The organism is Streptomyces sp. TSRI0107, assembly GCF_001905845.1.
Taxonomy (GTDB): Bacteria; Actinomycetota; Actinomycetes; order Streptomycetales; family Streptomycetaceae; genus Streptomyces.
Genome location: NZ_LIVZ01000011.1, coordinates 221120 through 278790, shown reverse-complemented (window position 1 = coordinate 278790; position 57671 = coordinate 221120). Strand labels below are relative to the sequence as shown.

Annotated in this window: 34 protein-coding genes and 1 pseudogene (1 of these 35 cut by a window edge); 20 read left to right on the top strand and 15 right to left on the bottom strand. The window is 69.5% G+C overall.

Annotation, left to right across the window (positions count from 1 at the left end; translation table 11 throughout):
• Positions 1-432, top strand: partial view of an SWF or SNF family helicase gene (locus tag AMK31_RS28840; RefSeq protein WP_073943597.1) — the end only. Its footprint begins 843 nt before the window's first position; the window shows 432 of its 1275 coding nt (coding positions 844-1275); the start codon falls outside the window, past its left edge; the stop codon is at positions 430-432.
• A 179-nt stretch (positions 433-611) separates the two neighbouring features.
• On the opposite strand, the gene AMK31_RS28835 is transcribed toward AMK31_RS28840, so the two are convergent.
• Together AMK31_RS28835 and xylA are read right to left on the bottom strand one after the other, a co-directional pair.
• On the bottom strand, positions 612-1052 hold the full coding sequence (locus AMK31_RS28835) for a hypothetical protein (protein WP_073943596.1): 441 nt from the start codon (positions 1050-1052) through the stop codon (positions 612-614).
• A gap of 139 nt (positions 1053-1191) precedes the next feature.
• Positions 1192-2358 (bottom strand): xylose isomerase, encoded by a 1167-nt coding sequence (gene xylA, locus AMK31_RS28830; protein WP_073943595.1) that lies wholly within the window; start codon positions 2356-2358, stop codon positions 1192-1194.
• A 148-nt stretch (positions 2359-2506) separates the two neighbouring features.
• Here xylA and xylB point away from each other — a divergent pair, with 148 nt between their 5' ends.
• The 5 genes from xylB (at position 2507) to exaC (ending at position 9508) form a co-directional block, all read left to right on the top strand.
• The gene (gene xylB / locus AMK31_RS28825) at positions 2507-3952 is read left to right on the top strand and encodes a xylulokinase (protein ID WP_073943594.1); all 1446 of its coding nucleotides are present in this window, start codon (positions 2507-2509) and stop codon (positions 3950-3952) included.
• A 14-nt stretch (positions 3953-3966) separates the two neighbouring features.
• A complete protein-coding gene (locus tag AMK31_RS28820; RefSeq protein ID WP_073943593.1) occupies positions 3967-5175 on the top strand; it encodes an ROK family transcriptional regulator in 1209 nt (402 codons plus the stop codon).
• Between the two features lie 485 nt (positions 5176-5660).
• Positions 5661-6260 carry an N-acetylmuramoyl-L-alanine amidase gene (locus AMK31_RS28810; RefSeq protein ID WP_073943591.1) on the top strand — a complete coding sequence of 200 codons (600 nt, stop codon included), beginning with the start codon at positions 5661-5663 and terminating at the stop codon, positions 6258-6260.
• A 161-nt stretch (positions 6261-6421) separates the two neighbouring features.
• Positions 6422-7816, top strand: coding sequence for a GAF domain-containing protein (locus AMK31_RS28805; RefSeq protein ID WP_079186969.1), 1395 nt, complete (start codon positions 6422-6424; stop codon positions 7814-7816).
• 168 nt (positions 7817-7984) lie between these two features.
• A complete protein-coding gene (gene exaC / locus AMK31_RS28800; RefSeq protein ID WP_073943590.1) occupies positions 7985-9508 on the top strand; it encodes an acetaldehyde dehydrogenase ExaC in 1524 nt (507 codons plus the stop codon).
• A gap of 41 nt (positions 9509-9549) precedes the next feature.
• On the opposite strand, the gene drmC is transcribed toward exaC, so the two are convergent.
• From drmC to drmA, 3 genes are read right to left on the bottom strand one after another with little or no spacing between them, the layout of a single operon-like run.
• Positions 9550-10314, bottom strand: coding sequence for a DISARM system phospholipase D-like protein DrmC (gene drmC, locus AMK31_RS28795; RefSeq protein ID WP_073943589.1), 765 nt, complete (start codon positions 10312-10314; stop codon positions 9550-9552).
• The gene (gene drmB, locus AMK31_RS28790; protein WP_073943588.1) at positions 10311-12206 is read right to left on the bottom strand and encodes a DUF1998 domain-containing protein; all 1896 of its coding nucleotides are present in this window, start codon (positions 12204-12206) and stop codon (positions 10311-10313) included. Before drmB ends, drmC begins: the two co-directional genes overlap by 4 nt.
• Positions 12203-16045 (bottom strand): DISARM system helicase DrmA, encoded by a 3843-nt coding sequence (gene drmA, locus AMK31_RS28785; RefSeq protein ID WP_206745515.1) that lies wholly within the window; start codon positions 16043-16045, stop codon positions 12203-12205. Before drmA ends, drmB begins: the two co-directional genes overlap by 4 nt.
• Before the next feature lie 179 nt (positions 16046-16224).
• On the opposite strand from drmA, the gene AMK31_RS28780 reads away from it, so the two are divergent.
• Positions 16225-18396 carry a UvrD-helicase domain-containing protein gene (locus tag AMK31_RS28780; RefSeq protein ID WP_073943587.1) on the top strand — a complete coding sequence of 724 codons (2172 nt, stop codon included), beginning with the start codon at positions 16225-16227 and terminating at the stop codon, positions 18394-18396.
• A 63-nt stretch (positions 18397-18459) separates the two neighbouring features.
• Here the strand turns inward: AMK31_RS28780 and AMK31_RS28775 are convergent, their stop codons facing one another.
• Complete coding sequence (locus AMK31_RS28775) at positions 18460-24282, bottom strand: AAA domain-containing protein (protein WP_241842744.1); 5823 nt, start codon at positions 24280-24282, stop codon at positions 18460-18462.
• A gap of 395 nt (positions 24283-24677) precedes the next feature.
• On the opposite strand from AMK31_RS28775, the gene AMK31_RS28765 reads away from it, so the two are divergent.
• The 7 genes and pseudogenes from AMK31_RS28765 (at position 24678) to AMK31_RS28735 (ending at position 33707) form a co-directional block, all read left to right on the top strand.
• The gene (locus tag AMK31_RS28765; RefSeq protein ID WP_073943586.1) at positions 24678-25517 is read left to right on the top strand and encodes a hypothetical protein; all 840 of its coding nucleotides are present in this window, start codon (positions 24678-24680) and stop codon (positions 25515-25517) included.
• Between the two features lie 106 nt (positions 25518-25623).
• Entirely contained in the window at positions 25624-28170 is a 2547-nt protein-coding gene (locus tag AMK31_RS28760; RefSeq protein WP_073943585.1) for a GmrSD restriction endonuclease domain-containing protein, read from the top strand.
• Positions 28171-28207: 37 nt separating this feature from the next.
• Positions 28208-28816 carry a hypothetical protein gene (locus AMK31_RS28755; RefSeq protein ID WP_073943584.1) on the top strand — a complete coding sequence of 203 codons (609 nt, stop codon included), beginning with the start codon at positions 28208-28210 and terminating at the stop codon, positions 28814-28816.
• A 215-nt stretch (positions 28817-29031) separates the two neighbouring features.
• Positions 29032-29670: a hypothetical protein gene (locus AMK31_RS28750; protein ID WP_241842743.1), complete on the top strand. Its 639-nt coding sequence runs from the start codon at positions 29032-29034 to the stop codon at positions 29668-29670.
• Between the two features lie 207 nt (positions 29671-29877).
• The gene (locus AMK31_RS28745) at positions 29878-30246 is read left to right on the top strand and encodes a hypothetical protein (protein ID WP_073943583.1); all 369 of its coding nucleotides are present in this window, start codon (positions 29878-29880) and stop codon (positions 30244-30246) included.
• A 291-nt stretch (positions 30247-30537) separates the two neighbouring features.
• On the top strand, positions 30538-32553 hold the full coding sequence (locus AMK31_RS28740; protein WP_073943582.1) for a serine/threonine protein kinase: 2016 nt from the start codon (positions 30538-30540) through the stop codon (positions 32551-32553).
• Positions 32554-32628: 75 nt separating this feature from the next.
• Positions 32629-33707, top strand: a pseudogene (locus tag AMK31_RS28735) (MerR family transcriptional regulator).
• A gap of 88 nt (positions 33708-33795) precedes the next feature.
• Here the strand turns inward: AMK31_RS28735 and AMK31_RS28730 are convergent.
• Both AMK31_RS28730 and AMK31_RS28725 read right to left on the bottom strand, forming a co-directional pair.
• On the bottom strand, positions 33796-34089 hold the full coding sequence (locus tag AMK31_RS28730) for a hypothetical protein (protein ID WP_073943581.1): 294 nt from the start codon (positions 34087-34089) through the stop codon (positions 33796-33798).
• 216 nt (positions 34090-34305) lie between these two features.
• Positions 34306-35880 carry a competence protein CoiA family protein gene (locus AMK31_RS28725; RefSeq protein WP_073943580.1) on the bottom strand — a complete coding sequence of 525 codons (1575 nt, stop codon included), beginning with the start codon at positions 35878-35880 and terminating at the stop codon, positions 34306-34308.
• Between the two features lie 269 nt (positions 35881-36149).
• Between AMK31_RS28725 and AMK31_RS41110 the strand changes: the two genes are divergently transcribed.
• Positions 36150-39452 carry a type ISP restriction/modification enzyme gene (locus tag AMK31_RS41110; protein ID WP_198948589.1) on the top strand — a complete coding sequence of 1101 codons (3303 nt, stop codon included), beginning with the start codon at positions 36150-36152 and terminating at the stop codon, positions 39450-39452.
• On the opposite strand, the gene AMK31_RS28710 is transcribed toward AMK31_RS41110, so the two are convergent.
• On the bottom strand, positions 39447-39869 hold the full coding sequence (locus AMK31_RS28710; RefSeq protein WP_073943578.1) for a hypothetical protein: 423 nt from the start codon (positions 39867-39869) through the stop codon (positions 39447-39449). The genes AMK31_RS41110 and AMK31_RS28710 overlap by 6 nt on opposite strands.
• A 325-nt stretch (positions 39870-40194) precedes the next feature.
• Positions 40195-41457 (bottom strand): hypothetical protein, encoded by a 1263-nt coding sequence (locus AMK31_RS28705; protein ID WP_073943577.1) that lies wholly within the window; start codon positions 41455-41457, stop codon positions 40195-40197.
• A gap of 654 nt (positions 41458-42111) precedes the next feature.
• On the opposite strand from AMK31_RS28705, the gene AMK31_RS40080 reads away from it, so the two are divergent.
• On the top strand, positions 42112-42801 hold the full coding sequence (locus AMK31_RS40080) for an 8-oxoguanine DNA glycosylase OGG fold protein (RefSeq protein ID WP_143204263.1): 690 nt from the start codon (positions 42112-42114) through the stop codon (positions 42799-42801).
• A gap of 35 nt (positions 42802-42836) precedes the next feature.
• On the opposite strand, the gene AMK31_RS28695 is transcribed toward AMK31_RS40080, so the two are convergent.
• Positions 42837-43334 carry an ATP-binding protein gene (locus AMK31_RS28695; RefSeq protein WP_073943575.1) on the bottom strand — a complete coding sequence of 166 codons (498 nt, stop codon included), beginning with the start codon at positions 43332-43334 and terminating at the stop codon, positions 42837-42839.
• A 173-nt stretch (positions 43335-43507) separates the two neighbouring features.
• Between AMK31_RS28695 and AMK31_RS28690 the strand changes: the two genes are divergently transcribed.
• Together AMK31_RS28690 and AMK31_RS28685 are read left to right on the top strand one after the other, a co-directional pair.
• Positions 43508-44398: a helix-turn-helix domain-containing protein gene (locus AMK31_RS28690; protein ID WP_385312604.1), complete on the top strand. Its 891-nt coding sequence runs from the start codon at positions 43508-43510 to the stop codon at positions 44396-44398.
• On the top strand, positions 44395-44601 hold the full coding sequence (locus AMK31_RS28685) for a DUF397 domain-containing protein (protein WP_073943573.1): 207 nt from the start codon (positions 44395-44397) through the stop codon (positions 44599-44601). Before AMK31_RS28690 ends, AMK31_RS28685 begins: the two co-directional genes overlap by 4 nt.
• Positions 44602-44685: 84 nt before the next feature.
• Here the strand turns inward: AMK31_RS28685 and AMK31_RS28680 are convergent, their stop codons facing one another.
• From AMK31_RS28680 to AMK31_RS28665, 4 genes are all read right to left on the bottom strand, one after another.
• Positions 44686-49017, bottom strand: coding sequence for an Eco57I restriction-modification methylase domain-containing protein (locus AMK31_RS28680; RefSeq protein ID WP_073943572.1), 4332 nt, complete (start codon positions 49015-49017; stop codon positions 44686-44688).
• Complete coding sequence (drmD, locus tag AMK31_RS28675; protein ID WP_073943571.1) at positions 49014-52256, bottom strand: DISARM system SNF2-like helicase DrmD; 3243 nt, start codon at positions 52254-52256, stop codon at positions 49014-49016. The genes AMK31_RS28680 and drmD overlap by 4 nt, the downstream gene beginning before the upstream one ends.
• A gap of 138 nt (positions 52257-52394) precedes the next feature.
• Positions 52395-53657, bottom strand: a complete 1263-nt coding sequence (locus tag AMK31_RS42185; protein WP_073943570.1) for a serine/threonine-protein kinase — start codon at positions 53655-53657, stop codon at positions 52395-52397.
• Positions 53658-53837: 180 nt separating this feature from the next.
• Positions 53838-54779, bottom strand: a complete 942-nt coding sequence (locus AMK31_RS28665) for a serine/threonine-protein kinase (RefSeq protein ID WP_073943569.1) — start codon at positions 54777-54779, stop codon at positions 53838-53840.
• Between the two features lie 142 nt (positions 54780-54921).
• Between AMK31_RS28665 and AMK31_RS28660 the strand changes: the two genes are divergently transcribed.
• Complete coding sequence (locus AMK31_RS28660; RefSeq protein ID WP_073943568.1) at positions 54922-56907, top strand: N-6 DNA methylase; 1986 nt, start codon at positions 54922-54924, stop codon at positions 56905-56907.
• Between the two features lie 224 nt (positions 56908-57131).
• Entirely contained in the window at positions 57132-57665 is a 534-nt protein-coding gene (locus tag AMK31_RS28655; RefSeq protein WP_073943567.1) for a hypothetical protein, read from the top strand.
• Positions 57666-57671 lie beyond the last annotated feature (6 nt).

Here is a 57671-nt window from a genome sequence, read left to right as displayed (position 1 = left end):
GAGCTGACGGTCGGGCAGGACGCGGTCCGGCTGGCCGCGGGCGCGCCCGAGCGGGCGGTGCTGGAGCGGCTGGCCGACGGCTCGGGGCGACGCCGGGAGGACCTGGCGGCCGCCGTACGCGCCTGGGACCAGGGCGGGCCGGCCGCGCTGGCGGTCCTCGAGGAGGAGTGGACGGTCGAAGGTGACGCCCTCGCACGCGCGCGAGCCGCCCTCGAAACGGCCTGGGACGAGGAGGAGCGCCCGGCGCTGCGTGCGCGAGCCAACCGGTGGACGGTCGTCGGCACCTCCAGCCAGCTGCGCCTGGGCCGCGACGGACGCTGGTGGCCGTATCGCGAGGAGTGTGGCCGCTGGCTGCCGGCCGGCGGCCCGGCGCAGGATCCGGCGACCGCGCTGGCCGCAACGCGGGCCGTCCCCGAGGAGGAGACCTCCTGACGCCGGCGTGCCCGTGACGTGGGTGTGCGTCGCCCGGCATCGGCGACGCACGCCCGCGTGTGGGCCGACCCACACCCACGTGCGCACGGCTGCCGTGCGACCGCGGCTGCCGTACCGACCCTTATGCCGCTCCCGCGCGGCGTAGGGGTAATGGCCACCGTCGCACACCGCTAGGGCAGTCAACCCTCCCCAAGGGACGGAATCAGCGATTCCAGCCCACTGGGGAAGTGGCTGGGGATGCCGCCGGGAAGTTCGCTCGGGAAGCCGCTCGGCAGCTCGGTGGGAAACCCGCTGGGAAGCCCGCTGGGGAACTCCGACGGCCGCGAAGGCAGACCACTGGGCAGCCCGCTCGGGAGCCCGAACGACCGTGTCGGCGAAGGATCGGTGCCGCTGCTGCTGCCCGGCTCGCCGGACGGCCCCTCGTCCGGCGTGTCGTCGCCCGCGAAGGCCACCACCCACAGGACCGCGGCGACGACGCCGACGGCCAGCAGTGCGGCCAGGGCGACGAGAGCCGGGCTGCGCCGCCTCGGCGGGGGCCCGGCGTCTCCGGGCGGCGGCGGTCCGAACCCGCCCGGCGGCGGTACGCCGGGCGGCTGAGGCGGTGGGGGCGGCGTGGCCATACCGCCCAGAGTCGCGCGTTCCGGCCCAATACCGCGACCCCCGCGCGGAGTTCGGCACGGACTCATGGCGTGGATCGCATGATTCCGCGACATACCGCGCGGGGGTCGTCCTACTGGGACCGGGCCGCCGAGGACAGGTTCAGCCGCGCGCGCCCAGCAGGTGGTCCATGGCGAGCTGGTCCAGGTGCTCGAAGGCCATGCCGCGAGCGCCGGCGGCGTCGACATCGAAGTCCTCGAACGCGGTCGGGTCGGCGAGCAGGGCCTGCAGGCCGTCGGCGGCGGTGGGCTGGGCGAGCTCGTCGAGGCGGGCGGCACGCAGCGCCTGCTGGACCTCGGGGTCGGCGCGGAAGGCGGCGGCGCGCTCCTTGAGGATCAGGTAGTTGCGCATGCAGCCGGCGGCGGAGGCCCACACGCCGTCGAGGTCCTCGGTGCGCGGGGGCTTGAAGTCGAAGTGGCGCGGCCCGGTGTAGCCGGCGCTCTCCAGCAGGTCGACCAGCCAGAACGCGGAGCGCAGGTCGCCGGCGCCGAAGCGCAGGTCCTGGTCGTACTTGATGCCGGACTGGCCGTTGAGGTCGATGTGGAAGAGCTTGCCCGCCCACAGGGCCTGCGCGATGCCGTGCGGGAAGTTCAGCCCGGCCATCTGCTCGTGCCCGACCTCGGGGTTGACCCCGTACAGCTCGGGGCGCTCCAGGCGCTCGATGAAGGCCAGCGCGTGGCCGACGGTGGGCAGCAGGATGTCGCCGCGCGGCTCGTTCGGCTTGGGCTCGATGGCGAAGCGCAGGTCGTAGCCCTGGGCGGTGACGTACTCCCCGAGCAGGTCGAAGGCCTCCTTCATGCGGTCCAGGGCGGCCCTGACGTCCTTGGCGGCACCGGACTCCGCCCCCTCACGCCCGCCCCAGGCGACGTAGGTCGTCGCGCCCAGCTCGACGGCCAGGTCGATGTTGCGGATGGTCTTGCGTAGCGCGTAGCGGCGCACGTCGCGGTCGTTGGCGGTGAACGCGCCGTCCTTGAACACCGGGTGGTTGAAGAGGTTCGTGGTGGCCATCGGCACGGTCAGGCCGGTGGCGTCCAGCGCCTGGCGGAAACGCTTGACGTGCGACTCGCGCTCGGTGTCGGTGGACCCGAACGGGATCAGGTCGTCGTCGTGGAAGGTCACGCCGTAGGCGCCGAGCTCGGCCAGGCGCTGCACCGTCTCGACCGGATCCAGGGCACGCCGGGTGGCGTCACCGAACGGGTCCCTTCCCTGCCAGCCGACGGTCCACAAGCCGAACGTGAACCTGTCCTCGGGGGTGGGCTGGTAGCTCATGCCGCGACTCCTTGCTCGCTTGCTGCCGACTATTTCGTCATGGCCGTTTACAAATTAGTATGCGGTCGCGTCTCTGGGAAGAGACAAGGTGCCCCGGATCACAATCCACCACATATCCCCGCTGAGCCGCGGAAGAGGGAGAGCCCCGATGTCAGCAGCCGAGGGTCCGCTCGTCGTCGGCGTGGACACGTCCACGCAGTCCACCAAGGCGCTCGTCGTCGACGCGGCGACCGGGCAGGTCGTGGCGAGCGGCCAGGCGCCGCACACCGTCACCTCCGGAGCCGGCCGCGAGAGTGACCCGCGTCAGTGGTGGGAGGCGCTGTGCGAGGCGTTGCGCCAGTGCGGTGACGCGGCCCACGAGGCCGCCGCCGTGTCCATCGGCGGCCAGCAGCACGGCCTGGTCACGCTGGACGAGCGGGGCGAGCCGGTCCGCCCCGCGCTGCTGTGGAACGACGTGCGCTCGGCGCCGCAGGCCCACCGGCTGACCGAGGAGCTGGGCGGCGCGAAGTTCTGGGCCGAGCGCACCGGCTCCGTCCCCGCCGCCTCCTTCACGGTCACCAAGTGGGCCTGGCTCGCCGAGCACGAACCGGAGGCGGTCCGCGCCACCAAGGCGGTGCGCCTCCCGCACGACTACCTGACCGAACGGCTCACCGGCCAGGGCACGACCGACCGCGGCGACGTCTCCGGCACCGGCTGGTGGGCCTCGCGGAGCGAGCAGTACGACGCCGAGATCCTCTCCCACGTGGGTCTCGACCCGGCGTTGCTGCCCCGCGTGGTGCGGCCCGGCGAGGTGGCCGGCACCGTCCGCGACAGCCACGACCTGCCGTTCTCCAAGGGCACCCTGGTCGCGGCCGGCACCGGCGACAACGCCGCCGCGGCGCTGGGCCTCGGGCTGCGCCCCGGCACCCCCGTGATGAGTCTCGGCACCTCGGGCACGGTGTACGCGGTGTCCCGGCACCGGCCCACCGACCCGACCGGCATCGTCGCGGGCTTCGCCGACGCGCGCGGTGACTGGCTGCCGCTGGCCTGCACCCTGAACTGCACACTGGCCGTGGACCGCGTGGCGGCGCTGCTCGGGCTGGACCGGGAGGCCGTCGAGCCCGGCACGACCGCCACCCTGCTGCCGTACCTGGACGGCGAGCGCACCCCCGCCCTGCCGCACGCCTCGGGGCTGCTGCACGGCCTGCGGCACGACACGACCGCGGGGCAGCTGCTGCAGGCCGCGTACGACGGCGCCGTGCACTCGCTGCTCGGCGCGCTCGACCTGGTCCTCGACGAGGACGCGGACCCCTCGGCTCCGCTGCTGCTGATCGGCGGCGGCGCCCGCGGCACGGCCTGGCAGCAGACCGTACGACGGCTCTCGGGACGCCCGGTCCAGGTGCCCGAGGCGAGGGAGCTGGTCGCGCTCGGCGCCGCGGCGCAGGCCGCCGGGCTGCTGACCGGCGAGGACCCGGCCGCCGTCGCCCGGCGCTGGGACACCGCGCGGGGCCCCGTGCTGGAGGCCGTGGAACGGGACGAGGAGACACTGGCCAGGATCGCCGGGGTACTCTCCGACGCGGCCCCGCTGCTGGAGCGGGGCCCACAGAGCCGCTGAGGACGGACGGAGGCATGACCGCACCCCCGCACGACACCCACCCGGCAGGCCCCGGGCGCGCGTTGCCAGACACCCAGCAGGGCATGCGCCGCCGCAACCTCGCCCGGGTGATGCACACCGTCAGCGCCGAGGGGCCGATGTCCCGGGCCGCCGTCGCCTCGCGCATCGGTCTGACCCGCGCGGCCGTGTCGACGCTGGTCGACGAGCTGATCCGGTCCGGTCTGCTCCAGGAGCTGGGGCCCGAGCGGCCGGGCCGGGTCGGCCGGCCCGGTTCCGCGCTCGCGGTCAGCTCGCACGGCCCCGCCGGGCTCGGCGCGGAGGTGGGAGTCGACCATCTCGCGGTGTGCGCGGTCGACCTGCGCGGAGAGGTCCGGGCCCGCGCGGTGCGGCACGGCACGAACCGCGGCCGCGCGCCCGAGCCGGTGATCGAGGAACTGACAGGACTCATACGGCAGGTCGTCGCCGAGGCGGAGGGCGAGGGACTGCGTCCCGCCGGGCTGGCGGTCGCCGTGCCCGGTCTGGTGGCGCGCGACGCCCGTACCGTCGTCCGCGCCCCGAACCTCGACTGGCACGACACCGACCTCGGCGCCCTGCTGCCCTTCGGGTTCGAACTGACCGTGGACAACGAGGCGAACTTCGGCGCCCTCGCCGAACTCTGGCTCGGCGAGGGCACACCGCCCGACTTCCTGCACGTCTCTGCCGAGATCGGCATCGGCGCGGCCGTGGTCGTCGGTGGTGGCCTGCTGCGCGGAACGCGCGGATTCGCGGGCGAGCTGGGTCATGTGCCGGTCCGCCCCGACGGGCCGGAGTGCGCCTGCGGCGGGCGCGGCTGCCTGGAGCAGTACGCCGGTGAGGAGGCGGTGCTGCGGGCGGCCGGCCTCGAGCCGGGCGAGGACCGGGTGGGGATGCTCGCGGGGCGCGCCGAGAAGGGCGACGAGGACGTACGGCGGGCCCTGCGCGACGCGGGGGAGGCGCTCGGAATCGCGCTGACGGGGGCGGTCAACCTCCTGGACCCGGAGAGCGTGGTGCTGGGCGGCGCACTGGCGGGGCTGGCCCCGTGGCTGCTGCCGTCGCTGCGCTCCGAACTGGCGCGGCGCACGGCGGGGCCGCCCTGCCCGGTCTCCGTCTCCCGGTTCGGGCCGGAGGGGCCGTTGCTGGGTGCCGCGCACTCGGTGATCCGGGCGGTGCTGGACGATCCGGCGGCGGTGGCCGAGCGGGCCTGACCCCGCCTGGTCGCGGGCCCGCCTCCGAGCCCGCGATGGCCCGAGGGCGGCCGGACTCGGCACGCCAATCACCCGTGTGAGTGAGCGAGTTGTCCACAAAGGCGCGCTCGTCCACGGAAGATCGCCCGATCCTTCTGCCGGTCACCGAAGCCCCGTACCGTGAATCACGTGACATGCAGTCACGCAGTCACGCAGTCACTCGTCCACGCAGTCACTCATTCACTCATTCACGCAGTCGAACGGGGGAAACAACCATGTCCACGCGCACCCTGAAGGTACGGACCCAACCAGACGAAGGTGCCCGGGCGTTCGGCCCGGCGTGCGACACGAACCACACCCGCGTGGCCGAGCTCCGCGAGAAGTGGCCGCCCGCCCGCGAGACTCACCGCGGACCGCACGCCCGACTGTGCGAGGCGACGGCGATACCGCGGCGCTGAGACCGCACGCCGCCACTTCCCCGCGCAGATCACCCGAAAGGCACCTCCATGGAACGGGCACGACCGCTCCCCGACCGGCGACGGATCCTGCAAGGCGCCGCCCTCGCCGCCGTCCCGTACACGCTGCTGCCCGAGACACGGGCAGACGCGCAGACCCAGGCTCCCGACCAGCCGTCGGCGGTCTGGCATCCCGCGCACACCGCCAACTACACGCCGGCGAACCGCCCCAGGAGCCATCCGGTCGACTTCGTGGTCATCCACGTCACCCAGGCCAGCTACTCCACCACGCTGGGCGTCTTCCAGAACCGCAGGAAGCAGGTGTCCGCGCACTATGTGCTCCGCTCGTCCGACGGCCACCTCGCCCAGTGCGTACGCGAGTCCGACATCGCCTGGCACGCGGGGAACTGGGACTACAACACCCGCAGCATCGGGATCGAACACGAGGGGTGGGTGGACCGGCCCCGGTACTTCACCGACGTCCTGTACGAGCGTTCGGCCCGGCTCACCGCCTCGATCTGCGCGAAGTACGACATCCCGAGGGACCGCTCGCACATCATCGCGCACTACGAGGTCCCTGGCTCCGACCACACGGACCCCGGACCGCACTGGGACTGGGAGCGGTACCTCCGGCTGGTCCGAAGAGCCTGACGGACGCCGGGCCGCACAGAACCGTTCGGGTGACCCCGGTCGAAACGGTTGTCCGCGCGCACGGCGGGAGTGACGATGTTCCGGGCCGTGCCGCGCCGTCCCTCCCCCTGCGGCACGGCCGGGCCGCACACACCAGCCGTATCGCCTGCCGGGAGGCCGAGGTGACCGATCCCTGGGTGGCTCTGGAGCCGGGAGCCGACCCCGCGGAGCGCGCACGGATCCTGCGTCGCGCCCACGAGACGTTCACGGAGGCGGGCACGGTGTCACGGCCGGTGCGGGCGGTGGTCGCCGACTCGTGGCGGCGCTCGGCCCGGGCCGGCGTCGGGCCGGACGGCGCAGCGAACGTGGAGCTGATGGACGGCGACCTCGGTGCCTACCGGGCGGAGCACCCGCTGTCCCGGGTGATGCCGCTCTGCCGTGAACTGATGGGCTCCTTCGCGGTGGACGGGGAACACCTGCTCGCGGTGTGCGACGCGCACGGCCGGCTGCTGTGGGTCGAGGGGCATCCCGCGACGCGGCGCCAGGCGGGGCGGATCAACTTCGTGCCGGGGGCCCGGTGGGCGGAGAGTGCGGTGGGGACCAACGCCCCGGGCACGGCCGTCGCCGTCGACCGGCCGGTGCAGGTGTTCGCGGCGGAGCACTTCGTCCGCCGGGTCCAGCCCTGGACGTGCGCGGCGGCCCCGGTGCACGACCCACGCACCGGCCGGGTGCTCGGCGCCGTGGACATCACCGGCGGGGACGGGCTCGCGCATCCGCACAGCCTGGCGTTCGTGCAGGCGGTCGCACGAGCCGCCGAGTCGCAGCTGGCGTTGCTCGACCCGGGTCAACCGGTTGGGGAGGTCCTGGAGTTGAACGCGCTCGGGCGCAATGAGGCGACCGTGCTCGCCGGTGGCCGGCGGATCCGGCTGAGCCGTCGGCACAGCGAGATCATGGTGTTGCTCGCCCGGCACCCGGAGGGCCTGACCGGGGACGAGTTGCTGTGCGCCCTGTACGACGACGAGTCGGTGACCCCGGTGACCCTGCGCGCCGAACTGGCCCGGCTGCGTGGGGTGCTGGGACCCGGGCTGCTGGCCTCCCGCCCCTACCGGCTCACCGTGGGCGTCGAGTCGGACGTCTCCGTCGTGGAGCGGCGGCTGGAGTCCGGGGCGGTCACGGCGGCCGCGACGGCGTACACCGGACCGGTGCTGCCGGCCTCCCGCGCCCCGGCGGTGGTCCGGCTCAGGCACCGGCTCGCGGACGGGCTGCGTACGGCGCTGATCGCCCGCCGCGACCCGGACCTGCTGGCCGACTGGGCGCACGCGCCGTGGGGTGAGGACGACCTGGAGATATGGCAGGCGCTGGCGGCGCTTCGTCCGACGGCCGCGGTCCGGGCACGCCTTGCGGCGCTGGACGCCGAGCTGGCGGCGCCGCGCGGGGAGATGCGGCCGGTGACGCTGCCGGGTCTACCGCTCCAGCCAGGTCCGTCGGGTCCGTCGGGTCGGCCGGGTCAGCCGCGGCAGCCAGGCCGACGCGGAACAGCGGGGAGTCGGCCGGGTCCGTCACCGGGGTACGCCTGAGACGTCCGGCCACCCCTCCCCCGGCCCCACCACGCTGCCGGCCCGCAGCCCGAACCCAGTCCCAGCCCAGCGCCGCGTGCGACGTGACCGCAACGTCCGCGTCCGTACCCTCGCGCACCTGGAGCCGCCCGACGGCGGGCGGCGCTGCCACCTGGAGGCTGGACCAGCATGACCCGTTACGCGGCACCCGGCACGCCCGGGGCGATCGTCTCCTACCAGTCGCGCTACGACCACTTCATCGGCGGCGAGTACGTGCCGCCGGCTCGCGGTCGGTACTTCGAGAACCCGAGCCCGGTGACCGGGCAGCCGTTCGCGGAGGTGGCGCGGGGCACCGCGGAGGACGTGGAGCGGGCGCTGGACGCGGCGCACGCCGTCGCGCCGGCATGGGGCCGCCGTTCGGCGACCGAGCGCTCGGACATCCTGCTGAAGATCGCCGACCGGATGGAGGCGCACCTGGAACAGCTCGCGGTCGCCGAGAGCTGGGAGAACGGCAAGCCGGTCCGTGAGACGCTGGCGGCGGACATCCCGCTCGCCATCGACCACTTCCGCTACTTCGCGGGCGCGATCCGCGCGCAGGAGGGCTCGCTCGCCGAGGTCGACGACGACACGGTGGCGTACCACTTCCACGAGCCGCTCGGCGTCGTGGCGCAGATCATCCCGTGGAACTTCCCGATCCTGATGGCGGCGTGGAAGCTGGCCCCGGCCCTGGCGGCGGGCAACGCGGTCATCCTCAAGCCCGCCGAGCAGACCCCGGTCTCCATCCACTACTGGCTGAGCCTGGTCTCCGACCTGCTGCCGCCGGGCGCGGTGAACATCGTCAACGGCTTCGGCGAGGAGGCGGGCAAGCCGCTGGCGTCCAGCCCGCGGGTGGCGAAGATCGCCTTCACCGGTGAGACCTCGACGGGGCGGCTGATCATGCAGTACGCCGCGGAGCATCTGAAGCCGGTCACCCTGGAGCTGGGCGGCAAGTCGCCCAACATCTTCTTCGACGACGTCTGGGAGAAGGACGACGATCTGCGGGACAAGGCCCTGGAGGGCTTCACGATGTTCGCGCTGAACCAGGGGGAGGTGTGCACCTGCCCGTCGCGCGGGCTGATCCAGCGCGGGAACTACCCCGACTTCCTGGAGGCGGCGGTCGCCCGCACCGAGTCGATCAAGGCCGGGCACCCCCTGGACACGGACACGATGATCGGCGCCCAGGCCTCCGGCGACCAGCTCGCGAAGATCCTCTCCTACCTCGACATCGGCCGGCAGGAGGGCGCGAAGGTCCTGACCGGTGGTCAACGCCTCGAACTGGACGGCGAGTTGAAGGGCGGCTACTACGTCCAGCCGACGATCTTCGAGGGCGACAACCGGATGCGGATCTTCCAGGAGGAGATCTTCGGTCCGGTGGTGTCGGTGACGTCGTTCGACGACTTCGACGACGCCATGAAGATCGCCAACGACACGCTGTACGGCCTCGGGGCGGGCGTGTGGACCCGCGACATCAACACCGCGTACCGCGCGGGCCGCTCCATCCAGGCGGGCCGTGTCTGGACCAACTGCTACCACGCCTACCCCGCACACGCTGCATTCGGCGGATACAAGCAGTCGGGCATCGGCCGCGAGACGCACAAGATGATGCTGGAGCACTACCAGCAGACGAAGAATCTTCTGGTGTCGTACTCGCCGCAGAAGCTGGGCTTCTTCTGAGCGCCGAAAAGACCTCTTTTCATTAGGCCGGAGATCCCCGTTCAGGTCCGAAAAGGCCTCAGCACGCCAAGGCGTTGCAACTCCAGAATGTGTTCGGCGGCACGTCGCGGTGCTTCCCCACCAGTGACCAGCACACCGGCCTCGATGTTGCGTCGAGCGGCGGACTCGGTCAGGTTGGCGCTGCCGAGGAAGAGGGTGCGGCGATCGGCGACGGCCACTTTGGCGTGCTGGCGTGAGCGGGCCTGTCGGGCCGGGTCCCGGGCCCAGGCCCACAGGTGCAGTCCGGGCACCGACGCGAACGCGGCGGCGGGCTCCTTCCCGGAGAGGAGTCCGCCGGCGCCGGCCAGGGTCTCGACTACTACGTGCGTCCGCACGCCCCGGTCCGCAGCCTCTGTCAGGGCCCGTGTCATGGCGGGGTAAGGACGAGCCGCGTAGGTCATGGCCAGCAGTTCGTGCTGGGCCGCACTGATGACCTCGACGAGCACCTGGGCCGTGGCGCGGACGGGTACGGCAGGCGTCGACGGCCCACTCCACACCGTGCGGACCTGGACCGCGTCCCGGGCCCGCTGCCGGGCGGCAACGTAGCCGCGCAGATAGGCAGCCGCCTCGGCCGGCGGCACAGACTCCGACTCGATCGCATCGCACAGTCGCGCGACAGCCTCGCCGACTCCCGGTGTCGCCAGTTCCGTCAGTATCCGTTCCCTGGAGCGTGCCTGGGCGAGCAGCCCGGCGAGGTCCTTGCTGCGGGAGACACCGAGGGTCTCGACGGCAGCCTCGGCTGCGGCCTCGAACGCGGGTCGGCTCACGGCAGTAGGCCAACCGGCGTCAACACGGGTTCCTTGTCCCCAGCCAGCGGGACGAGGAAACGACGGTCCAGGAACCGGTTGCCTCGTTCGCACGTCGTTTCCGACACGAACAGACAGACGTGGCACGCCGCTCCATGGAGGAAGTCGGCCGGGTCGTGCGGCAGCCGCTCGGCGCAGAGCGGATCGGCCGAGCAGTGACCGGCGTCGGTCAGGGCCCGGTGCACGATCCGGTCGAACTCGCGTTCTTCAGCGAGGGAGACCAGACCGCCCAGGGTGCCCTCGGAGTCGGGAACGGCGGTGTAGATGAGGATGCCCGTTCTGGGATTCTGTTCGTCTCCGGCGTAGATGCGTTCGGCGAGCGAGGCGGAGTTGTAGCCGCATTCCAGAGCGATGGTGCGGATCAGCAGGTGGGAGAGGGTGTGCAGAGCGATGTACCGTGCTCCGGGCCAGCCGTAGTAAGGATCGAAGTCGCTCGTCTTGCGGTCCGACTTCCGGTTGGCGCGGAATCGCGCGTACGCCTCTCTGTGCGCCTCCATCTGCGGAGACTTCTCCATCCGGACCACCCATGCGGCCATCAGGCCGTCCCGTACGCGCAGGAAGACACCCTCGCCGCGTACCTCGCTCGCCGGCACCCAGTTCCTGGCCCCGCGGGACAGTTCGACGCGCGTGGCGATTTCCGGAGACTCCGGGTCCGGAGCGTCGAGCCGGGTGAAACCGATCAGCGCTCGCGCTTCGCGCAGCCGCTCGACCTGCCTGATGTCGGCGAAGAGTTCGTTCAGACGGACCGGCACCGGGACCTGCCGCAGCGCGAAGTCGTCGCTGGGAGCGGGAATGGGTCCGGAGAGCGCCTCCCATTCCGGTCCGAAAAGGTCGGCCTGGATGTCAGGCGCGGAGGGAGCCGGTCCGGTCGTGCCCTGCTTGCGCGCTGAGATGGCGGCGACCACCGCCTCGGCGTCGAACTCCTTCAGGAAGCCGAACTTGGGCATGCGTGCCATGAAGTCGAACTGACCTCGCTCCTCGACGAGTTCAAGGTCAGGCCAGTGGTCGTCGAGCAGCTTGTCGATGTCTCCGCCCTGCCCCTTGGGCAGGGCCAGGGCGCTGAGGGTGAGCGGGAACCACTGGTTGGACGCGCCTGCCACCATCAGGACTGGCTCCTGTGCGCAGCCATTCGACTCGTAGGTGCCGAGGTGCGGGTGCCGTCCCCGGCACGAAGGCAGGTTGCGGCGGCCCCGTTCGCCCATGGCTTCCCGGATGTTGCGCTTCACACCGCAGGCAACGCACTCGATGGTGACGTTGGCGGCCTGGTTGCCGCCGTGGTCCTTCATGCGCAGCTTGGGGCGCGGCGTTTTGCCGCAGGCCTGCCCGTGGTGGACGTACGCGGTGTACGGGAACTCGTCGAGATGGCCGGCGGTGCAGACCAGGGTGAAGCGGGCGGCCACGGCAAGCGGTTTGCCTCGCTTGCAGTCGTGGACGAACTTCGCCTCGTGCGGTGTCCGTGGGTTGGAGTTGACGAAAGCGAACTCACCGGAGTCGATGGCGGCCAGGACATTGCACGCGGTGCAGCGCAGCCACTGCGGGAAAGGGGTGACAGGCACTCCGACTCCCTGGGCCGCCCAGCCCTTCGGGTCCGTGTCGGCGCCCTCGAGCCAGGGGGCGGCACGCAGCTGCTCGACCTGTCCGCGTCCGTAGCGCTGAAGGGAGCGGTTGACGGCGGCACGGAGCCGGGGCTCGTCAATGTCGTAGTCAGTGACGCCGGAGTGGCTCCAGGAGTCGATCCCCCGGATGAGGACGGAGAAGTTGGGCAGGTCGACGAGGGCGCCGACACCGGCGGTGAACATGAGGTGGCTGGGGCGTACGGCACCGACCCTGCGGTTGTTGCCATGGGTGCTCATCGCTGTGCCTTCCTGAGCGTGTCGGCCGTGACGGGTCCGTACTCGTCGCTGTCCACGGTGCTCACCGTGTCGGGGTCGGTGTCGGAGTCGGAGTCGGAGTCGGCCGCGGGCGTGCCGAAAATCCAGTCGGGACCGCTGCCCGAGGGCTCTTCCAGAAACGCCCCGCCGCCGGGCAGGAGTAGGTTGATCTCGTTCTCCGTCTCACGCATCGACATGCCGACGGTGAGCTCGGTCCACCGGGATCCGTCCGCCCGCCGCAGCAGTCCGTTCACGACGGTCGTCTTGTGCTTCTCCTTGCGGTAGCCGAGCGCCGAGCTGCTCTCGTCTCGCTTGCGGCGCCATTCGTCCTTCAGCCGGTCAAGCCGTTCGCTCAGGTACTGGCGGGGCCGGTCGCCTCCCACTCGCTCGGCCCGTTCCAGAAGCCGCCGTTCCACGTTCTGCGCGAGCGGTCCGTCGAGGTCGACGTGGTGGGCGTCGAGGTTGCGGGAGGTGTCATAGGCGGCGTGCCGCAGCGCGGCGACGTAGGTGGCGGCGACTCCGCGGTCGAGCGCGCGGCGGGTGTACGGGGTGACGGAGAGGGCTTCCACCTGGCGGTAGAACGTCGCGTGATAGTGCTCGAAGTCCTCGTAGTGCGCGAGGTCGCGAGGGCGCGACCAGTTGTAGAGGGTCACCACCAGACCCGGGCGCGCGGCGTCGCGGCCCACCCGGGAGGACGCCTGAATGTACTCGGCGGTGTTCTTCGGCTGGCCGACGACCAGCATCAAGCCGAAGCGGGAGACGTCGACGCCGACCTGCAGCATGGAGGTGGCGAGCACGACGTCGACGGCCTGCCGGATGGTCGGCGTCATGGAGGCGCGGGGCTCTCGCTTCTCTTTCATGGCCGCCGCGTACTCGCGGAGGAAGGCACGCCGTCGCACCGAGGTGTCACGCTCGGGGTCGAACTCGATCTCCAGCCGCTTCAGGGCCGCCCCGATGTCCGCGGAGGAGATGCGTGAGGTCAGCTCCTGGATGCTGAGCATCCCCGCTCTGCTCACGATGCGGTCTGACAGCGTGTCCTGTCCCTTGCGGCTGCCGTTGGCCCGCACACGGGTGGTGATGTCGTCGTCCATGTACCGTCGCATGCCGGCGAGTTCACGGGTCGCGTTGAAGTAGCCGACAAGAGTCATGTACGGGTCCGCCGGCCTGCCGTAGTCGTCGAAGAGCTGCTGTCCCGCGAGCAGCAGGATCTCCGCGACGCGGATCTCGGCGGCCTTCAGTCGCGTGCCGTGCGCGCATACGCCGAGGTAGCGACGGCCTGGGTTCTCCCGACTCAGTTCCACCTGGCGGGAGAAAAACGTGTCGCCGACGTCCAGCACCTGGGGGGGAAACACGGCGACCTCGCGGCCGAAGACGCCGCGCACCTGGTCGGCGGCCCGCTTGGTGGTCGCGGTGGATGCGATGATCTTGGGGCCGGTTTCCCGGCTTTGGCCTTGGTCGTCGGTGAAGCTCCACGTGCACAGCTGGTCGATGGCGGCCTCGAAGAGCCCCACCGTGGTGCCGAGCGCTCCGGAGATGAGATGCAGCTCGTCCTGGATGATCAGGTCAGGGGGACGCAGCCGGGTGACGGGCTGGGCGGTGACGCCGGGCAGTTCACCCCGTGCGTTGTGCCGGCCCCCGCAGCCGGTCTTGGCGTCCAGGTCGTCATGACGGTAACCGTGGCGAGGGCAGAGCTCGGTGACCCGGCCGAACAGCAGGCCCGCGTAACCGTTCCACGGGAGCTGGGCGAACTTGTCGACCGTGGCGATCAGCAGCGAGGGCGCCAGCCGGTAGATCTCCTCGTCGACGGTGAGTACAGGGATGCCCTCGCCGAGCGCCTCGCGACGGGAGAAGGGGCAGCGGTCCTCTCCCTCCCCGCGCGGGCAGTACAGGACGATCCGGCGGCGTGCTTCGTCGTATTCCATGTGGGAGCGGGCGGTCAGTCCGCTCCCACACCAGGGACAGGTGAGGACCTGCAGGACGCGGGCGTGTTTGTCGCTGGCGTTCTCCTTGGCCTCGGCGATCTGTTCCTTCGCCTCCTCGAACCAGTTCGGCGAGACGGACGTACCCACCCAGAGCCCGATGCGGAACGGAGTGGAGCCCCAGCGCCGGTCCCGCGCGAACTCCTCGCGGCGCAGGACCTCACAGGCGCTCACCAGGGCGGCGGCCCGCTGGAACTGCTGGGCGGTCAGCAATCGCAGGGTGTAGCGCATGAGCACGCCCACCCCGGCTTCGCCGCTGCGGGCCTCGGCTCCCGATCCGATCGTCCCCTGCAGGCGCCTGAGCGCGAAGGTATAGGCGGCGAGGCCGAGATACGCCTCGGTCTTGCCACCGCCTGTCGGAAAGAACAGTAGGTCGACGAGGGCTTTGCGGCCGGTGCCGCGGTGCGGGTGTCCGGGCTGGGTGAGGGAGGCGATGTTCAGCAGGACGAAGGCGAGCTGGAACGGACGCCAGCTGGCTGCCTCCTTGCCCTTGCCGTGGACCTCCTCCCGGGCCTCCCGGTAGGAGAGGGGGTCGTTCTCACGTCCGGCGCGGGCCGCCGCGATGGCGGTGTTGCGCCTCTGCAGGGCCATGGCCCGGTTGGCGAACCGGAAGGCCGTCAGAGCCGTGTCGTCGGCCACGAGCCGGTCGATGCCGAGGGTGATGCGGTCGCAGACCTCGAGCGCCTGGTCGATCGCGACCTCGGCCGATCGGCGCAGGTCGTCGGGGAGCGAGCGGGCGGCGTAGCGCTGCTGTTCCAGCCAGGTGCCGTACCCGTCGGCCAGCGGCGCGAGGGCCGCGCTGAGTTCGTCCCGGCGGTCGGGCACGGCGAGCGCTGCCAGTTCGTCCATGCCCAGTTCCAGCCCATGGAGCAGGTCCTGTTGCTCGAGTGTCGGCGCGGTGGTGGCCCTTACGTCGTACTCAGGCAGCCAGACGGTGGTCAGGCGGTGGGCGTTGCGTTCGCCGTCCCGGACGTATGCGTGCACGGCCACGTTGCGTCCCTTGGCGTGGCTGAGGCTGTCCCGGTAGAGGAGGCGCAGCCGCCGCTCCTCGGGGTCCTCGGGCGCGCTGCCGGGGCCCGCCGGGTCGAGAGGATCGTCAACCGGCAGGAAGACCGCCGCCTGATCGTCGGGAAAGGCGGTGACGTCGATCTCGGTCTGGAAGAGCCAGTGGGCGTCGCGTGCGTCACGGCTGTCCAGCTGCCGGTTCACCAGGGCCAGCTCGACTATGCGCAGATCCTCACCGCTCGCGCGGTTGGTGTGCCGGCGTACCTGCACGTCGAGGACGACGGATTCGCCGTCGAGTTCGACGGCCCGGTCGGCCGCGCCGGTCACGTCGATGTCCACAAGACGCTCGACGGGCTCACGCGACCAGAGCCGTCGGGTCGTCCCCCGGTCGGTGGCTTCCTCCGACTGTGTGTAGCGCCCCCAGCGGACGGTGGCACTGAGTGTGCCGACGGAGGCCGGGACGGTGAAGGACAGCCCCATCGACGACGCCCAGATGTGCCCGGCGGCCTGCGGGCTCAGCCGGTCCTGCAGGGCGCTGTCGTCGCCCTCCTGCTCGTCCCCCGACTCTCCGTCCGCGCTCTGTGCGGCCGCACGGGCGATCCGGTCCGTGGTGACGGGCTCGGGGCGCGGGCCGAGCATGCCGACGAGGTACCGGTCACGCGGCCCCGAGGAGGCACTCGGCAGGGTCTCCGTCTCACCGTCCCAGGGGCCCAGCAGATCCCTGCGGATGTAGGTCACGAGTGCGTCCCGGACCTCGTAGGAATCCCCCGCGCGGAACGTCTGGGGAACTTCGTCGAGCGGGTGCGGGACAGCGGCCTGGGCAGGCTGGGCCGGCATACGGTGGTCCTTTCGGACAGGTCCGTCGGAGCACGGGCGTGCGCCGATGGGGTGACAGACACCAGAAATATAGTGCGTTGACTGAGTTCACACAATGATTCTCGTGATCTCCATCCCGCGACATCCTGATCAGTCTCTAATCTGGTGCTCGCCCGCCGCCGCCCGACCCGAGGACGCCCATGCCCCGTCTCGCCCTCTCCGACGAATTCGTCGCGGACCTGATCTCCTTGCAGAGACCGGTCCAGAAAGAGGTCAACGACGCCATCCAGATGTTCCGGAGCCTGACCGTGCCTCAGCTGCACGCCAGCAAGGGGATGCATCTGGAGAAGCTCGAAAGGGCACGCGACCCCCGGATCCGCACCATCCGAATCACCAGGTTCTACCGGGGGGTTCTCCTCGCACCGGACGACGGCAGCGAGCTGTACACGCTGCTGCGGGTCGCTCCGCACGACGAGGCGATCAGCTGGGCCTGCAAGCGCGCCTACTCGGTCAACGGCGCCACCGGCGGTCTGGAGGTCCGCAATGTCGAGGCCCTCGAACAGATGGAGACCTACTTCGAGACCAAGGCGGTCGAGACCCCGACGCGTCTTTTCGCCCGGCACTCCGACACCGTGCTGCGTGACTTGGGCATCGACGAGCAGGTCCTGCGGCTGGCGCGCGTGTGCGTCACGGCTGACGACCTGACGGTCATGGCGCCGCCCATGATGCCCGCCGACCAGTACGAGGTGCTGGAGTACCTGGCGGCCGACTACTCCACCGAGGACGTCTGGGAGCAGCTGATCGCTCCGCGCGGGCAGACGGTACGGACGGCCGAGGACCGGCCGGCCGTCACCCTCAGCGAGGCAATCCTCAACACGTCCAACCACATGGTGGAGGTCACCGGCCCCGGTGAGCTGGAGAGGATTCTCACCGAGGACTTCACCCGCTGGCGCGTCTTCCTGCACCCCGCCCAGCGCCGGTACGCCTACCACCCCGGCTTCAACGGACCGGCCCAGGTGACGGGTGGTCCCGGCACCGGCAAGACCGTCGTCGCGCTGCACCGGGTGCGGCGTCTGCTGCGCACCGGGCACGAGGGCGACCGGATCCTGCTCACCACCTTCACCAACGCCATGGCAGCCGCCCTGCGCGACAGCCTGGCCCTCCTGCTCGGCGACACCGACGCCCACCTGCTCGACCGGGTCGACGTCACGACGGTGGACTCGCTGGCCGCCCGGATCATACGGGAGGCGCGGGGCAGCTCACCGAAGCCGTTGTCGGCGGCAGCCGAGAAGAGCGCCTGGACCCGTGCCACCGCACGCGAGGACCTGCCCTGGTCGGAGCGCTTCCTGTCCCAGGAGTTCCGCAACGTCGTCCTCGCTCAGGGGTTGCGCACTCCCGAGGAGTACCTGCGGTGTGTGCGCAGGGGACGCGGCACGCAGGTGGGACGCGTGCAGCGGGCGCGGCTGTGGCGGGTCATGGAACGGTTCACGGGAGATCTCGCCTCGCGTGACTCGGCGACCTACACCATGCTCTGCGATCAGGCCGCCCGGATTCTGGCCGAGAAGGGGCCGCGCTACCGTCACGTCGTGGTGGACGAGGCGCAGGACCTGCACCCGGCTCAGTGGCGGGTGCTGCGCGCCTGTGTCGCCGAGCAGGCAGACGACCTGTTCCTCGTCGGCGATCCCCACCAGCGCATCTATGACTCCCGGGTCTCGCTTCGCTCGCTGGGCATCAATGTGCGTGGGCGCACGTCCCGGCTGCGCGTCAATTACCGCAGTACGGAGGAGATCCTGCGCTGGTCGGCATCGCTGCTGGACGGTCAGCCGGTGGGCCGGCTCGGTGAGGACGACGACGATGAGTGCGGCCAGGACTCGCTGCGGGGCTACCGGTCCGAGTTGCACGGCCGCATACCGGTGGCACGGGGCCACGCCAGCCAGGACGACGAGCTGCGCGCACTGGCGGAACAGATCAGGGTCTGGGTGGACCAGGACGGGGTCAAGCCGTCCGAGGTGGCGGTGTGCGCCCGGTTCAATACGCTGGTCGACGCCGTCATAGCGCGGCTGCGCCGGGATGGCGTCCCGGCGGTCGCGGTCAAGGACGACCCGGGGCCCGAGGTGTCGGGTGTGCGCGTGGCGACGATGCACGCGATGAAGGGACTGGAGTTCCGCTGTGTGGCCGTCGTGGGCGTGACGTCGAGCGTGCTTCCCTTCGCTCCGCAGGTGACGCCCGCCGACGAGGACGCCGTGCAAAACCGCTCGGACCTGCTGGCCGAACACTGCCTGCTCTTCGTTGCCTGTACGCGGGCGCGTGACGCGCTGGCGATCTCCTGGAGCGGTGAGCGGAGCCGCCTGCTGGACCCGGTCGCCGGCTGAGGCACGCCGGGCCCTGTCACCTGGACCGTGCGGTACGCGTGACAGGGCCGGTTGCCGCCATGTTCAGATGCGGATCTGCCGGACGACGACCGTGCGCTTCTTACCCTGCGAGGCGTCGTACGAGACCTCGCGTCCGGCGGGCTGCCACATCAGCGCATGCCCGAGGGGAGACGACGGAGAGACGATGTCCGCCTCCTCGGTGGGCAGTTCGGCGACGGTGTACAGGGTGTCTTCGTCGATCTCGCCGTCGAACTCCAGGACCAGCAGCGCGCCCGGGATCACGACGTCCGGGACTACCGGTTCCCGCCCGACGCCAACGGCGTCGAGGAACGTACGCAGGAAAGCGAGGCGCTTTGTGCGCCGGTCACGCCGGTCGGCCTGGCTCTTCCTGAGAAAGACGAGCTGTGCCGCATCCGCGCCGCTGGGTGTCTCCTCGGGAGCGTCGAGGGCGGCCTGCAGCTGCTGCACCTCGCGGACCAGCCGCTGGAAGGCCGCTGCAGGGATCTCCCGGACCGGCATCGAGCCCCGCGCGACGGTCGGTGCCGCCTCGGGCTGCGCCGGCCGGGCCGGGCCGGCGGAAGGTCCGGCGGTGGCTCGACTCTCCGAAGGCACCGTACGCGGATTCCCCGCGGCGGACTTCGGCTCCCGCGTCGGCCCAAGCAGCGAGTCGCGCGGATCGGCGGGCTTCGGCGCGGTCACCGCCTCAGGGACGGCGGCAGTTGCAGTCACCGCCTCGATGCCGCCCCTTTCCTCGCCCTGTTCGCTCCACCGCTCGGCCGCCACGCCCTCAGCGGCTGGCTCCGTACCCGTGCGCTCGATGTCGCCTGCGGTGCCCGGCTCCTCCGCCTCCTCCCGCACCGGTTCAATGCCCAGGCGTTCCAGCTCGGCCCAGAGCGGCGCCAGCGCCTGCTCACGGTCGAGGTGGAACCGGCTGCCCCGGATCCGGACGAACGTCCAGTCGACGCGTTCCAGGTCACGCTGTCTGGCCGCCGCGGTGGAGGCGTCCTCACCCTCGGCGAAGGCGTCACCGTCACAGGCGACCGCGAGCCGGCGGGTCCCGCCCTCCACGACCAGGTCGAGGGTGTGGCGACCCACCTTGTATCCCGGACGGACCCGATAGCCCCGCGCCGTCAGTTCCAGGTACACCTTCTGCTGGAACAGGCTGTCGAACGCTTCGTGCCTGACATCGGGCAGGACCTCGCCCTCGACCGCGGTGGTCTCGTCCTCCGCGGGCCGGGTCAGGTGGTCGAGCCACCGCCGGCGCAGGTCGTTCTCGTGGAACTGCTCGACGCGCGCGCTGTGGAACACCCACACCTGGTCCTGGGCGCGGGAGGCCGCCACGTTGATCCGCTGCTCGTAGGTCTTGCCGTTGAAGCCGCCCGGGACCGATCCGGCAGCGGTGGACGGCGAGTTGACGAAGGAGACGAACATGACGTGCCGCTCGTCGCCCTGGAAGTCCTCGGCGTCGCCGACCCGGATACGCCGCTCCTCGCGCTGCTCGTAGTCGAGACGCTCGGCGAGCAGGTTCTCCAACTCCGTCAGATGCCCCTTGCTGGCGCGCAGGCTGATGACGCCCATGGTCTTCCCGTCGTAGGCGGGGTCGGCGCAGCAGCGCACGATCGCGTCGACGAGGGCCTCGGCCTCGGTCGGATTGGTCAGCCGGGAGTTGGCGCCGATTGCTTCACCATGCTCGATGTGCACCGTGCGGACCGGGGGCAGCCGGTCGGCACCGTACTGCCGCAGGGGCAGCAGATCACGGTTGTAGCAGAGGTCGTTGGAGAACGAGATGATCTCCGGCATGCACCGGAAGTGCTCCTTGAGCATGAGCGTGCCGCGGCCCGCCGACAGCGCCTCGGTGAGGTCGAAGAAGCTGGACTCGGGGCCGAACAGGCTGCGGATGTCCGGCTCCAGCGCGGTGAGCAGGCGATCTCTGAGGTGGAAGTACTCGTCCTGCTTGAGGCCGACGTTGGACGGGCTGACCTGCTTGCTGTCGCCGACGACGACCATCCGGTCGGCGAGCCAGCTCAGCAGCATGGCCTCCAGGCCCGACTGGCTGGCCTCGTCGACGATGACGACGTCGAACATGCCGGGCCGGTCCATGGGCACCGTCTCGGCGACCTGGTGCAACGGCATGATCCAGGCCGGCACCGCTGTCTGCGCTTTGCGAAGGGCGGCTTGCGCGTCGCGCCGGTAACGGTGCTGGTACTTGCCCTTGATACGCCGGGCGGCCTGCTGGTAGGCGCTCAGCGCCCGGGACTGGTCGCCGGTGAGCAGGCCGAGGCAGCGGTGCCAGGCGCGGGCGGCGGCAAGTCGGGCGAGCATGATGCGGGCTTCGTCGTCGGCCTCGGTCAGACGCTTGCGCAGGGTGCGCTCGGCCTCGGGGTCGGTGAGTCGTTCCATGCGTTCGCGCCACGCGGACCAGGCCCAGGCCTCGGCGAGGGCGTGCAGCCTGGTGTCCCAGGCGGTGTCCTCGTGTGTGTCGGTGATGCGCTCGGCGAGGGCCGGGAAGGCCTCGCGGACACGGGTGAGCGCCGCGTCCTGTTCGGCCCGCAGCCGGGCGGCCTCACGCACCTCGGCCATCTCGTCACTGAACGAGCGATAGCCATCGGGATCCCAGCCGCGCACGGCCTCGCCTGCGCGGACGACCGCGGGTGCGACACCGGGCCGGTCGCTCCAGGCCCGCAGCAGTTCCTCTGTGCCCGCGATGACCTTGCGGGACTCTTCGGCCGCACGCAGCGTGGTCGCCGCGCGCAGCAGACTGCGTACGGCGGTCTCGACGGACGCGTCATGCCAGGTGGCGACGGCGAGTGCCGGCGAGGTGGCCGCGGCGGTCAGCACGTCGGTACGCGCGGCAGCGACGGCGAGCAGCGCGTCGAGCACCTCCGCGTCCTGACGCAGCCGTGCGAGGCGCGGCCCGTGCCCCTGCCAGGCGGCGACGGGAGTGCCCCACTCGGACTCCACCTGTACAAGACGCAGTTCGAGCTGGACGCGGGCGAGGATGACGGCAGCCGTCGCGACGTCCTCCGGGGTCCGTCCGTCGACCCGTACGGCATCCACGAAGGCGCCGACCGTTTTCGCCAGCTTGGAGCGCATGCCGAGGGGCCCGCGCAGCTTCTGGCCCTGGCCGAGTCCGTCGTGCAGGGCGGTGACCTGGGCGAGCGCTGTGGCCGGGTCGTACTGCTCCAGGCCGCTGACCATGGCCGTACCCAGCGTGGCGAGCGAGGCGTCGACGGCTGCAAGGGCTTCGGTGACAGCGGCCCGGCGGCTGCGTGCCTGCCAGTCCTGGCCCTCGGTCACCTGCTTCAGGAGCGCTGTTGCCCAGTCGCCCGCCGGTGCGGCGAGGGACGCGGCACGGGCGCGTGCGGCAGAGAAAGCATCGAGGGTGGAGGACAGCCGCTGCTGTTCCGTCTCGCTCAGGCTCCTGACGGCCGTGTCGTACTCAGCGCACAGGGGATCCTGGCGCGCGGCAGCGTGCGCTTCCTCGGCCGACCGTACGACCCGCACGGCCTCCTCGAAGTCACCGGGGCCCGGCAGTTCGGAGGGTCCGGGCACTTCGGCGGCCAAGGCCTGGTGATGTGGGGTGTACGCACGGGTGGTGTGCAGCAGCCGCAGAGCCTCGCCAGCGCTCAGGGTAGGCTGCTCCTGCGGGACCGGGCCGAGCCAGTCGTGTCGTTCCGCCTCCGCGGTGAGGCGCTCGGCGATCTCCTGGAGGCTGCCGCTGTAGTCGCCGATCTGCGCATCGAAGCGGTGGGTCTCCTGCTCGCGCAGCACCGCGAGGTCGCGCAGCATGGCCTGCTGGGCGGCGCGGGCCTTGGCGAGGCGTGCCTGTAGGGCCTTGATCGCCTTCCGGGAGGCCTTCTCGTCGTAACCTGCGTACTCGCTGAGGATCCTGTGCACGGACGCCTCCAGCTCCCGCTGGGCCGCGGCGCCGTCCTCGGTTCGGCTCACACACAGGTCGCGGATGGACTCCGGCAGCTTGTCCCGCAGCACGCGCAGGGCGCGTGGTGTGTGGCTGGTGATGAGGACCCGCTTGCCCTGGGCGAGCAGGTCCGTGACCAGGTTGGCGATGGTGTGCGTCTTGCCGGTGCCGGGCGGGCCCTGGACGACGACGAGCCGGTTGGCGCGCAGACGTTCGGCGATCGTGCGCTGTTCCTCGTTCGCAGGCAGCGCGAAGTACATCTCGTCGCTCTCGTTGACCGTGCCGTCCTCCGCCGCCGCGAGGTCCGCCGCGGTGAGCGCACCGTCCCGGCCGGCGATGTAGCCGAGCAGTTCGGTGGGCGGGGTGCCCGCATCGATCTGCCGGGCGATGGCCTTGAGCGCGTCCATGGTCGAGCGGCGGCTGCGCTCACGCAGGACGAGTGCGGGGGTGAGTCCCACCTGCGGGATGTCGAGGCTGCGCGGCTTGGCACGCTCCACGGTCGGTGCGTAGCTGCCGGCGCTGTGTGCGGCGTTGACCCAGCTGCGCAGGGCGGTGTGCACGGCGTCGAGGTGTGCGGGATCCGTCACGTCCGAGGCACCTTCCAGCACCTCGACGATCTTCTCCCGTACGGGGCCCGGCACGTGCTGGGCTCCTTCGAGCATGCCCTCTTCGAGTTCAAGGCCGGCACCGGTCGGGTCCGGGGCGGCGGTGAGCGTGCCGGTGGACGGGTCGAGCCGGAGAGTGGCCCGGTGGGTGACGAGGTGCCGTTCGACCCGCTGCCCCGAGGGCGTCTGCCAGGTCAGCCGTCCCAGGCCGAGCACGAGTTCGTAGGCCTCACCGAGGTTGGCGGCGTCCTCGTGCATCTTGTGCAGCCGGTCGTACAGCCTGACGAGGGGGTCGATCGCGCGGCGCCGCTCCGCCCAGGCGAGCCATTCCTGTTCCCACGCGGAGTACAGCTTCTCGATTTTCTCCCGCTGGGGGTGATCGTCCAGCTCGTGGTAGGTCTTGTCGAGCGGGATGCCCTGCGACCAGTCGGGAAACTCGGGATCGATGCGTCGACGCAGGTGCGGGGCGTGGGTCTGCTTGAAGTCGCGGATGCGGCTCTCGTCGACCCAGGGGGCGAGCAGGGCTCTGGGGTGTGGCGCGTCCTCGCGTTCGGGGCGGGCGACGGTCAGCCAGGCCGGTTCGTCGGTGCCGAGCACGCCGTCGATCATCACGTCGACGCCGTCGTCGTCCGGCAGTTCGTCGAACCACACGGTGCCGGCCGCACCGTCGAGCGTGCGCACGGGGCGCGTCTTCGACTCCTCCGCCTCGGCGAGGAACCGGAAGATCTGCCGCACGCGTGTGGCGTCGAGCTCGTCGGCGGACAGCTGCGGAGCGTGTGACTGCGTGGCCTGCCGCCGGGGACCGGCCGACTGGGCCGGGACGGCGTCGAGCGTGGCACGGCCGGTGTGGTGCTGCCCGGCTCCGCCGACCGGGCCGCCCAGGTCACCCACGGGCTGGGCCGCCGAGCCCCCGTCCACGAACAAGGACGCCGCTCCGGTGCCAAGGGAGGTCGGCACGGCGGTCGCTGCGGTGGTGAAGGCGACGCTCTCCCGGTCGTGCGCGCCCCGGAAACGGACCTCGATGTCCAGATCGCCGGCGGTGCCGGCCGGAATGCTATAGGCCCACGTCGCGGAGGCCCTGCGTCCCATGCGCAGGGTGCCCTCCAACTCGTCGTCGAGCACGTCACTGCGGTAGTCCTGCACCTGACGGCCCGTCTTGCCGTACGGCCCACCCCGCACCAGCAGAGTGATGCCGTCCATGTCCACGGGCCGCCCGGTGCCGTTGCTCAGGTGCAGGGTGCAGCGCACCAGGTCATCGCCCGGCCGGTAACCATGACTGTCGTCGGCGTCGGCCAGTTCGTACGGCATGACTTCGTCCACCCGTACGTACAGACCGTCGTCGTATTGGTAAACGGAACCCACCGGCCGCGAACCGCCGCTCAGCCTGTTCTCATCCTGACTCACACGCCCCACCCCACTGGTGCTGAGGGGCCATCTTGTGCCCCGTTCAGTGACATCGCCCGGCCACCCCAAGTCGGCCACAAGGCGCCCCCCGGCGCGCTGACTTGAGTGTGAACTGAGCACACGCAGCGAGCGTATCAGCAAGCTCTGACACTCGCCCCACTCTGACACCCCGCAGGCACACAACAGTGCTGATGAGTGATCAAGCAGCGCCTCGAAGCAGCCTCAGACATCACCATAGAGGTCACGCCAACTGAAGGATAGCCATTGACTCAGTTCACACGAGCACGGCAGGATCCTCATGGCGTCACCCATGCAGTAACCGCGGCGCCGTTCCTGGAGGAAGGTAATCGCGCATGCACATGCAAGTGGTCGACGTGTCGCCCCAGTTGGCGGCGGAGTGGCTCACCCGCAACACCAGCAACCGGCCGCTCAGCAAGGGCACGGTGCAGCAGTTGGCCGGCCAGATCCAGCGCGGTGAATGGCAGTTGACTCATCAAGGTATCGCCTTCGACGAGGACGGCGTTCTCATCGACGGACAGCACCGCCTGGCGGCCATCGTCAAGGCGGGCGTCACCGTGCAGCTGACCGTCACGCACGGCGTGCCGCGCACGGCGTTCACCGTGATGGACACCGGCCGCAAGCGCACCGGCCGCGACGCGCTCGCCCTCGCGGGCGAGACCAACGCGACCCATCTGGCGGCCGCCCTGCGGGGACTGCACCTCTACCGCAACGCTCCCAACTCCTCGTGGAGCGGGGGATCGTCGGTCACCAGCAACGACCAGCTCCTGGACCTGCTCGGCAAGCACCCCGGCATTCGCGACGCCCTGCAGCACGGCATCGCGTTGAACCGCGGGTGCCGCATCACGGTCACAGCCGCGACGATCGGCTGGTACGTCACCACCGAGGCCCGACCCGACATCGACCAGTCCGCCTGGGAGGAAGGGGTCGTCACCGGCGCACGCCTGGAGCCGGGCGACCCGCGCCTCACGCTGCGCAACACCATGCTCAACCTGGCCCTCGGCAACGCACATCGGCGCCGTGACGACTCGCGCGAGCACCTGCTCTACTACCTCAAGGCGTGGAACGCGTGGGTCGAGGGCCGCAGCATCAAGTTGCTGCGCCGCTCCCCCAACGAGACGATGCCGCGCATCTCCAGCCGGTCAGTCCTGACATCGGCGGACAACAAGGCCTGAAAAGGCATAGATTCAACGGACAGCCGCCCCCTAGCCCTGAAACACCACGCATGGACGTGCCAGGCCCGTGCACCCGGCAGGGATGCCCCCGTAGGAAAGGAGGCGCATGCGCGCCCAGGAAATCACCTTCCTCAAGCTCGTCCAAGGGGACAAGCAGTTCCAGGTGCCGCTCTACCAGCGCACGTACAGCTGGGGCAGGGAGCAGCTCCAGCGGCTGTGGGAGGACGTCGGGGAACTCGTCGAGCAGCAGCTGGCCGGTGAGACGGCGGCTCCGCACTTCCTCGGCTCGGTGGTGCTCGCACCGGGCCAGATCCAGGCGGGCGGGGTGCAGCGGTGGCTGGTGGTGGACGGACAGCAGCGGCTGACCACGCTGATGCTGGCCTTCGCGGCGCTGCGCGACCATCTGAAGGAGACCGGTGACGCGCGCGGGGTGGACCGGGTGCACCGCCAGATATTGGTCAACGAGTTCCACGAGGGGGCGGACCACTACCGGTTGCTGCCCACGCAGGCGGACCGTGAGGCGTACACCGCCTGTGTCCAGTCCCGGGCCGACGCCGGCGGCGGCGACAACATCGGGGCTGCCTACCGGTTCTTCCGCGGTGCGCTGGCCGAGGGCCACGAGACGGGCGACGAGCGGTGGGCCGCCACGGTCGAGACGGTCCTCAAGGATCTGCTGTCCATCGTGGAGATCACCGCCGAGTCCGGAGACAACGTCTACCGGATCTTCGAGTCGATCAACAACACGGGTGTCGGGCTCAGTCAGAGCGACCTGTTGCGCAACTACGTTTTCATGCTGCTGCCCAGGCGAGGCGAGCGGATCTACCAGGAACTGTGGCTGCCCATGCAGCAGAGCCTCGGCCCGAAGAACCTCGAACTGCTGGTCTGGCTCGACCTGGTGGTGCGCGGCCACTACAAGACCAAGCAGAGCGAGATCTACCGCGAGCAGCAGAAACGGCTTCAGCCGCTGGCCGGTGACGAGGACGCGCTGCAGCACGAGATCGAGCAGCTGGCCGAGCGGGCCGGGAGGCTCCTCCGCATCGTCGACCCCGCGCGCGAGCAGTCCCCCGCCCTCCGCGCGGTTCTGGAGCGCCTGGCCTCCTGGGGTGGCCAGACCCACTACCCGCTCGCGCTGCACCTGCTGGATCTTGTCGCGGCGGGCAGTACGACGCCCGACGACGCGGCGCAAGCGCTGGGCTACGTCGAGTCCTACCTGGTACGACGCCTGATCTGCCAGACGCCGACGACCGGCCTCAACCGGATCTTCATGGAGGCACCGAAGGAGCTGGAGACCGATCGGCCGGCTGCCGAGGCGGTACGGCGCTTCCTGTCCGGCCGTCGCCGTCGCTGGCCGAGCGACGAGGAACTGCGCGAGGCGATCCGCACCAAGCCGTTCTACTGGAGCGGGCGCCCTCCGCAGCGCAGCTACATCCTGCGCCGCCTGGAGGAGAGTTACCGTGCCTCCGAGCCCGTGGACTTCGCAAAGGCCTCTCTCAGTGTGGAGCACGTACTCCCGCAGCGCCCCGCTCCGGCGTGGTTCGACCTGCTCGCCGAGGAGACCGAGCCGAACCAGACTCCGCAGGAACTGCACGACCTGCTGGTACACACACTGGGCAACCTGACGCTGACCGGTGACAACGCCAAGCTGTCCAATCACCCCTTCGAACGCAAGCAGCAGATCCTCGACTCCAGCGCCCTGCGCATGAACCTGGAGATCGCCTCGGCACAGCGCTGGGGCAAGGCGGAGATCCTGGCGCGGGCGGACCGTCTGGCCGAGCGCGCGGTGGAGCTGTGGCCCGGTCCCATCGGCGGGGTCAAGCCGGCCGGTGAGGAGTCTCCGGGCTGGGCCGAGCTGCGGGCCGCGCTGGTGGCGATGCCGAGCGGCACATGGACGACGTACGGCGACGTCGCCGAGCTGATCGGCAGTCACCCGGTGGCTGTCGGCGCCTACCTGGGTGCCAACCCGACGGTGATCGGTGCCTACCGGGTTCTCACCGCGGAGGGCAAGATCTCACCTTCCTTCCGCTGGGCGGACGGCGACGACCGGCAGCCGCCGCAGGAGCTTCTTACCAGCGAGGGAGTGCGCTTCGACTCTTGGGGCCGGGCACACCGCTCGCAACGCCTGACCGCCGCGGAACTGGCCACCTTGCTGGGAAAGGACGTCACTCAGCAGGTCTCGCACGATCCGCTTCCCGAGGGGGAGGATTCGGCGGCGGCCGAGCGCTTCCGGGCGCAGTTGCAGGAACACTGGCCGGACGCGCATCCCGGTGTCATCGCGGCCCTCGACTTCTGGCGCCGGCAGGGCGGTTACGTCAGCTACGGCCGGTACGAGGAGACCAGTTGCTTCCCGATGCTGGACGCCGGGACGAGCCGTGGCCCGCACCTGCTCTGGCCGGTCGGGATCTACCCCGTGAGCGGCACGGTCGAGGTGGTCTTCCAGTACCTGAAGTCCCGCGCCCCCTTCGACGACACGGAGCAGCGCCGGGAGTTGCTGAACCGCCTGAACAAGATCGACGGCATCGACCTGCCCGAGGCCAAGCTGGAGCTGCGTCCGTCCTTCCCGGTGAGTGTCTTCGCGGAGCACGGTGAGGAGATCTGCGAGGTGCTGGACTGGTTCGTGGGGGTGGTGGCGCTGGATCTGGCACGGCGGGACTGAATGCGGTCGGACATGTCGAAAAAGGGGGAGATGACTCGTGCAGCTTTTGACCGACCTGGTACTGGTTCGCGACGACGGAACACGCAGAGACAAGACAGGCACGACTTGTTCCGGCGTGATGTCCCGAGCGAGCGCCATCGAGTGGGAGCTACGGCTCCCCGGGCAGCCCACGCTGACGGTACACGACAACCATTGGGTGACCGGCGAGCGGGATCTGGTGCTCTACAAGCCCACGGTCGTCCCGGAGATGCCCGCCGCCCTCTCCAACCTGCACAACAGGCTGCGCTCGGGAATCTCCGCCGGCGCGAAGCATGGGGAACGGCGCGTCATGGTGTTCCCAACGTACGTCGACACGCATGACAGGCCACGGATCAAGAAGTCGCTGACGACAGCCGATCTGGCGGACCAAGTGGGGCTGCGCCATCTCAGAGAGCTGACCGCCCGAGAGGGGGTCAGGCTGGAAAGCGCGTTCGACCGGCCCGATCTACCTCTGGTGGACCTGAACAACCCACAGAACGAGAAGTCGCTTCAGCACGCCTTGTTCTTTCCCGCCGCGGATGACGAGACACCGGTGGTCGCCTTCGTCTGCTTCCGGATCGTGCCCGTGCTGCGGCACATCGGCTGGCTGTCGCCGGACGACGCCTGAGGGAGGGGGCAGCTTTGCCAGGCCGATCATGCACAGGAGCAGTTCGCGGACTCAGGGGCCAGACCATCTGCTTCACGGGCCGTGTTCTCGTCGACGGCGCGTGGACGGTCAGAACGGACTGCGCCAAGAGAGCAGGACAACACGGAGCGATTCCCAAGACGGACTTCTCACGGAAGGTCACCCTGGTTGTCTACGGCGATCTGGCCAGCAAGGTCGTGACCGACGACCGTCGCGCCTACAGCAGTACGCTCGTGGACGCCGAGGCCGAGCGCAGCCGGGGGCGGCACGTCTGTGTCGTGGACGCAGACGGCTTCTCGAAGCTGCTCAAGGGGCGTCCCGCGCCGTGCCTGGAGTTAAAAAGGGCAGGCGCCGGACGCGTTCGTCCCGTCGCAGCTGCTACGGCCGAGGGCCGCATTCTCGGCCGCCCCCTCCAAGTGAGACGGACGGGCCGACGACTGTCCGGTGATCTCACGCTGGACCTCAGCCGCCTCGACCAGGCGACGACCGCGCACGAGGCGACAATCGGCGCGCTCATCGCGCACCTGTCGCGCCAGGACATCGAAGCATGTACGTACGCTCCGGGCGCTCCGGAGTTCGACGCCGGCTGGTCACGCGGTGAGGAGGTGTTCGTCGCCGAGATCAAGAGCCTGACCGGGGCACGTGAAGACCAGCAGATCCGCTTGGGCATCGGCCAGATCCTCGACTACACCCACCAGCTACGGACCGCGTTCCCCAGCACCGTCATACGTCCGATCCTTGTGCTGGAGAAACCCCCTTCTGATGCCCGGTGGGCGGCACTTGCGGACAGCGTCGGCCTGCGACTCACCTGGGCCCCCGGCTTCTCCGGCATCTGATCGACCGGCTTAGGGGGCGGTGCCGCGCCTGACGCTCGGGGTGCGGCGCCGGACGGCGGCTACAGGTGGCAGAGGAACCGTCAGCCTGTGGCACATGCACTAAGTTCACAACGTTTTCTTCAGAGATGGACACCCGGGGCTGTCGATTGGCACACAAAGGCATAGGCTCGCCTCGCACGAAACCGGCAGCTGGGGAGGGGACCGCTGATGCGGAAGGGCAGTGTCGAGTACGAACGGGCTTTGGACGCTCTGGTCGAGATTCTGCGCGATCGGGCGCGCCAAGGGGCGAAACCTCTGCAGTACGGCCAACTGAGCATCGAACTGGCGCAGCTCGGCCATCACGTTCCACCCCACGAGGGACCGATGCCCTACCTGCTGGAGGACGCCTCCGCTCAGGGAAGTCCGGACGGATCGCTGCCCCTGCTGTCAGCCCTCGTGGTGCTGAAGGAGACAAGCGTGCCGTCCGCGGGCTTCTTCAAACTGGCCCGCCGTGCCCCGTATCAACGCCCCGGCGACGACACAGAGATCTGGATCAACGAGTTGAAGGATCTGGCGAAGCATTACGCCGACCGTTGACGCCGTCTGCGTCAGCACACCTGAGCGGGTTTCGCCCCGTATAGCACTCTAGTTCTAGTGAGACCGCCACGGCGGTCGCGCGCTGCCGAGTCACCCCAGTACCGCTGGAAGAGGACGGCTGCCCGCCGGGGCTTGTGCCACCCGCTCGGAGCATCACGGCACGGCTGCTCGCCACAGCCGAACCGTACACGCCTGATAGGTCTGCTCGCCCGATGCCTTCGCCCTCCTGACTCATCTCCCCTTGTCACACGCCTCTCTGTTCAGGCGCCCTCTCAGTTCAAGGAAGTACTCGTGAGCGCAATTGGCTCCGGCGGAAGAGTCCAGCCGGCCCGCCCCGGCGACCCCTCCCGCATAGGCCCCTACCGCATCGTCGGCCGCCTCGGCGCCGGAGGCATGGGCACCGTCCACGCAGGAGTCACCTCCGACGGAATGCGCGTGGCGGTGAAGGTGATCCACCCGGAGCAGGCCCAGGACCCGGAATTCCGTGCGCGCTTCAGGCGCGAGGTCGAGCTGTCGTCGCGCGTCACCGGTGCGCACCTCGTCCCCCTGCTCGCCGCCGACCCGGACTCGGAGACGCCGTGGCTGGCCACTGCCTACGTTCCCGGGCCGACTCTGAACCAGCACGTGACCACCCACGGACCGCTGACGGAGGCAAGCCTGTACGCCTTCGCGTCCGCCACGGCACGGGCGCTGGCCGAGATTCACGCCGCCGGCGTGGTGCACCGCGACGTGAAACCGCAGAACATCCTCCTCACCCCCGTCGGCCCCCGCGTGCTGGACTTCGGTATCGCCCACGCCGCCGACGGCACCAGCGTCACTCGTACCGGGGTGATGACGGGCACCCCCGGCTGGATCAGCCCCGAGCAGTACCGCCAGGGAACCGCCGGCCCGGCGGGTGACATGTTCGCGTGGGGAGCGCTCGTGGCCTACGCCGCCACCGGACGGCTGCCATTCGGGACCGGCGCGCCCGACGTGGTGGCCTTCCGGGTGATGTCGGGCGAGGCGGATCTGGACGGTGTCCCCGGGCCACTGCGCGGCATCGTGGAGAAGGCGCTGACTCAGGACCCGGGTGACCGTCCCTCGGCCGCCGAGGCCGCCCAGGAGTGCACCGCCCTGCTGGCCGCCCAGGTCACCCAGGTGGTGGGTGCCGACGCGATGCCGCCCACGGCGGTGGATATGGTCGCGGCCGTCTGGGACGTACCGGCCGGGTACGACCCGACATGGCACCTGCCCGCAGGTCGCAGCCGCTCGAAGAAGCAACTGGTCGGCGCGGTCGTCCTGGCCGCGGGCGTCATCGGCGGCCTGGCCGGAGGAATGGCAGCGCTGCTGCCCGGGAACACCGGGAACGGCCGGCACACGGCCTCGCCCACAACGTCGGCCACACCTCTCACCTCGGCCAGCTCCGGGCAGCCCTCCGCGAACACCGCGAGCGGCGACACGGCGGCGAAACAGCAGACCACCAGCGGCGGTTCGGCGACTGCGGAAAGCTGGGCCCAGACACGAGCGGCGCAGGGCGCGGGCGAGCACGACGTGGCACGCGCAGTCCTGCACGACGAAGGCGTCCTCGCCCAGGATCTGAGCGACGGTGCCGACTTCGCCCCGAAGACCGTGCGGTTCCACGAGTCGCGCCGCGAGATCTACCTCTCCTACACGCTGACCTCGGACGAGCAGGGGGCGATGTACGCCGAGACGGAGATCGCCAGGAACATGTGTCTGGCGGTTCGGGATGTCGCTCTCCGCCTGCACCCGGATCTTCCGTACCGCAAGTACGTCATGGTCAAGGAGGAGACGGGCCGCGCTCCCCAGGTGACGTGGCGGGACGACTTCGTCACCAACACCCGGTGCCAGTCGGCCGCTGACAGCGGCACCGGGCAGGACTCGGGCGCCGCCACGCAGGACTGGCAGCCGGACGAGGACGGCCTCGGGCAGGCGATGATCCCCAGCACCGACAGCGCCGAGATCCGGGTCGCGGACGGTGCCGCAAGAAAGATCATCGAGGGCACCAACGGAATGCGCGAGAGCCTCGGCACCGATCGCGAACTCGGCAACGGGCAGATCAAGGTGGGCTTCGACCCGGCCAGTTCGGCGATGTACGTCTGGTCGGACTACCTGGAGTGGAACCAACAGCAGGTCGAGTCCTGGGCGGACATGGCCGCCGGCGAGGCATGTCGGTCCCTGGTGAGCGAACGGGAGAGCGCGGGCGACGCATGGCCGTACTCCCGTTACGCCGTGGCGGAGATCGGCGGATCCGGCTACCTGATGATCCGTTGGGGTACGGCCACCACGAGGGCGGACTGCCCTTCCTGAGGAGAGACTCGGACGCAGCTGCGGGTTGACCCTCGACCTTGTCGAGTGCTCAGAGATCCAGGTGTGGAGAGCGAGATGCGCAGCATCGGGGAATGGCCCGGGACAGTGGGCTGAGCGTGAGTGCACTCCGGTTCTACGACAACGCCGGTGTGCTGGTCCCCGCTTGGGTGGACCCGGTCAGCGGCTACCGCTGGTACGAGCCCGGGCAACTGGAAGAGGCCCGGTTGCTGGCCTGCCTGCGCCGGGCCAGCATGCCCCTGGCGGACATCCGTCTGGTACTGGCCGGCTGGTCCAACGCGGACCCGGACCTGGTGCGCGGGCTCCTCAAGGCGCACCTGCGTCGACTCGAACGGGGCCTGGCCGAGGCCCGCAGCGACTTCTCCACGCTCCGAGCGCTGATCGACCATCGGGAGAACCCCATGGCTTCGTCCACCGCCACCACCACCGTTGAGCTGTCCGTCCCCGCACCGGTACTGGCCGCCGCGCTGAACGCGGTCCGTTTCGCGACCAGCACCGATCCCGAGCTGCCGATGCTCGGCGGGATCTGTTCGACATCGAGAACGAACACCTCAACCTCGTGGCGACCGACCGCTACCGGATGGCCGTCGCGCAGGCACCCACACTCGGGTACCGCGGACCTCGGACGCAGGTCGTCGTGCCGCCGCTCGCCGACGCGATGCGGGCGCTGCTGACCGGCGAGGAATCCGTCCAGGTCTCGGTGGACGGTGACCGTGTGAGGCTGGAGACCGGAGACCGGCAGGCTGGTGGCCAGAGCCTCGGCAGCGACTTCCCCGACTACCGTCGTCTCGTCCACCTGCCGGCGGTCGCCGGGCACGTGTCGATACGTCGGCCTTCGCGGAGGCGTTGCGGATCGGTCCCGTCCGCGCGAGCGAAACGCGTGAGCAGGACGACGAGCCGCGCGACCTCAGCGTGCTCCGGGTGACGGAGAACGGGACGGTGATCGTGTGCGATGACGGTGACGACGACCAGGACAACGTGGCGGTAACCGCGAGTTCCTGCTGCACGCGCTCGCCGCCGGGGCCCGGGACGAGCTGATCCTGGAACTGGGCGCTCCCACGGCACCGCTCGCGATCCGCCGGATCGACGACGAGTTGACGTTCTCAATCCTGATGCCGGTCCGTCTGGAGAACTAGCGCAATCGGTTCGACGACGCCGCCGGCATCGAGAAGCACGGCACACCAGTAGGTGTTCGTTGACCTCGAGCCGGAATGTACTGACGTCTCAAAGTCCGTTCGCCGGGCGGTCGATCACGGTAAAGCCCAGTTGTCGAAGCAGCGAGACGGCATGGCCTTCTCCCCCGGAGAATTCGCTGGAGCTCAGCACCTCGTGCCCAGCCGCGTAGCCGTGGGCGACGCCCAAGATCGCCTTCGAATCGTAGAACTTGCCGTTGTGCTGCAGGAAATAGCGGCGGGCACGTCCGAAGCCGTGTTGTTCGAGAAAGGCGTCGCGCCCCAGTCTGTCGAACTCTTCGATCGCCTGCACGACGTTGGAAGCGGTGATGTCCGTGAGTGCCATGGTGGGAACGATAGGTTACGCCGCTGACAGCGGAGGTCCGGGGCTCTTCGGTCGCCCTTAGCTGTGTCACGGCGTCACCATGGGCGGGCCCTGGTTGGCCTGCGCGCGAGGCCACTCACCAGGACTGGCCTTCACCGCTTCCAGCTCCACCCGACCAGTACCGGGCCCGACCCAAGTACAGCGAGCCTTCGCATGCCCACGCTTCGGCTCGATCACCTACTGGCCATGACCGGGAAGAGGCCGGGCGCCGTTCATCGGGCTCTTCTGCCGCTTCTTCCCACTCCTGACCCGGCCGCGAGTCGAGGCCTTCGCCGCTTGCTCGGCCTTGGCCTTGGCCTTCGCCTTCCGGACTCGCTTCGCTCCCTTCTTTTCCAGGCGACTCCGGAGCCAGTTCCGCGCATCGATCATCTCGGCACGCAGCTTGGCGCTCTGGGCCCGAGACAGCCGGGGAATGACTTCCTCCCCCTCTTTCAGCAGGGCGGCCACCAGTCTGACCGCTTTGTCGTTCCTGGCCATCACCAGGTGTCGACGAAGCGCCTCCGAGCGGTGCAGTTCACGGGCCTGGCGTTCCGACACCTGGGAAAGTCCGCCTCTGCTGTGCACAATGACGCGGGGCTGCTGAGCCGGAGCACTGTCCGGAGCGAAGTGACCGTCCCGATTGATCTCCAGGCGGGCCGGAGGCGTGCGGGGCGAGTTCCCGTAGAGCGCGAAGGCACGATCCACCTCGCGCTGGCACCAATGCTTCAGAACGGCAGCTGTCGCGGGTGTTCCACATCCGACTGACGCGATGACGCGCCCCAAGTAGACCGGCGTACCGCCGTCGTCGGTGCGCAGCAGGGCCGAAAGCAGTGGACTGCCGTCTCTTCCCGCTGCCTCGTCGACTTCCGACAGGAGTCGTACCCGCTCCGCGTCGGAGATCGCCGACAGATCCCGGCCAACAGCTCTGGACAGGGATGTCCACGTCGGGCGTGTGCGGAGCCTCGCGGCAGTCATGAGCGCTGCTCGAGCGGCGACGACTTGCTCTTCCCGCGAACTGGGCCCTCGGACGTCGCCTGGGGTGGAGACCTGCGGCTCCGACCGGGCCGACCGGGTGCGGCGCCGAGGCGCCATGCCCGGTAGTCGCAGGCCCTCCGGCGTCATCACGCACGCGTCCAGCGGCACCCACTCGGTGCTGCGCCGCGGGTCCTCCGCACGAAGGCGGACACGGCGCGCCGCCCCCTGCGTCTCACAACGGAACCGGAACAGGTAGCCGTGCTCGTCGTACAACTCCTCCATCGTCTCCGGGTGAGCCGCGCCAGGTCCGAAGACCCAGTCGAGGGTGGCTGAATCCCGGCTCAGTCGCTGCTGGTCCACCGCCCATTCCACATGGGCCAGCTTGCGGAACTGGAACCGCACGTGCTGGCGGACCTCACGAGTCCGGAAGTCGACGGCGTCCCCCGGACCGGTCCCCAGGTGACGCAGTGAGGCGCGGGCCGCCAGCCGCTGCCGACTGGCCCAAGCGGTCAGGTCACCCTTGACGAAGAGGTGGTCCGCGCTGCTCGCGCCCGTCGCCGTGCGGTGACAGGAGGTGTGGGGGTGGTGAGCAAAGTGGCAGACCTTGTCCCGGTAGAGGCGGTCGGAGAGTTCGTTGCCACAGCCGCCGAGGAGCGTGCCACACCAGTAGCTGCAGTCGGGGTGCCGACGGCGCCACCGGGCGAGTTCGTCGGCATCCGTCGGCAGGATGATGGCGCGGTCGGACCCTCTGTTTCCGATCACCGCGGTCTGCACCAGCCTGCCATCCGCGTACGTCATGTGCCCCCCTCAACGCCTCGGGCGACGAGCGAGCCGCCTGACGTCAACAATCGCAAGTATGTTGCTCGTGCGCTGAGTTCACAAGGGTTCGAGTGCCTTTCTGACGTCAAGGGCAGGCAACTCCTCCACGGTGGCACTGGGGGCGCACAGCTGCCTGGGATGCACTCCTGCACGCGCCTCCCCCTTTGACATGTCCTGACTCATACTGCGCGATGAGGGCCTGGCCTCGTCTTTCGTCCGGGCTCCGGGGGGATCGGGGGGAATGAGCGATGGCTGACGCACGTCTTCAGTGGCTCCAGGAGGCGGTCTCCGCTTTCGGCGCCGAATGCAAGCGGAACCTGACGGGCCCAGGTGACCGCGAGGCAGCGATCCGTGGCCCTCTGGAGCAGCTGTTCCGCACGATAGCCGAGCACCACGCAATGGCCGAGGTCAGCTGGCACCCGGAGACGCGCATCCCCCACCTCGGGGTACGCCCCGACTACGCCGTACGCGTCAATACGGACGTGACCGGCTACATCGAGGTGAAGCGCCCCGGAAAGAACATCGACCCGGACTCCTTCACGGGCCACGACAAGAGGCAGTGGGAACGGCTGCGTGACCTCCCCAACCTGCTCTACACCAACGGCACCCACTGGCGTGTCTTCCAGTACGGCGCGCAGATCGGTGAAGAGGTCGTACTGTCGGGCGCCCTGAAGAGCGCCGGGGAGAAGCTGACAGCGGGCAACATCGCCGCCTTCGACGCCTTGGCCCAGGCCGTGCTCTGCTGGGAACCGCCGAAGATTCGGCGCGTCTCGGTACTCGTCCAGCACATCGCACCGCTCTGCCGCCTGCTCCGGGAGGCCGTACGGGAACAACTGCGGGCCGAGACCGGGCTGGACGCGACCGACCCCACGGCCGACCGCCCCTTCACCGGGCTCAGAAGCGACTGGCGACGGCTCCTGTTCCCCACCGCGGACGACGCCACCTTCGCCGACGGCTACGCCCAGACGGTCACCTTCGCGTTGCTCCTCGCCCACACCGAGGACATCCCGCTCACCGGCACGAGCTTCCACGAGATCGGCCGCCGCCTCAACGCCGGCCACGCCCTGATGGGCAAAGCCCTCCAACTGCTCACCGACAACGTCACCGAGCGGTTCGAGGTGACCTTGAACCTCCTCGCCCGTACCGTCGCGGCCGTCGAGTGGGACGTCATCCGCCGGGGCAACCGGGACGCCTACCTCCACCTCTACGAGTCGTTCCTGTCCGTCTACGACGACAGCCTCCGCCAGCGCAGCGGTTCGTACTACACCCCCCACCAGGTGGTGGAGGAGATGGTCCGGCTCGCCGAAGAAGTGCTGCGTACCCGCCTGGGCAAGGCACGCGGCTACGGCGACGAGAGCGTGCACATCGTCGACCCGGCGATGGGTACCGGCACCTACCTGCACACCATCATCGAGCGGGTGGCGCGGCAGGCGGCCGAGCGGCACGGCGACGCGATGGCACCCGACGCGATCGGCCGGCTCGCCGAGCGCCTGTACGGCTTCGAGCTCCAGATGGGCCCGTTCGCCGTCGCCGAGTTACGCACGGCCGACCTGCTGAAGAAGCACGGGGCTCAACTCCCGCCGGGCGGCCTCAACCTCCACGTCACGGACACGCTCGACGACCCGTACGTCCAGGAAGAGCAGCTGGCCTCGACGTACGCGGCCCTCTCGGTGTCCCGCGCCCGCGCCAACCACGTCAAGGCCAACGTGCCCGTCACAGTGGTCATTTCGAACCCGCCGTACGACGACAAGGCCGAGAACCGGGGCGGTTGGATCGAGAAGCGGGTGAAGGGCCAGGGCCGTCCACCCCTGGACGACTTCCGGCATCCGGGCAACGGCCGCTACGAGCACGCCCTGAAGAACATGTATGTCTACTTCTGGCGCTGGGCCACCTGGAAGGTCTTTGACGCTCATCCGGACGACCGGCATGGCGTCGTCTGCTTCATCACGCCGTCCGCGTTCGCGACCGGTCCGGCCGGGCGGGGCATGCGCGACTATCTGCGCAGGACGTGCGACGAGGGCTGGATCATCAACCTGTCTCCTGAGGGGCAGCGGTCGGACGTGGCGACCCGAGTGTTCCCGCATGTCGCGCAGCCGCTGTCGGTCTGCGTCTTCGTACGGCGGGCGGATCACGACTCCGACAGGCCGGCGCGCATCCATTACCGGGCACTGCATGGCAGGAGGGCGGAGAAGTTCGAGCAGCTTCGCGGGGTACGGCTCGATGACGAGGGGTGGCGGGATGCGCACTCGCAGGGGGTGCGGCCGTTTACGCCGGCGACCTTGTCGGGGTGGGACGACTACCCGGCGCTGGAGGATTTGTTACCGTGGGGAAGCCCCGGCAATAAGACCAACCGGTCGTGGGTGACCTCCCCGTCCGACGCCGTCCTGCGGCGACGGTGGTCGCGTCTGGTCGCTGAGGCGGATCCCGAGGTGAAGGCTCTCCTCTTCAAGGAAACCGACAGCCGCAGTCTCGATACGCGGCCGCCAAGCCTGCCGGGATTCCCGCACACCGACCGAAGTCTGCGGAGCGAATTGCAAGACCGACCCCGGCTCTTACGGATCGGACTCCGCAGTTTCGACCGCCAGTGGCTCATTGCGGACCACCGTGTCATCGACCGGCCGCGGGCAGAGCTATGGGAAGCGTTACAGCCGGGGCAGTTGTTCCTCAACCAGCAAAGCAGCCACGAGATCAACAGTGGTCCGGCGCTGGTGGCGACCGCGCTGTTACCTGACACTCACCACTTCAACGGCAGAGGCGGAAGGGTACATCCCGTTCTCCATCCCGACGGGAGCGCCAACGTTCCCACAGGCCTTCTCCGGTACCTGGCCGGCGCCCTCGGTCTGGAGCAGGTGACCGTGCACGACCTCGCCGCATACGCCCTGGCTGTCGCCGGACACAGCGCCTTCACCGAGCAATTCGCCGAAGAACTCCTAACCCCCGGTGTCCGGTTACCGCTCACCCGCGACCCGGAACTATGGCAAGAGGCGGTACGCGTCGGCCGCGAATTCCTGTGGGCGGCGACTTACGGCGAGGTCGGCTCCCCACCTGATGCGCCGGCGTCCGGCCAGGACGGTGTCGGATTTCCGTCAGGCGACCCACGGCAGGTGCGGTACACGGCCCCGATCGGCTCAGCCGTTCCCGACACGCTCACCTACGACAAGGAGACCAGCACCCTGCACGTGGGACCGGGCACCTTCACCGAAGTCCCGCCCGAAGTCTGGAACTACGAAGTCGGCGGCATGCACGTCATCAAGAAGTGGTTCGGCTACCGGAAGGCCTCCCCCACCAGCCGGAAGACAAGCCCGCTCGACGACATCCACGTCACGGCCTGGCCGCGCGAGTGGACGGAGGAGCTGATCGAGCTGTTGTCCGTCCTGCGGCGGCTGGTCGACCTCGCACCCGTGCAACAGGCGCTCACCTCGAAGATCGTGAGTTCGCCGGTCATCACGGTCGCCGACCTCACGTCGGCGGGAGTTCTCCCTCCGCAGCCTGGGGCAACTCGTGCCCGCCGCCGCGTCGTCCTGGACTTCGGCCAGGCGGACGAGTCATGAGGGGCGGGTGTCACCCACGAGACCAGTACGGACGTAGGACTCCGCCTGCTCCAGGGTCCACGTGCCTTCGGCGAGCCGTTTCAGGGCATGCCCGGCGACGCGCGGCGGCGCACCCCGGGACACGGTGTCAGCGAAGGACGCCACCGCGCTCAGGCGGGCCGTCAGCTCGTCACACTCCGCCTCGCGCAGGGCCGCCGCGCCGAGCGGGGTGAGCGCGAGGCTGCCTCCGTCGTCGCCCCGTCGCTCCACCAGTCCGGCCCACTCGAGGGTGGGTAGAGCGTCACGGACCTCGTCCGTGTCGAGATCGCGGGCGAGGTAGGGCTCCGGTGCCCGTTCGGGAGCCGGCAGGTCACCTAGATCCAGTTCCTGCAACAGATGTTGTTGGAGCGGCGAAAGCCGACCGCTGGGAACGAGCATGCCCCCAGTATGACCCGCGCTTCGTGTAACGACCGTGACGACGGTCAGAACCACACGCGACTGCTCACCGCTGGCTCTTCGTCGGTCCAGCGTCACCGACCCCGGCAGTGGGCGACGATCCCTGCTGCGAGTGGGCCTTCTTCTCCTGCTACGCCTTCTCGGCTCGGCACCGACTGTGCCCGCCGCAGTGGTAGTCGTGTCCGCCGCCTTCTTGGCGCATCGGCTCTGCCTCCGCTTCCGCACCGATATGTCCGGTCGGCTCCCCATCCGGCGGCGGTGCCGCCGACTCGACGACCACCGGGTGCGTTGCGATTCCGGCGCTCATTCAGCCTTCCTCGTCGCGTCCCTCCCTGTCCCCGCGCCGACGGCGCGCCCGCTCGGCGATTTCGCCGGCAAGCCTGCCCTTGACCGAGCTGGCCCGGTCGAGGGTCTCGTTTCCGAGACTTCTGGCGGCATCGACACCCTTCGCTCCCGTCTCAAGCGCCTTGTCCCTCACCTCCGCTACCGCGTCCACCCATCGTCTCGCCTCCGATGACCGGCGACCGGACTCAATGCCGAGCCGTCCGTGGAGGTCATGGACGCAGGTCGCGACATGATTGCTCGACTGGACCACAGCCGGGGACTTGGTCGGGTGCAGCAGCACCTTCGCGTTGGCCGTGCCGGCAACAGCATTCATCCGGGCCACCAGACGCTCGGTGCTCAGCGAGATGAGTTCCAGCCGGTCCTGCCGGGCAGCCTTCAGTCCGAGGCGATGCCCGTCCAGCTCCTCCGGAAACGCGTCCAGTACCCGGTCGAGTTCGAGCACGGCGATCGCGTCCTGCAGTTGGAAGCAGCGAGCCAGAACAGCGAGCCACTCCCGAACCGCGGACTCGGCTTCCTTGGCCGTCCCGGCGAGATCACCGATCTTGGACTGCCGCTCCATCTTTTCCGCGATCGCGTCGAGTTGACGCAAGGCGTACACCTGGGTCTCCGCGATCGCCGTCGGCGCGTCCTGCACCTTCGACCACATGATGTCGTCGACCCTGCCCCTCTTCTCACGGATGGTCATGGTCTCGTCGATGACGAGGCCCACTCCGATCATGCGGGACAGCGCAGTGTCCTTCTGGGCGCGCAACACGTCCTCGACCTTCGCGTCGATCGCGGCGAGATAGTCGGTGATCTCGTCCATGCTCTGTTGCATCGCGACCTGCGACATGAGCTTCGCGGCATTGGCGAGAGCCGCCGGGTTGGTCAGAAACGATCGGGGTCCCTTCACAAACTCTACGAATCCCCTGATCTGACCCTTCTGCCCCGTCACCACACCCGTGCTGAAACCGGTCTTCGAGCTTTCCCTCAGCCCGTACTTCTTGACGAGCTGCGCCGACTTCGGAGTCAGCTTCACCCAACGGCCGGAGTCGGCGGCGAACTCAGAACCTGCCTGCGCGACCGCGGCACCGGCACCGGCACCGAAGACGGACTTGAGCCATTGCGGCCCGAGATCCTTCGACGACGACAGTCCCTCCGCGATGAGGAAGCGGTCGACATCCGCCGCGCTCCCGATGACCATCAGTCCATCATCGTCACTGATCAGCTGAATCTCGTTGTCCATCGCCCGCTCCTGAAGTGGCTTCTGGCAGTTGTTGGGTAATCGGGGTGCGCGCGGCGATCGCCGGGCAGGGGGCCGAGGTTTTCCGATGCCGGGAGAGAGCGGTGCCGATCCGGACAGGACCAGGGGGCACTGCTCTTGCGCCGCTGTGAAGCCGGCATCCGAGCCCGGCGCCGATTCTGCGTCATCGGCGACGCGGTGAAGGCTAGCCCTTCGTTGGACTGGTAGGAGGTCGAGGTCTCCTGACGATCGGGACCCTGCCTTCCTGGCCTGATGCGTCGTGGACCTGAAGTCGCGTGAAGGCGGTCCGCGCCAGACTGTCGTCTGGGCCGCTCACGCACGCCCCCCGGCCACGCGTGCCTGCCTGTGGAGAAGGCGGGCGGTGATTGATCGCTGCCAAGTATGCAGTTTGTGCGCTGAGTTCACAAGACACAACGTCCACTTAGCGCATTCGGGACAACGTTCGGGCGGCCAGTGGCACACGCTTGGCAGTCATCGGAATCCAAGGTCGGGAGGTCGCCCAGATCCGTATCCCGCAACAGGCCTGCTGGAGCGGCGAAAGCCGCCCCCGGCACAAGCATGCCCTCGGAATGGCCGCGTTGTGCGGCTCGCCGCTCACCATGGACGGTTGATCCTGCCCTGCGCAACACTCGGAACGTGCAGTCAGCCAAGGTGGATCTGATGCCCGCCCGAACCACTTTTCCGGACCGTGACGAGGTGCTCGGTCAGGCAATTCCGTTCGACCGGGCTCGTTGGCTGCCTCTCCTGCCCGGTCCGGACTGGTGGCCCGCTGAACTCGACGCCTGCCCGACGGCGGCCGGCCGACCGAGGGTCGATCGGCGCACGGTGTTCGGCATCGCCCGCCGCTCCGACACAGCAGAAGGCCGCCGACACCTGCTGACCGCCGCGCTGGTCTGGGGCACGGGTACCAAAGCGCGGACGGTCGCGCGGCGCGCACGCATCTTCGCCGAGAACTCGGCCGGGGACATCGACGCACGTCTGGAAGCCGCGCTGGGCGTACTCCGGGAGGAGGGAGCCGTCGCCGCGTACTACACCTTCAACAACGACAGCCGGATCAAGTTCCTCGGCCCGGCGTTCTTCTCCAAGGTGCTGTACTTCGCCGGTCATGAGCAGTGCGTGGGGGCGTGGCGCCCGCTGATCCTTGACCGCTACGTCGCGCTGGCACTAAGGGCGGCCGACACCGGCGAGAAGTGGCACACGAGCGGTTGGACAACGCCGTGCTACGGCCGGTACCTGTCTCTCGTCCACGACCACGCGCGACGAGTGGGGGTCCTCCCGGACCAGGTGGAGGCCGCGCTGTTCGCCTATGGCAGGCGGCTGGCCTGACGTGGGTGACGTAACGCGGACCGGGCGCTGACCTGTCATGCCTCGTATGACGGATGGTCGGTCTTCGGCGGGGCGTGGCCGTTGGTGTGGATCTCCGCCCAGACCGTCTTGGTGTACGCGTCGTTGACCGTGCAGCCCCAGCGGTTCGCGTAGGCCTGGACGAGGAGCAAGCCGCGGCCGGAGGTGGCGTCGGTGGGCAGGAGCGGGGTTGCCGGGTTCGGTGGCAGGCGCTCCGGGCGGGTGTCCGTCACCTCGATACGGAGTCCGTACGGCAGGAGGAGCAGCGCGAGTCGGAAGTCACGGCCGGGGAGGCTGCCGTGGCGGATCGCGTTGGCCGCGAGTTCGGCCGTGACGAGGGCGACGGTTCGGGCGGGGTCCGAGTCGTGCGGGAGGCCCGTCCACTCGGTTAGTTGCTGGACGGAGAGTCGGCGTGCCAGGCGGGCGCCGCGTCTGGTGCTGCTGAAGCGCAGGGTCAGGTGGTGGGTGGGGGTGTGGGGCGGGCGCGCCTCGTCGGTGAGCTGATGTTGTGTCACGGGGCAAGCCTGGGCGGGCGTGTGGTCCGCTGACCAGGTACGACGGCCGTACGTCGTCCTTGTCGTACGGGGCGGACGGTGGGCTGTTGGCTTGGTTGTACGGGCGTTGTACGGGTTCTGGTCGTGTCTCCCTTGCTCCGGGTCCCGTTGAACATGGCCCGGTGGCGTGCCGGGTGGACGTCGGCACGGAAGGGCGTGAGCGTGTGAAGGCGGTACGGGACGGGCGGAGCGGTCGGGCGTCGAAGGTCAAGGAGGAGACGCCGGAATTGCCGGGGGTGTGGTCTGCGTACGGAGTACTGCTCCAGCATCTGCGGAAGCGGGCGGGGTTGAACCAGCAGCAGCTCGGGGATGCCATCGGTTACTCCCTGGAGCAAGTCGCCTCGGTCGAGCAGGGGCGGCGTCCGGCGAAGGTGGCATTCACGGTGGCGGCAGAGCGGGCGTTGGGGGCCGGTGGGGTTCTGGAGGTGCTCCAGGACAAGGTGGACCTCGCGAAGTTGCCGAGGTTCTTCAGGAACGTAGCACTCCTGGAGGCCGACGCGTTGAGCAGGTTCTCGTACGATCCCCTACTCATTCCTGGGCTGTTGCAGACCCAGGCGTACGCACAGGCACTCCTGGAAGCACACTTCCCGCCGCTGGATGAGGAGGTCGTCGAGCAACGTGTGGCAGCGCGACTCGCGCGACAGGCGCTGCTGTCCCGGAAGAATCCGCCCGTGGTATTCGTGTTCATCGTGGAGGAGGACGCGCTCCGGCGAAACGTATGCAGCAATGTGGTCATGCGCGATCAGTTGGAGCACCTGCTTGAATGCGCGCAGATGCGGAACATCGAGCTTCAGGTCATGCCGACTTCCCGAGGTGCCCATAGTGGACTTAACGGGCCCATGGTCTTGCTGGAGTCGACGGACCGCAAGCGGCACGTTTACGTCGATGCTCAGGGTGTGGCGACCGTCAGGTCAGATCAGGACGAGGTCAGCGAATTCTGGCTGCGGTATGGGATGCTGCGCACGCAGGCCCTCAACACCGAGGAGTCCTCCCGTCTCATCGAGCGCATGGCAGGGGAGCTATGAGCACCGACCAGCACACTCGTCAGGCCGCTGAACTGGAGTGGTTCAAGAGTAGTTACAGCGGGACGAACGGTGGCGACTGCCTGGAGGTGGCCGCCGGCCTGGACGCCGTGTACGTAAGGGATTCGAAGGCCACGGGCGATGGGCCGGTGCTGCGGGTCGGCCGGGGTGAGTGGGCAGCGTTCGTGACGCTGGCGGCGCAGTAGAGCCAGGCGAAGCTTCTTGGCGAAACAACGGGCTCGCCCGCGTAACTTGGGGTGACGCAGCCAGCCCGTTGTCATGCCGCCGACTCAGAACAGGGCGCCCTCGGCGCCCTCACCGAAATCCGACCCACCTCGCGCAGCCAGCTGCTCCTTGCGCTTCCGGATGGCTTCGGGGGAGGGCGGGGGCAGGTCGGGGTGCTTCTCCCTCGCCTTCTTTTCGGTCACACCCTTGTGCAGTCCGAGGTGGACCTCGTCGGCGTAGGCCTGGTGGTTCAACTGGCGCAGGCGGTCGATGATCTCGGTTCGGGCGAGGAGACCGATGGTGTAACGCTGGCCCTGGTCAGTGTCGTGGAAGCCATGGTCCAGCGGAACCCGCTGGTGTGCGGGGTCGGTAGACCAGGCTGGGCCGACTTCACCCAGCAGGTCAAGCCAGCCATAGGCCTCAATAGTCGCCTTGTCAATCTCTTCATGAATGCGACGGAGTTCGACGATGTCGGCATCCTGACAGCTTTCATCATGAACGAGGTTGTAAACTCCTGTCAGGCCGACATCCCGACGGTGCATTAGTTCCCGGCGATGGCTATCCAGACGAATACCAGCGACGCGTAGACGGTCAGCGAGCGGAGGTCGAACGAGGGTTTGAAAAACGTCCGTAGGGCTGTAACTGAGATCCGTCCTCATAGTCCCGCTACGGTCTAGAGCCCACCAGTAGTGCACTGCACTACTGAGAAAGGCAAACGACGCGAAGTCATCAAAAGCGAAGACCACAAGCTTGTGGCTAAACACTTGACCAGTGGGCACAAGTACCGGCATCACCGTCTTGCTGACCTGAGCAAGAACGATACACTGCTCGAACGCGCTTATTGCTCCATGGAGATCTTGCCCAAGTCGATTAAATCGCCACCAATATTCACGCTGCCTTCTATCTTTACTCGCAACCCGTTCCGGCTTGACATCTCGAACGACTTTTTCGTAAGCCTTACGGTAAACCGCAGCCTCACTTTCAGGCCAGTCGCGGAAATTAATGACCCACCGATCCGTACCATGTTGCACGTCTTGATTGACGTCTTGACCGCTGAGGTAAGGAAAAAGGACTTCCGAGTATCGGGGATCTTCGGCCAACCAGTCGCGAGCTTCGCTCTCAGGGAGAGTAAAGCCAAGACCCAGCACCACACTCCCCTGGAAGGAGAGGCCCCTATTCTTGATCAGCGGCATCGCCCATGATGTAACTCTCGTTCCCGGCCCAAGTGAACTGTTAATGCCATTAAGCACGACTTCATCTGCAAGCACACAGTCAGCCGTCTCGCCGAGAGTTGCCCGCGATGTCCAGACAGAACAGTACTCAAGATTGGCTGACCTCGATGGCCACTTGGCACTTTTAACCGCCCGCCGGATTTGCACACCTTCCCGAAGAATCCGATCAAGGGCAACTTCTCGCGTGTCCCCTTGCGCCAATGTGTTCGTGGCTACGACACCCGTCTGACCTTCCCCATTCACCAGGGCGTGCGCTCGAAGCTCGAAATAGGCAACCAAATCGGCATTACCCCGCGCCCCCTCCGCCGGAAACTCCACCAGATATTCCCTGTATGACTGCCCCAATGCTGGTGTGATCTTTTTCCCTCCCAGGAACGGAGGGTTGCCGACGACGGCATCGAACCCACCCCGGCGGGAAAACACTTCCGGAAAAACCAACGGCCAATGCACCGGCCGTCGCTCCAGCGCATCCGCGGGCAGTTCAGCCCTCAGCCACACCTCCGCCGTAGCCCCAGCCTCCCGCACCACCTCGGAGTCGTCCTCGACCCCCTCCTCCACGATCTGCCGCACAATCCAAGCAGCCCGAGGAAACAGATCCCGAACCCGCTCCCCACCGTCCTCCTCGTACCAAGGCACCCGCCCCGAAGCACAAGTAGCCAGCGCAGCCCCCGCAATAAGGTCCCCCACCAGCCGCAGCCGCCGTGAATGCCGGTTGACCTCCTCCAGCCGCTCCCGCTTCTCCTGCAACGCCGGCAGGTCAACGCCCTTGATCGCGGTGATCGCCAACCGCTCCCGCGTCAGCTGATCCACCAACTCCCGTGCCTGCTCGGCAAGAATGTCGGCCTGCTGCCCCGGCTTCATGTGCACGGACTGGATCTGCTCCATGTTGTGCACACCGAGCAGCGAGTCCCCGCACACCAACCGGTCGTCCAGGAACGTGAACGGCCGCCCCGGGTCCATGGACACCAGCCACAGCGACAGCTTGGCCATCTCCACGGCCATCGGGTTGATGTCGACGCCGTACAGGCAGTGCTCGATGATCTGCCGCCGGGCCTCGATGACCACGGGGTCCTGCTCCGCGTCCGCCGCAGTCACCGCGTCCACGGCCCGCCCCGCGCGGTACGTCATCGCGTCCGCGCGGCCCTCGGACTCCCACGCCTCGATCAAGCGGTCTGCCAGATAACGGCATGCCGCCACCAGGAACGCCGCCGACCCCATCGCAATGTCCGCGACCTTGAGGTCGAGGATCTGCTCGGACGACTTCAGCCGCCACTCCCCCGTGTCCGCCGTCTGGAGCGGCCCCGGCTCGTACACCAGAGGCTCCAGTGCATGCAGCACAACCTCCTCCGCCAGGAAGCGGGGCGTGTAGTGCGTCCCCGTGTTCTTCCTCAGGGACGACTCGGTCACGTACAACGCGCCGTTCGGGATCACCGTCGGCAGGCCGCGCAGGTCATCCCGCAGGATGCCCACGAACGGCAGCAGCCTCTCCGTGAGCGCCGCGTCCTTCGTCACCGCGTTCAGCCGGCGCCGTGCCTCCGCCGCAGCCTCCGCCCCCAGCGGAGCCAGCTTCTTCTCCAGTTGCCCAGCCGTCGCCGGGGGCTTCGGGTCCTTCCACTTCTCGTGGATCGCCTTGGCCAGCGCCTTCACCGAGGTCCCCGACGATGTGGCCGCCTTCGCCGCCAGTGACTCCAACTCCCGCAGCGGCACCTCGTGTTCCAGGCCCTCGGGGCCGATCAACCCCACCATGTGCTCAGTCGCCCGGCGCCCGTCGAACGACAGCAGGCCCTCGTACACGTACCCGATCTGTTCGACGTCCAGCGCCCGGAAGCTGAGCGTGCGGACCTCGCGGTCCTTGCCCTTGCCGACGCGGACCTCCTGCACGGCCTGGAGCATGTGCAGGACCGTGCGGTCGTCGATGGGGAGCAGGGGCGTGGTGCGCTCCAGCCACGGGTACTTGTCAGGGTCGAAGATCGAACCGTCGTACGCCGGGAGGTGGAAGCCCGAGCCCGGGTGGTCCACTCCCCCGTGCACCGCGTGGAACAGGGCGATCAGGCGGTGCCAGGCCGACGTCGTGTGCTCCAGCGACGTCTCGCCCTCCTCGTCCGCCCGCGCCTTCAGCTCATCGCGGAGGAAGCGCGCCGAATAGGACCGCGCATACACCTCGTTGTCCGCCGGCAAGAGCCCCCGTTCCTCCGCGAACAGCAGGAACACGACGCGCATCATCACCGCCACCGCGCCCCGGTAGACCTCGCCCGCGCTCACGCCGGACGCGTGCAGGCCCGGCGCCCCGTGCTCGACCGCCCGCACATCGGCCCGCCCTATTGCGTCCACCAGCAACTCGACCGCCTGCCGGACCTGGATACCCAGCGCCTCGGTGACGTCCTCGCCCGCTGCCAGGCTGGCCTTCAGCAAACCCACCAACGTTTCGGCGTCGTCGTACTCGAAGAACCGGCGGCGGCGCAGCAGCGAGACGAACGCGCGCACGACGTTGCGTTCCGCCGCCTCGTTCCAGCCGATCGCGTCGAAGACGGCCGTGGTAGTGACGCCGCCCAGCGGTGCCCAGACCAGGCACCACCAGCGGCCGTCGGTGACCAGGCCGAGCGGTACGCCGTGGTGGCGCAGGAGGCGGGCCAGGCGGTCGGCTGGGGCCGCGGACCAGTCGCCGCCACCGCCGACGCGGGCCGTGGGCGCCGTACCGGCCGGGACGGTCATGCCCAGCAGGCGTACTCGCTTCGCCGCCGACTCCACGTCCGGCTCGGCAGCCAGGTCCGTGCCCGGTTCGACCAGCGCGAAGTCGGGGCGTACCTCGGTGTTGTGTTCCGCGACCCGCAGGGTCAGGCGGTCCAGGCCGTGGTGTTCCGACTCGCCGTGGCGGAACGCGAGCGCATCGCCCCACTCCAGCAGGCGGCCCAGCACATATGCCACCCACTCGTCACGGCCCGCCGTCGTGTCCGTCTGCCAGTCGGCGTGGCGGGCGCGGAGCCTCGCCCGCTCGTCCTTCTCCAGGGCGTCCAGCTGGGGCCAGGCGCGCAGCAGGACCGGCATGGTCAGGAACGGGCCCGAGACCTCGGTCAGGTCCAGCCACTCCTGGTGCTGCCGGCGGCCGTCGGTGGCCTGGGCCTTGGCGGCGGCTGCTCCACGGGTCATGGTGCGGCGGGGGCTCATCGGCGGGCTTCCTTTGCGGGGATCACGAAGACGACGGCGGCGGGAAAGAGGTGGGAGCGGGGCTCGCGGTAGCGGGCGGCGATGGCGGCGAGTTCCCGTTCGCGCTCGGCGGGGAGCCCCTCCAGGCGCTCCTGCCAGCGGCGGCGGTCGTCCTCGAACTGGCGGCGCTCGTGACCGGTCAGCTCGTGGGTGGAGAGCAGAGCCAGCTGCTCGCCTTCGCCGTCTCCCTCCTCCTTGAGTTTGGCGCGCAGGGTGGCCTCGAAGCGGTCGAGGGTGGCCGTGATGCGGCGTTCCTCCTCCGCCCGGCGGTCGGCGAGCCTGCTCTCCAGCTGGCGGCCGAGTTCGGCGGCTCGGGCCTCCAGGGAGCGGTAGAGGGGGTCGCGCAGCTTCGACCAGGCCTCCGTCAGCTCCTTGCGCAGGTGCGGGGCCGCCTCGATGCCCTCGGTGAGTGCCTGGGAGAGGACCCTGCCCTGCTCACCCACCGACTCCCAGCGGCGGAAGCGGCCGGTGTCACCGAACCAACCGCCCGCGTACAGGACTTCCTCGTGCAGGCGGGTGCCGTCGGTGCCGACGAGGACGTAGCGGGCGTACGCGGAGACCAGGGTGGTCGTGACGGCCGGGTCGTCGGAGACGACCGCCGTGACGCGGTTGAGGCCGATCGAGTCGGCGTTCCAGACGGCTGCCGTCAGCAGGCGCGTGGAGAGCGCCACCAGTGGGTGCTTGAGGTGGGCGAGGACCACGTCGTCCTTGGCCTCCGCGGCCACCAGCGGGGAGAAGGTGAGCGGGCGCTGTTCGCCCTCGCGGAGCTTGTGCGCGAGGCCTCGGGTGGCCCGCTCCCAGCTTCCCGACAAGGGCTGGACCTCGAACAGGTCGCCCGGCTCGAAGTCCTCCGCCCGGACGGTGGAGGGCAGGAGCGGGGGCTGGTTGTCCAGGGCCAGGGCCGTGTCGACGACCCGCTTGACGTTCGCCGGGGTCAGGCCCAGCGCGGTCACCGTCTCGTCGTACTGGTCGGCGAGCCGCTTCGTCTGCGCCGTGACGTTCTGCTCCGGTGCCACCTCGCCGCCCGTGCGGCGGCCCTTGATCGGCTTGGGTTTGGCGTTCTCGATGTCGACCGGTGCCGTGTCGCCCGTCATGCGGCGCTGTACGGCGTCGGCGAGGACGGCGTTGACGGAGCCGAGGTCGTGCTCCATGCGCGCGACCTTCTTGGCCACGCGGGAGAGGAACTCCAGGTCGGCTTCGTAGGAGCCGGCCTGGGCCTGCTGCCAGCCGGAGCCGATGAAGTGGGTGATCTCGGGGTCGTGCTTCTGGCCCCAGCGGTCGATGCGGCCGATGCGCTGTTCCAGCTTGTTGGGGTTGAAGGGGATGTCGTAGTTGATGAGGCGGTGGCAGTGGTTCTGGAGGTCGATGCCCTCGCCGGCGGCGTCGGTGGCGAGGAGGATGCGGACCTTGCCCTCCTCGCGGGACGGGTCGGACTGGAAGCCGAGGCGGATGCGCTCGCGCTCCTCGGCCGACAGGCCGCCGTGCAGGCGCTCGACGCGGCCGCCGTCGGTGAGCTCCTCCTGCTGGAGGAGGTCGTACAGCCACTCCTGGGTGTCGCGGTACTCGGTGAAGACCACGACCCGTTCGTTGGTCCACTTCCTGCCGTCGGGGCGGCAGATGGCCTTGAGGGTGCGGATCAGGGTCTCGGCCTTGGAGTCGGGCGCCGCCTCGTGGGTGAGGGCCCAGCGTTCCATCTCCTGGAGCAGGTCCAGTTCCCGGCCGTCCTCCGCCGGGGTCAGCGAGGTGGAGCGGGTCAGCGCGTCGTCCTCCGCGTCGACCAGGCCGGTGTCGTCGAGGTCGGCGACCAGGTCGGCGAACTCCTCCAGCCACTCCGGGACTTCGGCCGCCGCGGAGCGGCCCCGCGCGGGGCCGGTGTCCTCCAGGTGGGACAGGTAGACCTGGACGGTGTGCAGGAAGGCCGCCGGGGAGGAGAACAGGCGCTTCTTGAGCAGGAGGGTCACCAGGTCGGCGGCGCGGCGTCCACCGCGAGCGTTCGGGGTGAGCTTCTTGCGGCGCAGCTCGGCGAACTCCCCGAGGAGCTGGTGGATCTCGCGTTCCTGCGGTGTGTAGTCGACGGCGAGTTCGAGGGTCTTGCGGGTACGGAAGCGGGGCGTGCCGTCCGCGTTGGTGACGGTCGACTTCAGGCGTCGTACGACGGTGTCCTTGAGCGCTTCCTTGTCGGGGTCGACTCCGCGTGCGAAACGCTGGTCGTCGATGAGTTCCAGGAGCGCCGTGTACGACTCGGGGTAGCCGTTGTGCGGGGTGGCGGAGAGGAAGAGGCGGTGCTCGAAGTGCGGGACGAGGCGCCGGATCAGCTTGGTCTGCTGGGAGTCGACGGCGTACACCTGCTTGGGCGCGGCGGGCGCCACGTGGTGGGCTTCGTCCAGGACGAGCAGGTCGAAGAAGCGCTTGTGCTCGCCGTCGGGGCTCTCCTCGGGCGCGCCGATGACCTCGTCGAGGAGGCGCTGGGCCTTCTGGCCGCGCAGCCAGGGCAGGGAGACGATGGTGAGGGGGTGGACGCGGAAGGGATTCGCCGCGGTGCCGTGGGTGCGGCGCAGGCGGGCGCAGTGTTCGGAGTCGACGATGGTGAACTCCAGGCCGAACTTCTCGGCCATCTCGTCGCGCCACTTGAGGGTGAGGCCGGCCGGGCAGACGACCATGGTGCGGCGGGCCCGGCCGCGCAGCAGGAGTTCCTGGACGACGAGGCCGGCCTCGATGGTCTTGCCGAGGCCGACGTCGTCGGCGAGGAGCAGGTTGACGCGGGGTGCGCCGACGGCGCGGGAGACGGGCTCCAGCTGGTACGGCTCGACGGCGACGCCGGAGCGGAAGGGGGCCTGGAGGGTCTTCGCGTCGGCGGAGGCGACGGCGGACCAGCGTACGGCGTCGAGGAACGCGGCGAGGCGGTTCGGGGAGTCGTAGGTGCCGGTGGAGGCGTCGGGGAGTGAGCCGGCGGGCAGCACGCGGCGGCCGGGCTCGACCTCCCAGATGACGGAGAGGGTGTCGCCGAAACGGCCGTCGGCCACGGACTGGAGGTGGACCAGGGTGGCCGGGCGGCGGTTGTCGTGGCCGTCGGGGGCGGGCGGGGATGGCTCCACGCGGGCGACCACCCAGGACTGGCCGCGCACCTCGACCAGGTTGCCCTCTTCGGGGAGTGCCTCCGTCCCCGTTCGCCCCGTCTCGCGTTGAGCTGCTTGTGTCATGGGCGGTGTTCCCCTCGGTGTGTCCTGCCGCCGTCCGTAGACAGTGTCCTGCCTCCCCTCCGGAGCGGTGCGACGGCAGGCTAACACCCGCGCATCATCTGTGAACAGAGCTTACAAAACTATGGGTGGGTGAGGTGCTCAGCCCATCCGGCGCAGCCGCTCCAGCAGCGCCCGGCTGCGCCCGTGCCCGGCGCCGGAAGCGGGCAGGCCCCTGTCCTCTTCGTCGGCCAGGCGGCGCAGCAGTTCCCCGGCGGCGTGCCGTTCTCCGGTGCGGATCAGCAGGACGGCGATCTCGTAGCGGGTGTCCAGTACGTCGGGGTGGCCGGGCCCGAGCAGGCTGCGCTGCTCGGCGAGGACCGACTTCAGCTCGTCCAGGGCCTCCCGGGTGCGCCCGAGCGCGGCCACGCACAGGGCGCCTCCGGCTCGTGCGGCGAGCAGGCCCGCCCGGTCGATGCCGGGGGCGGCCATCAGCTCCCGGTACTCCTCCAGGGCACGGGCGGGGCGGCCGGCCCGGCGCAGGGCCTCGATCTCCGCGAGGCGCGGGTGAGCGGGCGCGGCCCCGAAGGCGGGAGCCGGCCGGGGCGCCCAGGCGTCGAGGAGGGCGGCCACCTCCGCGGCTGAGGCGGGCCGGTTCTCCGGTTTCTTCTCCAGCAGCGACTCGACCAGCGTCCGCAGGCCGTCCGGTACGTCGGGGCGGCGGTCGGCGAGCGGCGGGACGGGCTCGTTGGCGTGCCGGTGGTAGAGCATGAAGGGGCTGCCGTCGGTGAAGGGTGGTGTCCCGGTGAGCAGTTCGTACAGGACGCAGCCCAGCGAGTAGAGGTCACTGGCGGGCACGGTCTGGCCCACCGCCTGTTCGGGCGCCATGTAGACGACCGTGCCGGGGGTGGCGTTGGAGGCAGTGAAACGGGTCTCTCCGGCCTGGGGCTCGAGAGCGGCGGCGACCCCGAAGTCCAGCACCTTGATCTCTCCGTCGGGGGTGATCATCAGGTTGGACGGTTTGAGATCTCGGTGCACGACGCCCTGACCGTGGGCGTAGGACAGCACCTTGGCCGTGCGGCGGGCGACGTCCGCGGCCTGTGCGATGCCGAGCGGGCCGTCGTTCTTGAGGACGGCGTCCAGAGCGCGGCCCGGGACGAGGTCCATGACCAAATACAGCTCGCCCTCGTGGTTCCCGTGGTCGTGGACCGCCGGGACACCCGGGTGGCGCAGGCGGCCGGTCAGTCGGATCTCGCGCAGGAAACGGCGTTCCAGCGTGCTCAATTCTGCGGCCCGGCCGCGGGTGGCTAGTACCTTGACAGCCACATCCCGGTGGTGGTCACGGTCGCGTGCCGCCCAGACGACTCCCATGCCGCCCCGGCCCAGTTCGTGCCTGAGCTCGTACCGTCCAAGGCTTCGCCGCATCGCGCCCCGTCCCCAGTCCCGGCGCCTGCCGCGCCCGTCACCGCCCCGCGGCCCGGAACCTCACGGCACCCGGCCGACGAACCATTCTCTCACTGGTCACGGCAGTCCCGTACCTCCCCAGGCCAGAAAGGTGGCCCTTGCAATCGCCTCTTCGCTGCCGCCGGGGACGGGCGGCCCGACTCACCAGGGCACCGGGCCCTGCGGGACCAGGAACGGGCGGCGGGGGTCCTCGGGCACAGTGCGGGTGGCGGCCAGCTCGGGGCGCGGCTCCGGCAGGTGGGGCGCGAGAGCCGCGTAGACCTCGGCGGCGGAGGAGGGGCGGTCGTCGGGCCGCTTGGCGAGCAGGGCCGTGATCAGGTCCTGGAGGTCGCCCGGCACGTCGACCCCGGAGTCGGCGACGAGGGGCGGGGGCGTAGCGAGATGGTGGGAGGCCAGGAGTGCCGGCTGATGGGTGGGGAAGGGCGTCTCCCCTGTCAGCATGTGGTGCAGCAGGCAGCCCACGGCGTACAGGTCACTGCGGCCGTCGAGCTGGTCCCTACCCGACAGCAGCTCGGGGGAGGCGCAGAGGAGGTTGCCGATGCCCTCACCGGTCGTCGTCAGGCGGGGGTCGGTGTCGCTGAGCAGTTTGACCAGTCCGAAGTCCAGGATCTTCACGATGCCGTCCCGCCGGACCATGACGTTCTGCGTTTTCAGGTCGCGGTGGACCAGGCCGGCCGCGTGGACGGCGGACAGTCCCGCGCACAACTGGGCGGCGACGGCGACCGCCGATGGGATGCCGAACCGCCCCTCCTCCTGCTGATCGAAGAGGTACTCGAGAGTGGTGCCCTCGATCAGCTCCATCACCAGCCAGCAGGTGTCGTCCACGAGCGACGCGTCGAAGACGGTGGCGACATTCACGTGGTCAAGGCACGCGGCCGCCCGCGTCTCCCTGTCGAACCGCCTCAGGGCCGCCTCGCGGCTGTTCGGCACGGCCAGCAACTCCGTGGCGACGGTCTTGACGGCCACGGGCCGGTTCAGGGGCAGGTCGCGGCCCTGCCACACGTGACCCATCACACCTCTGCCCAGGACCGACTCCAGTCGATAGCGGTCACAGAGCACCAATCCCGGCGCGGGACCCGGCATCTTTCTTGACCTCCACATTCTCCACACATCAGGGTGGAACGCGAACCCTGTGAACAGAGTCAATGAGCGTAGTAGCCTTCCCAGCAATACGGCCGCTGGGACGCCGACCAGCCCAGCCGCCCAGTACCTCGGAGACTGATCGATGAGTACCCCCGACGTCGTACCCGTCAGCCTGGCCGAGATCGCCCGGATCGCAGGCGTCGGGCGAGCCGCGGTGAGCAACTGGCGCCGCCGCCACGACTCCTTCCCCACGCGGATCGGGGGCACCGACGTGAGCCCGCAGTTCTCGCTGGCCGAGGTCGAACAGTGGCTGCGGGACAACGGGAAGCTGAAGGACATCGGCGGCCGAGAGCTCCTCTGGCCGCGCTTCGAGGCGCTGGGCAGCAGGAACGAGTCGGGTCTGGCCGTCGCCGAGGCGGCTCGCCGGATGCGTTCCTCCACAGCAGAGATCACCCGCCCGGAACTCTCCGCGCAGGCCCGGGAACTCGTGGCCGAGGCAGCGAAGCTGGGGCGTGCGGGGGGGCCGCGCGAGACCTTCGAGTTCCTGTTGCAACGGTGGCTGGAAACTCATGTCCGGCAGCTCAGCACCACACCGCCACAACTGGCCGCGCTCATGGCCCGGATCGCCCTCGCCGTCCGGCGCGGCACTGGGGAAGGCGGGCTGACCGTCCTCGATCCGGCGTGCGGTACGGGACACCTGGCCGCCGCGGCCACTCAGGAGTACGACCGTCCGGGTTTGGAACTGCTCGCCTGTGAACTGGACGCCGCGCTGGCCGCGCTGGCATCCGCTCGTCTTGAGTTCATCGCGGAGGACCGTGACATCCGTACCCGTGTCGCTACGGCTGACGCGCTGCGGGAAGACCCCTTCGCCGGCACCAAGGCCGACATCGTGCTCTGCAATCCCCCGTTCAACGAACGTGACTGGGGCTACGAGGAGCTCGCCACCGACCAGCGCTGGACGCATGGGCTGCCCCCACGAACCGAACCCGAACTGGCCTGGGTGCAGCACCTGCTCTCCCACCTCAAGCCCGGCGGGGCCGCCGTGGTCGTTCTTCCGCCTGCGGTCGCGTCGCGCAAGGCGGGCCGTCGTATCCGCGGTTCACTGCTGCGCACCGGTGTGCTCCGGGCGGTTGTGTCCCTGCCGCCCGGCAGTGCCCAACCGCACAGTGTGTCCTTGCAGTTGTGGATTCTCCAGGCAGCGGCGGACGGCTTCGCCGCCGCACCCGCGAGCCAGGACGCCCTCCTGGTTGACGCCACACGCTTCGCACGACCCGGATCACGCGAGCCGAGTCCCGACTGGGACGCTCTCGGATCATTCGTCCTCACCGCGATGGCGACCTTGAACCACCCGACCCAGGACCTGCCGGAGGGGGCGGTTTGCGTCCCCTTGCTGGACCTGCTGGACGACGAGGTGGACGTCACCCCGGGTCGCTACACCGCGGCGATGACGGAGCCCTCCCCGAAGGAGCTCGTCGCTAAATGGGGCGAGTTCGGGGCGCTGCTGACGGATCTGGCCGATCACGCTCAGCACCTGTCCGGACTCGACTTCGAGGCCGCGGCTCCGCAGACCACCGCGACGGTGGGAGACCTGGTCAAAGCGGGCGCCCTGACATTGCGCGCCGGGCAGCAACCGCTGGAGACGGTCACACCGGCTCGCGGGGCCGCCATGCCCCTCCTCACCATCGCCGACCTCCTGCACGACGGCAGTCCGGGCGGCCTCCTGCCCACCGACTCGGCCCACGCCATCGCCGAGGAGGGTGACGTCGTGGTCGCCGGAGTGATCCGGGCCTTCAAGGCGTGGGTCCACGAAGGGCCACCAGTGGCTCTGGGCCCTCAGCTCTACGCCTTGCGGGTGGACCCCGAGAAGCTGGATGCCCACTTCCTCGCCGGATGCTTGCGCGCACCAGCCAACGGGCGCCAGGCAGGCACCCACGCCTCCAGTTCGTCCCGAGTCGACATCCGACGTCTCCAGGTACTGCAGCTTCCCTTGGAGAGACAGACGGTGTACGCCGAGACATTCCGTCGCCTCAAATCCTTCGAGGCACTCGTCATCAAGGCTGAGAGCGCCGGTAGTGGGTTGGTGGGCGACATGAGTGATCGCCTCGCGGCAGGCGGGCTGGCCGGCTGACGCTCACGGGCCGAGGTGGTTATTGCCCTGTGAGGTCGGGCGGACACATTTCAGGCTCATCACGTAGCGCATCCATCAAGATCCGGACCATTTCAGGTTCTGCCTGTGTACCAGCAGCAGACGAAGAATCTGCTCGTGAGCTACTCCGCGAAGAAGCTGGGCTTCTTCTAGGCGCGACGGCCGGCGGGCGCGTGAAGACGCCCGCGCCGGGTACCCGGCGCCACATGCTCAAGCGCGCTCTGTGGCAGGGTCTGCTCGCGGGTGGCGTCGGGGGTGTGGTGATGACCCTCGGCGAGAAGATCGAGCAGAGGGTCACCGGCCGGCCCGATTCGCATGTGCCCGCGCGGGTGCTGGAACGCCTGACCGGTCTGCCGGAGCGCCCGGGAGCCCAGCCGCCGGTGGTCAACTGGGCCATGCACTACGGCCAGGCCGCCCTGCTCGGCGTACTGCGCTCGGTCATGGCCCAGGCCGGTCTGCGCGGACCGCTGGCGTCGGCGAAGTTCACGGTGGTCCGTCTCACCAACGACCAGATCCTGGAGAACGCGACCGGCGTGGGTGCTCCGCCGGCCACCTGGCCGCGCGGGGAGCTCGTCCTGGACGTCCTGCACAAGGCCGTGTACGCCTTCACCACCGGCGCCGTAGCCGATGCCCTGGCCGCCCGCAGCGGGCCCGGCCCGGGGCAGAGGCACGCAGCCATGCGTCCCGGCCGCCGACCCGATGTCGGGCCCCTGCCCCGCGGGAACGCCCACGGCCGGTGAGAGCAC

Excerpts from the sequence above, each read along its gene's own strand:
- AMK31_RS28685 (WP_073943573.1), top strand. The coding sequence starts at position 44,395 with ATGAGCACCGACCAGCACACTCGTCAGGCCGCTGAACTGGAGTGGTTC.
- drmB (WP_073943588.1), bottom strand. The coding sequence starts at position 12,206 with ATGAGCACCCATGGCAACAACCGCAGGGTCGGTGCCGTACGCCCCAGC.
- AMK31_RS28810 (WP_073943591.1), top strand. The coding sequence starts at position 5,661 with ATGGAACGGGCACGACCGCTCCCCGACCGGCGACGGATCCTGCAAGGC.
- xylA (WP_073943595.1), bottom strand. The coding sequence starts at position 2,358 with ATGAGCTACCAGCCCACCCCCGAGGACAGGTTCACGTTCGGCTTGTGG.
- drmD (WP_073943571.1), bottom strand. The coding sequence starts at position 52,256 with ATGACACAAGCAGCTCAACGCGAGACGGGGCGAACGGGGACGGAGGCA.
- AMK31_RS28765 (WP_073943586.1), top strand. The coding sequence starts at position 24,678 with ATGCACATGCAAGTGGTCGACGTGTCGCCCCAGTTGGCGGCGGAGTGG.
- AMK31_RS28730 (WP_073943581.1), bottom strand. The coding sequence starts at position 34,089 with ATGGCACTCACGGACATCACCGCTTCCAACGTCGTGCAGGCGATCGAA.
- drmA (WP_206745515.1), bottom strand. The coding sequence starts at position 16,045 with ATGCCGGCCCAGCCTGCCCAGGCCGCTGTCCCGCACCCGCTCGACGAA.
- AMK31_RS28705 (WP_073943577.1), bottom strand. The coding sequence starts at position 41,457 with ATGGACAACGAGATTCAGCTGATCAGTGACGATGATGGACTGATGGTC.
- xylB (WP_073943594.1), top strand. The coding sequence starts at position 2,507 with ATGTCAGCAGCCGAGGGTCCGCTCGTCGTCGGCGTGGACACGTCCACG.
- AMK31_RS28660 (WP_073943568.1), top strand. The coding sequence starts at position 54,922 with ATGAGTACCCCCGACGTCGTACCCGTCAGCCTGGCCGAGATCGCCCGG.
- AMK31_RS28835 (WP_073943596.1), bottom strand. The coding sequence starts at position 1,052 with ATGGCCACGCCGCCCCCACCGCCTCAGCCGCCCGGCGTACCGCCGCCG.
- AMK31_RS28760 (WP_073943585.1), top strand. The coding sequence starts at position 25,624 with ATGCGCGCCCAGGAAATCACCTTCCTCAAGCTCGTCCAAGGGGACAAG.
- exaC (WP_073943590.1), top strand. The coding sequence starts at position 7,985 with ATGACCCGTTACGCGGCACCCGGCACGCCCGGGGCGATCGTCTCCTAC.
- AMK31_RS28725 (WP_073943580.1), bottom strand. The coding sequence starts at position 35,880 with ATGACGTACGCGGATGGCAGGCTGGTGCAGACCGCGGTGATCGGAAAC.
- AMK31_RS28745 (WP_073943583.1), top strand. The coding sequence starts at position 29,878 with ATGCGGAAGGGCAGTGTCGAGTACGAACGGGCTTTGGACGCTCTGGTC.
- AMK31_RS28780 (WP_073943587.1), top strand. The coding sequence starts at position 16,225 with ATGCCCCGTCTCGCCCTCTCCGACGAATTCGTCGCGGACCTGATCTCC.
- AMK31_RS41110 (WP_198948589.1), top strand. The coding sequence starts at position 36,150 with ATGGCTGACGCACGTCTTCAGTGGCTCCAGGAGGCGGTCTCCGCTTTC.
- AMK31_RS28655 (WP_073943567.1), top strand. The coding sequence starts at position 57,132 with ATGCTCAAGCGCGCTCTGTGGCAGGGTCTGCTCGCGGGTGGCGTCGGG.
- AMK31_RS28820 (WP_073943593.1), top strand. The coding sequence starts at position 3,967 with ATGACCGCACCCCCGCACGACACCCACCCGGCAGGCCCCGGGCGCGCG.
- AMK31_RS28680 (WP_073943572.1), bottom strand. The coding sequence starts at position 49,017 with ATGAGCCCCCGCCGCACCATGACCCGTGGAGCAGCCGCCGCCAAGGCC.
- AMK31_RS42185 (WP_073943570.1), bottom strand. The coding sequence starts at position 53,657 with ATGCGGCGAAGCCTTGGACGGTACGAGCTCAGGCACGAACTGGGCCGG.
- AMK31_RS28710 (WP_073943578.1), bottom strand. The coding sequence starts at position 39,869 with ATGCTCGTTCCCAGCGGTCGGCTTTCGCCGCTCCAACAACATCTGTTG.
- AMK31_RS28665 (WP_073943569.1), bottom strand. The coding sequence starts at position 54,779 with ATGCCGGGTCCCGCGCCGGGATTGGTGCTCTGTGACCGCTATCGACTG.